Origin of the sequence: Neobacillus niacini, assembly GCF_000759675.1 — a bacterium.
Lineage (GTDB): Bacteria > Bacillota > Bacilli > Bacillales > Cytobacillaceae > Neobacillus > Neobacillus niacini_A.
This window is the reverse complement of sequence record NZ_BAWM01000020.1, coordinates 570540-628210: the sequence shown is the minus strand read 5'-3', so window position 1 is coordinate 628210 and position 57671 is coordinate 570540. Positions and strand designations below refer to the sequence as shown.

The window sequence follows — 57671 nt, the reverse complement described above, 5'->3', positions numbered from 1 at the left end:
GCACAAAGCAAGGAAGGATGGGCTGGCTATTTGCCAGTCCTTATCTTATATATGCATTCGTTTTCTTTTTGATCCCACTTGTGTGGTCCCTGTTCTTATCTGTAACAGATTGGAATTTAATCTCACCAACTTTTAGTTTTGTTGGTATGGAAAATTATATGGAAGCATTCAAGAGTCCGGGTGTCCAAAGTGCCTTTTGGGTAACCTTTAAATTTATGGCTGTATTTGTACCAATGGTTGTCGCGTCTTCGATTATTGTTGCATTAATCGTTCAGGGCTTACCAAGATTCAAAGGGCTGTTTTTAATTGGCTTTTTTCTCCCTTACTTAGCGTCAGGGGTTGTTTCTTCGCTGATTGTAAAAGGGCTTTTATCGTATAACAGTCCTGTGAATGAATTCCTACGGAACTCATTGGGCTTAGATATTAACTGGCTTGGAAGTCCGTTTTCGGCGTTGTTTGTGGTCGCGGTGATTATCGCATGGAAATTTACTGGGTATTATGCGCTGATTTTAACATCAGGTTTTGAAAGCATTGGTACCGAAATATACGAAGCAGCAATGATTGATGGGGTAACTCCATGGCAGCGTTTTTGGAAAATTACTTTTCCACTTCTATACCCCGCATTATTTACTGTATTAATTTTATCCATAGGTGTGACGTTTGGTATTTTTACCGAGGTGTATCAATTGACAGGTGGAGGACCAAATTTTGCAACCAATACATGGCAAATGGAGATTTTCACAAGAGCCTTTTCCAATCTTCAAGCCGGTTATGCTTCAGCGGTTGCCATTATTGCTTCTGTAGTGACGTTTATTTCAATTTTTATCATTCGAAAACTCTTAGAAATGTGGGGGAAACGAAATGGGTGGAACTAAGAAAAAAGGATTATGGTTTCGTTACCTAATTGCGGTTGTTCTCTTACTGATTATGATTTTTCCTTATATTTATATGGTTCTTAATTCGTTTGCCGATTGGGATCAAGTAGATAAGAAACTATTTCCGACAGAGTACACCTTGCAGTCCTATCAATGGCTGTTAGGTGGAGGAGAAGCGGTGATTCCAAGACCTTGGATTAATGCCTTTTTTAACAGTTTTATTGTCTCAGGGGCTTCAACCCTCTTAATGATGGTAACAGCCATTATGGTTGCTTATGCACTTGCAAAGATGCCGTTCAAAGGTAGAGACACGATTAATAACTTTATTTTATTTCAAATGTTCTTTCCGGCAATCATTTTGTTAATTCCTACGTTTCTTGTTATTCAACGAATTGGAATGTATGACTCCTATTGGGGAATGATTTTGCCGAAGGCGATGAGTCTATGGGCTGTATTTATGTATACGAACTTCTTTAAAGCTATACCAGATACGTTTATTGAAGCAGCAAAACTAGACGGTGCGAGCGAGTTGCAAATCATGTACAAAATCGTGATGCCAATGTCTAAATCGATTACGACTGTTATATTTTTATTCTTGTTTATGGAAAGATGGACAGAGCTTTTATGGGATATGTTAGTGGCGAAGAGTGATAATATGCTGACGTTGAATGTCTTGTTATCACAAATGTTCGGACCATATGGCGGGTATCCAGGTCCGATGTACGCAGCATCTGTTTTATTAACACTTCCTATTATCATCATCTTCTTGCTGTTTGCGAAAAAGTTCCAAGAAGGTATGCAATTTACACTTAAGTAATAGAGGTTTTTGTGAGATTGGAGTTCAAACACAATGGTTAAATGGTGGAAACAATCGACTTTTTATGAAATCTATATGCCAAGCTTTAAAGATGGAAACGGTGACGGAATAGGGGACTTTGCTGGCATTACCTCAAAGCTCGACTTTTTAAAGGAATTGGGGATTGATGGACTGTGGCTTACCCCTTTTTATCCATCACCAAAGGTTGATAACGGCTATGATATTTCCGATTACTATGGAATTGATCCGGATTATGGAACGATGGCAGATTTCGAAGTTTTTATTCAAGAGGCCCATCGACGCGGTATCAAGGTGATAGCAGATTTAGTATTGAACCACACCTCTTCAAAGCACCATTGGTTCCAAGAATCAAAGTCATCAAAGGACCATCCGAAACGGGATTGGTATATATGGAAGGATGAGCCGAACAATTGGGAATCTTTCTTTGGTGGATCTGCTTGGGAATACGATGAAACCACCAACCAATATTATTACCATGCTTTTGCAAAGGAGCAGGTGGATTTAAATTGGGCAAACCCTGATGTAAAAGCAGCAATGTTAGATACCATGAAGTTTTGGCTGGAAAAAGGAGTCGATGGTTTCCGGCTTGATGTCATAAATTTTTTAAAGGTGAATGATTCGTTTCAAGACAACCCACTTGATGTGGAAAAGAATGAACAAAATCATTTATACGATAAAGACCAAGAAGGAATTTTAGCTGTCATTGAGGAAATCGCTGAATTTGTTCATCTGTATCCAGATAAATTCCTTGTTGGAGAGGTTGGTTCTGAGAACCTCGCGATACTAAAACAATATTCTGGGCTAAATAAATTAGATGTTGTCTTTAATTTTAATATTGGCAGCATTGAGACGTTTGATGTGGAAAAGCTCTATCAGCAATTAGCTGCAACGGAGAACGTTTATGATCAGGCACAAATCCCAACCTTGTTCTTTTCGAGTCATGATATGTCCCGACACTTTTCTAGATTTGGCGGTGATGAGGACCGAGCCAAATTAGTCGCAGCCTTCATGCTTACAGCGAAGGGTGTGCCGTTCATTTATCAAGGTGATGAGATTGGAATGAGAGATTGGGTGACTGATGATATTTCCAAAATGAAAGATGTACAAGGCATTACCCACTATCAACTGGCTTTACAAGCTGGCAAGTCATATAAGGAAGCGTTGGTCATAGCCAATGAAAAATCGCGGGATAAATCACGGACCCCGATGCAATGGACTGCTGATTCGAACGTCGGATTTTCAGAGAATCTGTCGTGGATTACGATTCCAGAGGATGCTTACAAAATTAATGTGGAAGCCCAGCAAAAAGATCCTGATTCCATGCTTTCTTTTTATAAAAAGCTGCTGAGGCTGCGAAAAAACCATTCTGCCCTCCTCGCAGGGGATTATGAATTCTTACGGTACGAAGATGACATGATCTATTTCGTCCGGAAGGATTGGGTTGAAAAAATAGTAGTAGCCTTGAATTTTTCTAATCAACCAAAAACGCTTGATATAGATCCGAATGTGGAATTGTTGCTCTCGACAAAGCGGAAGTCGCTTGAAAGTAACCATGTGATCACGATTATGGAGAATGAAGTTTTGATTCTAAAGGAGGTTAATGAAAATGGCTGTTTTAAATAAAGGGAATGTCAAAACATGTGAACATTTGTTGGAGGAATTTAATTCGAACGCTCAACCTGCCAACGCAGAAAAGATTGTTTTTACAGGCGTTGGTGAAAAAGATGTCTATAATATTAGCGCGCCGTTTGAGGATTCAGGGGAGCTTGTGATTGCAGGACGAGTGGAGTCTCGAGACAGTGAGCACTCCGATGTTTACTTCTTTGTCGAGAGAAATGGTGAGTGGGTGCCAAGAGAGAGTGCGCCTGTTCTTGAGTTACAAGACCCATTCTTTACTCGCATTGCAGGAGAGCTAGTCGTAGGCGGCGTTCAAATCTTCCCTCATCCAATTAATGCAGGTCAACTTGGCTGGAGAACGGTTTTTTATAAAGGTGAGTCCATTGCAGATCTACAGGAATTTGCAAAAGGTCCGGACGGTATGAAGGACCTTCGTCTCGTAGAGTTAAAGGACGGAAGTATTGGAGTATTGACAAGACCTCAAGGGGAAAAGGGCGGAAGAGGAAAGATCGGATGGACTCGAATATCTTCCTTAACTGAATTGACTCTTACTGTTATTGATGAAGCTCCTATACTAGAAAATCAGTTTATTGACCAGCAATGGGGTGGCGCGAACGAGCCGCACCTATTAGCAAATGGACTAGTTGGTGTCCTCGGCCATATCGCTTCCTTTGATGAAGAGGGAAGTCGTCATTATTATCCAATGGTATTTGCCCTTGATCCAGAAACGGGTGCATTTTCTGACATGAAGCTAATCTCTACAAGAAGTAATTTTCTTCCTGGTCCATCGAAAAGATCAGACTTAGAGGATGTTGTCTTTAGTGGCGGACTTGTTCGGAAACAGGATGGAACGGCTGACATTTATGCTGGGATTAGTGATGCCGAAGCACAGAAGATTTCCATCAGAGACCCTTTTTTACAATATGAACGGTAATGCAGAATCAACCAGAAAAGATACTTATTGCATAGAGGAGATTTGAAAATGAACATATATAGATATGAAGAGAACCCATTGGTTACTCCGATGGATATAACACCACATCGACCAGATTTTGAAGTGATTGGTGCATTTAATGCGGGGATTACAACGTATAACGATGAAATTATTATGCTCCTCCGTGTAGCTGAGCGCCCAATTAGTGAAGATCCTGCTATCGTCAAAGCACCGATTTACAATCCCGAAACTCGTGAGCTAGAGATTTTAGAATTAAATTTAGAGGACACTCAGTATGATTTTTCGGATCCACGTACCATTAAGAAAAGTGGAAATCCACATGGTTTTGTTTATTTAACCTCCCTATCCTACTTGCGGATTGCGCGAAGCAAAGATGGTCATCACTTCACGATTGATGAAAAACCGTTTGTTTATCCATCCAACGAGTTAGAGACCTTTGGGATTGAAGACCCGAGGATTACCAAAATAGAAGATACTTATTATATTTATTTTAGTGCTGTTTCACCGGTTGGTGTTGGAGAATCCATGGTTTCCACAAAAGACTTTGTGACAACCGAACATCACGGAATGATTTTTGCACCGGAAAACAAAGATGTATTGATTTTCCCTGAAAAAATAAATGGAAAATACTATGCCCTACATCGTCCTGTACCTAAAAGTGTCGGAGAGCCAGAGATTTGGATTGCAGAATCTACAAACCTCTTACATTGGGGAAACCACAAGCATTTACTAGGTTTACGTGAAGGTATGTGGGATAGCGCACGCATGGGCGGGGGAGCCGTTCCTTTTAAAACAGAGAATGGCTGGCTTGAGCTGTACCATGGTGCGACTTCGGATCACCGCTATTGTATGGGTGCTGTGTTACTTGACTTGGAAGATCCAACAAAGGTCATTGCCCGCTCCAACCAGCCAATTATCGAACCTGAAGCAAATTATGAAGTGGAAGGATTCTTTGGAAATGTCGTATTTTCATGTGGTGCTGTTGTTGAAGGCGATGTTGTTAAAATGTACTACGGTGTTGCTGATACATCAATGGCTTGTGCCGAATTCAGCTTACAAGAAATCCTTGATTCATTGACTTATCTCTAATAGCTAAAAAAGTGCCAAAATCGCTCTATTGATTTTGGCCTTTTTAACATAACTTTGGCAGGTGACCTTTTGTGAAGATTCATGATAATTGGAAAATAAAACATTTTGATGTTGGGGCCGCACGTAATCTTGAGGTTGCTTCTCCTGAATATATTGATTATTTCTGGATGACGGCATCTGTTCCGGGTGATGTGCATACCACCTTAATAGACAGAAAATTAATTGAAGATCCCTTTTACGGACACAATGATTTGAAATGCCAGTGGGTTGAAGAGAAGGTATGGTGGTACCGAAACACCTTTGAGTTCCATGATGAAATGACGAAAGACGACCGATATGAGTTGATCTTTGAGGGACTTGATACGTTTGCGACTGTTTATTTGAACGGTGTTGAACTTGGTTCAACAGAGAATATGTTTATCAGTCATACTTTTGAAGTGGCAAGAGAACTTAAAAAAGGGAAAAATGTTTTAGCCGTAAGATTTGATCCCGTTCATGTTCATGTAAAAGACAAGGTGCAATATTATTGGTCTGGTTTTAGTAAAAAGCGGATTTGGACACGAAAAGCGCAAAGTCATTATGGTTGGGACTGGGGTCCACGTTTAGTTGCTGCAGGGATCTGGAAGGATGTTTTTTTACAGAAAAGGACCTTTGCCAAAATCGATCATGTATTTGCTAAAACAAAATCGATTGTACCCGATAAAGCGATCGTTGAAGTGGAAATAGACGTTGATTCATTTAGAAAAGAAATAGATTATGAGATTCTTGTAAACCTTTCACATGGAGATGAAAGTTTTTCCTCTAAGGTAAAAGTAGTCGGTAAAAAAGCCACAGTCGTTTTGGAAGTAAGTAATCCTAAATTATGGTGGACTCATGATCTAGGAACACCAAACCTCTATCAGTTAACGGTGGAATTGTTTGCTGATAATGTGCAATTAGATAAGCAACAGGAAGACTTTGGAATTAGAAGCATTGAAGTCCTTCGGAAGGACGAAACAGGAAATCATTGTTTTACTTTTGTTTTAAATGGAAAAAAAATTTTTGCAAAAGGCGCGAATTGGATCCCGATTGATAGTTTCATTGGAGCTGTTCCAGATTCACGTTACCAGCACTTAATCAAAATGTCTAAAGATGCGAATATGAATATGCTTCGTGTATGGGGCGGCGGTATTTATGAAAAAGAAGTCTTTTACAATGAGTGCAATCGTCTTGGTCTATTAGTCTGGCAAGATTTTATGTTTTCGTGCGCTCTTTACCCCGATTACAATAAAAACTTTATGGCCAATGTTAAAGAGGAAATTATACATGTCGTGAAACGGCTACGTAATCATCCTTGTTTGGCTCTTTGGTGTGGAAACAATGAGAATGATTGGCTGTATGAGGCATTGCACTCATCAGGTGATATCAATCATCCATTTTACGGAGAGAAAATCTATCATGAATTAATGCCAGAATTACTAGAAGAACTTGACCCAACTCGCTTGTTTTGGCCAAGCTCTCCATTTGGAGGAAATGACCATAACTCAAGAGAGGAGGGTGACACACATAATTGGCAAGTGTGGCACGGAAATATTGAGCCTAGAACGTTTGGTGAGCCGCAGACGGTTAATTACAGTGTAGAAGGCCTATCGTTTAAAAATTTTAAACATGATACCACAAAATTTGCGAGTGAATTTGGTATGCATGCTTCGTCCAATCGCTATACGTTAGAACGAAATATTCCCAAGGACCAATTTTTCTGGGGAAGCGAAGAAATGGCGTACCGCAATAAAGATATCCATCATCCAAAAGGAATTTTACTAATGGAAGGCTATACAGGAGTTCCCAAGGATTTAGATGAATACATTGCTTTTTCAATGTTAACACAAGCAGAAGGATTGAAGTATGGAATTGAGCATTATCGACGCAATAAACCAGATACGAGTGGCGCTTTATTTTGGCAGTTAAATGACTGCTGGCCGGGAACGAGCTGGTCGGTGATCGATTATTATTTATTGCCAAAGGCTTCTTATCATTATGCAAGAAAGTTCTACAGTCCGGTTCTACTAACAATTGATCATGAACCAGATCAAGAGATAAAGGTTTGGGTTGTAAATGACCGGTTAGTAGCGTACGAGGATGAAATTGAACTGGCTGTTTATCAAACCAATGGCGAAAAGGTATTCTCAAAGCATTGGATGGTTTCAATCGAACCAAATATATCTAAGCAAGTGTCCGTTGTTTTAGAACAAGAAGCGCTTAGCGGACTGCTTCCAGAAGAGGCTGTTATGGTCATCCGCTCAAAAAATAATAAAACCGAAGAAAACTTCTATTATTTCCGTGATCAAAAGGAAGTTCGATTTGAAAAATCTGAAATAACGGTTTCGGTGGACCATGAGAATAATGAATTGACACTTTCCACGAATGTGCTCGCCCGAATGGTGACAATTGAAATGGAAATGGAACAGCTTTTGATTGAGGATAATTTCTTTGACTTATTGCCAAATGGGAAGAGAACGATTAAGGTACATCAAGCAGAAGGTAAAAAAATTCCTTGGGATACATTGAGAGTTAAGGCCATTAATAGTGTGAAAACAAAGGGGTTATTAGGATGAAAGCAGCCGTTTTACAAGGGACAAAGCAAATGAAGGTAATGGAGTGGTCCTATCAATCTCCGTCAGCAAAGGAAGTAAGTGTAAAGGTGAAAAGCTGTGGTATTTGCGGAACCGATCAACATATTTACCATGGTCATCCCGGTTCCGCTGAAGTCCAGCCACCGATTGTTCTTGGTCATGAATTAGCGGGGGATATATTGGAAGTCGGTGCCGAAGTATCGTCCTTCAAAAAAGGAGATCGTGTTTCGATTGATCCAAACATTTATTGCGGGACTTGTGAGTATTGCCGCAGCAATCGGGCTCATTTATGTAGCCATCTTCAGGCAGTAGGGGTAACAAGAGATGGAGGTATGGGTGAGTTTTGTGTGGTGCCGGAAGCCAATTGTTACAAGATCCCAGATCAAATGAGCTTTGAAGAGGCAGCACTTGTCGAGCCTTTGGGTTGTGTTTTACATGGTTTTAAGAAGGTCCAACTTTCATCCTTAAGCAAGGTCCTCATTATTGGCGGCGGTTTTATTGGACAATTGTTTTTACAACTGGTCAAACAACAAAATGTAAAGTCGATCACAGTTAGTGAACCTGCAGATAACAAAAGAGAGCTTCTCTATAGGTTAGGTGCGGATGAAGTGATTCATCCATCGAAGGCTATTAATCTAGTAGTGGATGTTGTGATTGAATGTGTAGGGAGAGCGGAGAGTATGGAATTAGCGATTAAATCAGCCGCAAAGGGCGGCCAGGTTTTACTCTTTGGAGTCGCGGCTCCTGAAACAGTTATCTCTGTTTCACCGTTTGAAATTTTTTCAAAGGAACTAACAATAAAGGGGTCATTTGTGAATCCGTTTACGCACGAAGAAGCTATTTCACTCATTGATAAAAAAGTGGTTGATGTTAAATCGCTAATTTCTCATCGTTTTACAATGGATGAGCTACCAAAGGCGATGGCTAGCTTTCCGAAACTTAATGTTTCAAAAGCGATTATTAATCACTAGTTGCAGGAGGGGGCAGCCTTTAGCCAACTCAGCTTTAAAAGGAGAACAACAGAATGTTGCAAGTATTTAAGTCCTTTTCTACAGAATTGAAGTTTTATTTACTGATGAATGCCCTATTTTCCTTTGGGGGAGTTTTGTCAGGTATTTTTCAAAGTGTTTTCCTATGGAAGCTGGATAAAACCTATTCCTTGCTGGCTCATTATAGTTTGTATTGGTCGATTGCACTCATCTTTTGCTTTGGACTTTGCGGGTGGCTTGCTCGGAAGACGAGCCCGATGATTACGATGCGTTTAGGCTTTGTCTTTTACCTGATCACCTATTTAATTATGCTTATTTTTCATGATACACTACGTGATCATATTATGTTGTTAGGGTTTTCAAATGGGTTGGCAATGAGCCTTTATTATGTCGGCATGCACTTGGCGGTATTAGATCTAACTACGAATAATAATCGTGATCAATTTTTATATGTACAAGGAATATTATTTACCATCGGCGGGGTCATCGGACCGGTTCTGTCAGGGATTATCATCTCACAATTCGAGGGTATGTTTGGTTATTATGTCGTTTTTATTGGAACCTGTATATTCTTTTTTACAGCCTTTTTAACCTCATTAAAGGTAAAGGGACATCCGATTACAACCAAAAGTTATTTTTGGGATGTCATTAAGAATCCATCAAGGGAATGGAAGAAGATGTATAAGGTAATGTTTGCTGATGGGATTGTATCGGGAGTGTACGGAACCTTTTTGATTACCATGATTACCTTTAAAGTCGCTGGCGGGGAATTGAGTTTAGGTGTTTATCATACTGGTGCAGAACTTGTTGCTATAGCTACATTCTATGTGCTCGCTAAGTTTTCTAATCCGAAGTATCGTCTAGCCATTTATTCAATTGGATCGGTCAGTATATTTTTAAGTTCTGTTTTGTTATCCATCTTTCCTGTAATCATTTCGTTGGTTATTTTTGGTTTAATCTCACCTTTAGCACAGAATATGATTACTAACTCGATGAGCGCGATGATCTATGAGGCGATTGAGAAGGACCCCGACTACAAAGATAAGCGTCTAGACTATATTATTATTCGTGAAATTCCACTCGGAGTGGGAAGAATCATTGGTGTTGTTTTGTTTTTAGTCATGAGAAAATATCTTAATTTTGACCAGCTTTTACCTATATCGTTTAGTCTTTTTCCGATTGTATATGTCATAATGATTCCATCACTTTATATTATTTGGAGGAAATCAAAAAAAGTTTCTGTACTTCGTTCTAATGAATCATAAGTTTTAGGAGGAATTATTTATGTTGGGTGCTATTGAAGCAGGAGGGACAAAATTCGTTTGTGCAGTCGGTAATGATACGGGGCAGATCATAGAACGAATCGAGATTCCAACGACGATCCCTGCAGAAACAATGCCGCAGGTGATTGAATTTTTTAAAAAATATCCTATAACATCCATCGGGGTGGGTTCGTTTGGCCCAATTGATGTTATCAAGGAAAGTCCTACCTATGGTTTCATAACCTCTACACCAAAACCAGGATGGAACCATTATCCTTTTGTGCAAGTATTAAAAGGGGCATTTTCAGTTCCTGTTGGATTCAATACCGATGTAAATGCAGCTGCATTGGGAGAGGCAACCTTTGGTGCTGCTAAAGGATTGGACAGCTGCTTGTATATTACCGTTGGTACAGGAATTGGAGCAGGGGCGATTGTCCAAGGTGAACTCCTCCAAGGACTTTCACACCCTGAAATGGGACATATTCTTGTTAGACGTCATCCGAATGACCCATACAAAGGAAAATGTCCATATCATCACGATTGCTTAGAAGGGCTTGCCGCTGGACCAGCAATTGAAGCACGTTGGGGTGTTAAGGGTGATCAACTTGTAGACCAAGTTGAGGTTTGGGATATGGAAGGTTACTATATTGCGCAAGCTCTGATGCAATATGTCTTAATTCTTTCGCCGAAAAAAATCATCCTAGGCGGTGGCGTGATAAAACAGAAACAAGTATTTACTTTTGTTAATAGGTATTTAAAGGAATTTGTTAATGGGTATGTAGCTTTGCCGGAGCTTACTGATTATATTGTCAGTCCTGGTTTAGGTGATAATGCGGGGATTACTGGCTCGCTTATGCTTGCTCATCAAGCATTGCAAGCGGAGAATCATTTCGTGTAACAGTATCTTTTTACTATGAAATAGAAAAAAACAGGAGAGAAATATAATGATGATCAATAGCGATTTAGTAGCAAGACTAATAAACGAACAGTTTCCTGAATGGTCTCATTTATATATCAAACCTGTAAAAAATGGTGGAAATGATAATAGAACATTTCATTTAGGTGATCAAATGAGTGTAAGGTTACCTAGTGCAGCGGGCTATGCTCCACAAGTGGAAAAAGAACATAAATGGCTTCCAATTTTAGCTGAAAAACTTTCATGGCCAGTTTCTACTCCAATAGCAAAAGGAAATCCGAATAAAGAATATCCGTGGTCCTGGTCCATCTATAAGTGGCTTGAGGGTGACCCTCTTACTCATAACAATATTGATAACCTTAATCAGCTAGCAAAAGACTTGGGGTCATTTTTAATAGAGTTACAATCCATTGATGCTAGTGGAGGTCCCTTAGCTGGTAAGCATAATTTTTATAGAGGTGGATCATTATCTAAATACAATAAAGAATCCCGAAATGCTATTGAAAACAACAGTGACACTTTTGATGGTGGGCTGCTGAGTGAAATATGGAGCTTAGCTTTAGATTCTGAATGGGGGTCAGAGCCTGTATGGGTGCACGGTGATATAGCGCCAGGGAATTTGTTAGCGAAGGAAGGAAAGCTCTGTTCAGTTATTGACTTTGGTATAGTAGGAGTAGGAGATCCTTCGTGCGATGCTGCAATAGCTTGGACTTTTTTTGATGATACCAGTAGAAGAGTGTTCAGGAATGAAATAAATTTGGACGAAGGAACCTGGAATAGAGCACGAGGATGGGCTCTGTGGAAGGCATTGATCACATATGATTCTCACAAAAATTTTGATAAAGTGAGAGCAGAAGAAGCCTCTAATATTATTTGGACTATAATCGAGGATTACAAAAACTCTTAATGGCTTGAAACTTAATCTGCGGGAATTTGTTAGAGTTAAGCAACAAATTTCTCCTCATTAAATGAATTAAAACTTTCTGTCACTATATTTATCTGAAAACTAATCAAACGCGACAATGCAGGTCGTCTGGAGTGACCGAAAGGCATGAAGGAAAAGCGTTTGGGTCAATGCAGGTAGTCTGGAGTGACCGAAGGACATATAGAAAAAGCATTTGGGTCAATGCAGGTAGTCTGGAGTGACCGAAAGGCATAAAGAAAAAGCATTTGGGTCAATGCAGTCAGTTTAGAGTGTAAGAAAGGCAAAGGCAAGAGGCATAGTCTAAAACCATGCCTCTTTAAGTATTACTTCCGTAGAGCAGATAAGAAAACCTTTTGTGCAGCTGTTACTCCTGCTCCTGACTCGAAGGAATAGGAGAAATCTTGTAAACCTGCTTCGATAAGAGAAACGGCTTGAAGGATATCACTCGGGAAGCAATAGCCCATATGCCCAAATCGGAAAATCTTCCCTTGCAGATGGCCAAGTCCGCCAGCAAAATCCAGGTTATACTTCTCCTTTAAATGTCCAATAAATGATGGAATTTCTATTCCTTCAGGAGCACAAATAGCAGTTATAGTTGGTGACGCATATTCATCGGATGTCAACAGACCAATAGAAAGAGCCTTCATGGATTCACGAACCATATTTTTCATTAGTTCATGTCTAGCAACTGTTTGCGAAAATCCGCCTTCTTCCTCAATCAAATCACAAACAGCGGAAAGTCCAAAAATCAGTGAAATAGCAGGGGTGTTGGGTGTCATTCCTTTCGACGCCCACTCACGATAGCTTAGTAAATTTAAGTAATAAGAAGGTCTATTCTTTTCCTGTATCACTTTCCACGCTCTTTCGCTCACGCTTAAAAGTGCAAGTCCAGGAGGGAGCATCATTGCTTTTTGTGACCCGGTTACTAAAATATCGATTCCCCATTGATCCATTTCAGCTGGAGCACCGCCGAGACAGCTGACTCCATCGACGATAAATAGTGCGTCAGTATGTGTACGGACCACTTTTGCTAATTTTTCAATTGGGTTTAGGATTCCAGTTGAGGTCTCGTTATAGGTTGCAAAAACAGCCTTAATATTTGATAAAGGTTTAAGAAATTGAATGAGATCTTCTTCCGTGCAAGCTTCGCCCCAATTTTTTTCAAGCTTATGTACATGGAAACCATTTTTCTCACAAATAGAGACGAAATAATTACCAAAGGCGCCGACGGTAATTACCACCACCTCATCTCCAGGGGAAACCGAATTTACGGCGGCGGCTTCTAATGCTGCTGTACCGCCTGATGGCAGAAGTAAAATATCTTGTTCCGTTCCGAAAATAGGTTTTACCCGATTGGTTGTTTCTTGGTATAACCGTACAAACTCTTCCGTGCGATGACTAATCATATCCTGGTTCATGGCAAGCTGAACCTTTTTGGGGATTGGTGTTGGTCCCGGGTGCCTTAATATATTTGGATACATACTTTTCCCTCCATCTTATTATTTCTTGGACTTCTCTGACTCTATAATAGTATTAATTCTAGTAGTTTTGTTCAGTATCCTTCTATTTTATAGAATTAGACAAAAAGCTTGAGGAATTCCTCAAATCTTCGTTTAGAAAGCACCAGATCCACCGCCCCCTCCACCTGTACCGCCGCCAGAACTGGAGCTGCCTCCACCGCTGCTGCTGCTTGTAGTGTCATTTGCGGAACGGAATTTTGCAGAAGTGTCAGTGCCGATAAAGGCAATGGCGTAGAAATTGAAACCATCATCATTATGATAATCATTGTTTGTGAGTGCTTCGATGAGTTCATTATTTTTTCGATTGATTTCTTTGGGGCCAATTCCCATTCCGTAGATATAGGCGCGCATGCGATCGTCGTCAGTCCATTTTTCCCACTCTGATGGGGGTGTTTCCTTAAAACGTGCTTTAAACTGTTTCCAGTCGTAGGCGATACGGGCCCCCTCCCAGGTTTTTGGCCGATAGACGATCGCATAGATGATGACCGTAAAAATTAAAAGTAATGCTCCGAAAAAGGAACCAATGAGACCGTAAATCAGGAAAAAGAACAAAAACGGGATTAATAGGATACTTGAAGAACCTACTAGTAAACGATAGCCGGTTTTGTTTTCATAAAGGGAATGACTATCGACCTCTTCCTTTACGGCATATAGCCATTTCCTTTGAAATGAGTGATATTTCTCATGGTTTAGCTTGTTTAGTGTATAGGCTGTTAAATCGTTAAAACGAAAGGTATTGTTTTCTCCTACTTTTTCAAAAAGCATTTTCATCAGCACATTCTCATGTTTTAGCGGGCTTTTTGGATTTATCCGCTGGAAGCTTTTTTCTGACGTTTTTTTCACATATCCCTGCCGAACTAAATCTAGTAACGCCGCCGCCATCGCTTGCGGCGGAAGATAGTGGTTGTTTGTAAAAAAGATGGTTGCTGGCAGACTCATGATTTGCTTTGGTACGGAATGGAACGTGCTGCCTTCACGGATGAGATCATTCCGTTTGGCCCGCGCAGTCTTCCAGTTATTTATCACTAACAATAATAAAATAATCGTAAATGCAGGTAAACCGATCATGCTAATGTTTGAAAGGGTTTCTTTTGTTTTGGCATCGGCAGCAGCCTGGTCGATGAGTTCTTGCTTTGCGTTAAGAATCTCCTTTTTCATTGGTTGATCAGAAGTTTGAGCGGCCGCCAGGAAGAGCGTTACCGGATAGGCCACGCGGATATCTCCATTGGTGCTGTCAGGAACGTACCCTAGTTGAAAAAGGACGGATCCATCCTCTTGTATGGTTTCGGTGTTATTCGCTTCATCGTATCCGAAAGCAATGACATCGTCAGTCGCCTCAGGTGGATGAATGGTGATGGTCAGCTTTTCGTAGGAAGATTCATTGCGATCATCAAAAAACGGCCAATAAAATTGGGCGACATCCGAATAGATTTCCATCCCATTTTCGATCGTGTACTGGAGCTTTACAATGATCGTTTCATCCTTGCCTTTTCGGTGCACCTTATAGAAGTCGTCATCTTTTTCAATTTTTAAGGCTTCGCCATTTTCAGTTGCGGTAAATTGGCTAATGGCTGCTCCCTTTTTCGGAATCACTTCACGGGTGATCCCGTTAAATTCGCCATCAAACACATAGGTATGTGTTTCTTCTACTTCTACATTTCCGTTGTTTTGTAAGTATGCGTCGATTTTTACATTGGTAATCGAAAATTCCACAGCTAAACTTTGGTGGGGAAAAACGAATAACAATGCAACCAATAGCCAGCTAGTAAACCACTTTTTTAGCATGTGTGTGTCACCTTCTTTCCTAGTAGTAGTTATACGAATGAATGAGAAGAGATGTTTCATAATATTTTCCAATAGATTTTATCAGAAAAAGGAAGTTAGTAAAATAATTATTAATCGAAACTCTCCACCTACCATATGTGTTTTTTATGTTTTTTTTTTTGACATAACATATAAGGTAACGAAGTTCATAAGATTTTTAAAAAGGGGGGTGTTCCAGCCATTTATCGTATGTGTGGAAGAAACCAAGAGAAATGTCTAACATTTATACCATGCAGGAGCGCAGCTTTTCTTAATAAGCAGGAAGTTAATCCTTCCTGTTTTTTGTTTTCTTTTCTAACATTAACTATAATCATATTAATACTTACACAAAGGGAGGCAGCGGCGTGAAACGATTAGCAGTTTATTGCGGTTCAAGTTTGGGTGCTTCAGAGGCGTATAAAACAGGAGCCATTCAATTAGGGAAAGAGCTTGCAAAGCGGAATATTACGTTAGTTTATGGCGGTTCAAGTATCGGTTTGATGGGCGCCGTCGCAGATACGGTGTTAAGTGAAGGCGGTCATGCCATTGGTGTAATTCCTAAAATTCTGGAGGAACGTGAAATCTCCCATAAGGGGTTAACGGAACTAATTACCGTTGAAACGATGCACGAGCGAAAAGCAAAAATGGCTGATTTGGTAGATGGATTTGTTGTCTTGCCTGGCGGAAGCGGGACACTTGAGGAGTTTTTCGAAGTATTTACCTGGGGGCAGATAGGGCTGCACAAAAAGCCGTGCGGTCTTCTTAATATTAATCAGTATTATGACCCACTGATTCATTTGTTTGAGCATATGATCGACCAAAAGTTTTTGCAGGAAAAATTCCGCTCCATGGCGATTATTGAGGAAGAACCAGCTGCTTTACTCGATAAATTTCTAACCTATGAGGCTCCTTCGGTGAAAGCATTTGAATAGGCAAAGCAAAAGCAGTGAATTTCACTGCTTTTATTATTGCCAATTAGTAAAGTGCCAGAATGGATAGGTAAATACAGAAAGCTGCCAGAGCAAATAAGATTATTGCCGTTAATCGATTCATTCTCATCTTCATTCCAATAGCAGAAAAATAATCCCGACTGGTATAATTGGAATGAGTAAATTGTACTAGATGTGGAAAGTAAATGATAAAGATTATATCGGACAGCTCAGCTGATTTACCTAAAGAATTAATAGAGAAATATGACATTACCTTAGTGCCATTGACCGTAACCACATAGAGAGATTCCATCCAAAAGAAATTATTGTAAATTACATGGGCGCAACCATGGGAACCTATGCAGGTAAAGATGGTATGATCATTTCATTTTAAAGAAAGCTAATGTCACCAGTCACGAACCGTGCTTTGCTTTGAATATAGTACTTGGAGATAGATTATGGATTGTTTCATTCTCGCGGCGATATTTAGTCGCTGCTGGTACGTTAAGAATGGTAGTTGCCGCCGCTGCAATTGGTGAATCAGGATTTGTGGTAACAGCCACAACTGGTCATCCTAGTGACTGTTTTATTTTGTTTGAGTCAAGTCGCCGGGAATTTAACCTACTAATTTAACTAACTAAATGTGATAATAGAAAAAAATTGGTAAGGGTGGATTTAGGATGATAAAAATAGCTGCCTTAGTAGGAGATTATTGGCACTCCGGTGATGACGCCAAAGCGGGCTTAGAAGCAGCCATTAAGAGATTACCAAATATAGAAGTTGTCCTTCAGTACATTACATATGAGGAAGTTTCAAAGGCACTCGTTGAAAAACCGGACCTCTTTATCAATGCAAAAATGAATGTGCTCAATCCAAGAGAGGAACAGAAGATTACTTGGTTAACAGATGAGTTGGATAGGAAAATTGTAAACTACGTTAATGAGGGAGGTAGTATCTTGGCTTGGCATGCGGGTATGGCTGGATATCCTAGTGAAACTCATTATACTCAAATGCTGCGAGGATCTTTTGTTTACCATCCACCAGGACTTCAAGAGGTTACATACATTCAGGAAGGAAAATCATTTTCTCTTTCGGACGAACACTATTTTGTCCATTGTGATACTGAAAATACAGAAGTGTACCTTTGGAGTACAGGGGAAGCAGGGGAGTCTATTGCAGGCTGGAAGCATTCCTATGGAAAAGGAAAAGTATGCTGCTTTACTCCAGCTCATACGAAAGAAGGGATGTTAAATGAAAACATCTCATGTTTGTTAGCAGAAAAAATAAATTGGATGATAAATTTATAAAAAAAGATTCGGCCAGTTGCCGAATCCAAAAGAAATATTATAAAAGGGGGTTATGGAAGAGAGAGAAAAGTTTGTCCTCTTCATGTATCTATCTTACCGCTTGAGTATGAACAAATTATGAACAAAGGTTTAAGGTTCTATTAAAAAATCTGCTGGATTCAGCCAAAAAAAGAAAAAATAGTAGCAAATAGGGTTATTTGCGGCAAAATCTAGTTGGTAGATAGAAAATTAGGGTTAGATCCTGTAATTAGTAGACTAAGAGGTTCATATTTCTACAGGGGTAAATCGTTTATCAGCGAAAAGCAATAGTGAGCTTGTTGGACTAGTCGAACCTATTTAAAAACAAAAAAATCCGGCAAACTGCCGAATCTTAATGCAAACTACTTTTACGCCTTCATGCGTTCGGGAAGTTTTTGAATCGATTGGACCACCATATCTAGCTTCGACTCAATCCGATATAGCAAATAGAGGGTGACAACGATTGGAAATCCTACCTCACTGATGAGAGGTATCATTTGCTCCACGAGATTTCACTCCTTTCTTTTAATAGAGGTCGGCTTCCAATGGAACCCGACCTCCTCCTACTCTATTAAATAATCTCATATTCCGTTACATTGCGATCGATTACGCGTGCTCCTTTCACAGAAGCAAAATTACCGTTTGTAGAAGTAAAAACTCCAGAAGCGATCATTTCCTCCATCGCCGCCTTTACCACTGCTTCCTCAATTGGTTCCTTCGGATTTTCTACCGATAAACGTGCCAATTTTCCAAACTCGGTTGCAAACTCCAACTCTAATGTTTTAGCCATTTCATTCACCTCCTATCACTATTTATTTTTTCATTAAGCTAGTAAATCAGCATTATCGACTCTCTCAATATTGCTGATAGTATCATTGGATAAACCAATAATCGCTTGTGCGACTTGTAAAAGTTGATCAGCTGTCGCAGATTTCTGGATATTACTAAATGTCTTCGTCTTTAAAACTGGTTTGCCATCGTCATCCATGCCCACTTGAAAGACCAACCGCAACTTAGACGTTGTAATAACTGCCTGTGCCATTGTCTATCACCTCCTTTCACCCTTTATATATAGAAAAGTAGGCAAAAAGGACATGGTCCGAGAAAATAAATTCAATTGAAATTGTCTGGAGTGACCGAAGACAGAAATGAAAAAGGATTTGGGTCAATGCGGATAGTCTGGAGTGACCGAAGACAGAAATGAAAAAGGATTTGGGTCAATGCAGGTGGTCTGGAGTGACCGAAGACAGAAATGAAAAAGGATTTGGGTCAATGCAGATAGTCTGGAGTGACCGAAGACAGAAATGAAAAAGGATTTGGGTCAATGCAGATAGTCTGGAGTGACCGAAGACAGAAATGAAAAAGGATTTGGGTCAATGCAGGTGGACTGGAGTGACCGAAGACAGAAATGAAAAAGGATTTGGGTCAACGCAGGTGGTCTGGAGTGACCGAAGACGGAAATAAAAAAGGATTTGGGTCAATGCAGGTGGTCTGAAGTGACCGAAGATAGAATCAGGACATTAAGTAAGAACCTGTTGAGCCTTGAAAAAAAACAACTTTTTTGACGAGGCTTGAAGATTATTCGTAAAAAGAAAAATATTTCCTCGACAATAATTTTACAATAAACCTACAATAAGTTCGTTTTTCAAAAAGTCTTAAGGTACATTTAATCAAACGAGTGGTTGGGAAGAAATACATCAAACCTTGTCGTAAAAGGCATGTTGAATTAGATAGCTAAATTTAAAAGAGACCAGCTCATAATGCTGGTCTCTTACTGTTTAAATTAGCTGCCCGATTTTTTCTTCAAAATATTCATTCATAAGACAATCGAGTTTGATTGAGAGACTTACGTAATCGTTCGTGTTGGGTCCGGTGGAATTGTATAAGTCAGTAAGTTTTATTTTTAAATCAACAATGTCCCTTAATAGTTTCGTGTTTTCGATTTGAATAGATTTGTTTGCTTTCATCATACACCTCATATGTATATGTTTTCGATTTTTGATGGATACCATTTTTCCAAAACCTTACCGATAGTAACATAGTTCCTCTTTGATGTGAACTGCCATTTAAAAAGTAGAAAAATTGAAAAAAACGTAAATAATTCTGGTATATCATTTTGAGTCAAATTGCTGTATCTAACTAATAAAAATCTTCATTTCTTATGGTTGGGACCTAAATACAAGTTATTTTATAATAACGTCTAAATTGCAACAAAATATGTAATAGTTATTAACCATATTTTGCATAATAACCCTTTAAGAAAATTTTGGAGGTTTTTTGGTGGAGGATAACATACATATTGTGCCGTTAACTACTGGTGAGATATCCAATATTTGGACTCAATATATGAATGATTCCTAGCTGGGACTGTATCTCACAATCCAACTGACATATTCATAGGTTTCATCATCTTAGCAGCAGGCTCAACGCAGGAAAATATGGTTTAGACCGCTGGGTGGATCCATTCATCCGCAAAACAGCAAAGACCTACATCAGCAAAGATAAGTAAAAAGCTGCTGCCTAAGTTGTAGTAGTAAAAAAGACGATTCGTCCCCCTCGAATCGTCTTTTTTGATGTTAAAAATTACCCATAAGGTTCGAGTGAATTGGGTGAAAAGAATCGTTTTTTAAGAAAGACGACAAAAAATGAAGATTTTGCTCGAATTTTGTCCGTGAACGTTACGATTCATTGAAGGGGGGTGAAATAGTGCACTTCCGCCAATTTCTTATATCAGCTCTAATGGTTGGTGCGGCGATGTTTTTTCCAGACAATGCTTTTGCCGAGAAGAATGAACTTCGTCCTCAAAAGGGACAAGCTCCAGCTTCAATACCGGAACATGCTTCAATACCAGAACCTGCAACAATAGCAGTACCAGCAAAAGCTGAAGAGGCGCAATCGCAGAACAAGATGATTCCTGAACATGCTCGTGAAAACCAAGCACAAGCAAAACAGCGCCCAGCCCAAAATACTCCAAATCAGGCTGCGTTGGAAAAAAGTTTGCCAGAGCAGGCAAATGGAAACGCGAAGTCAGTAGTAAAGAAGGATGAGAAGGTTGTTCAGGTCAATGTTCCCGAACAAGCAGAGGCTGTCCAGGCAAATCATACAGTAGAAAAGTTGAAACCTAAAAATTCTATCCAAGATATTGATAGTGAAGTTAAAGTCGAAAAAGTAAAACCAGAAAAAGTAGATAATATTGTCTATTTGCAAGATGAAGACTTAGACATAACACAATCAGAATCCGTTGTGCAGGAGCCACAGAAAGATCCTGCCAGCAAGGAAGAGATACCTAAGGTAAACCAAGCACTGAATCAAACACAGAGAAGCAACGGTTCAGGGGGTCAATCAAATGATCGGGTCAATCATGGGATAAATAATTTAAGCTTTTTGGATAAATGGTTTGAATGGAATCACTACTTTGAAATCAAACTTGTCCAGCCATACCTTTCCCGGCAAGCCTTGATGAATACTCAATGGGTGAATGCTCCGCCATCACCACCACCGCAGATAGCTCCTTTATTAACCAATGTCACCCGCAGCTAAAAGCCACGGATCATGATAATAAAAGGAGCGAATTAATAATGAAACATTACTTAAACCCTAATAAAGTTACTAAATCTTTTGTACTTGCAGGAGCATTATCGTTTGGAATTTTTGCTGGAGGTCAATTTACGGAAGCAGCAGGCCCAGATCAAGCTAAAGCTGAGAAAACTGTTCAAGTGAAACAATCCAATAACGCAAAGGTTAATGTGAATGTTAAACCAGTTGTTCCGGCAGCACCAGCTGTACAGGCAAAGGATGTAGTAAGCGTACAAGTAAAGCCTAATGAAGAAAAGGCTAGTAAGTCGCAGGCGAGCGTACATGCAAGCGATAATGCAAAATTGCATGCAGCCCCAAATTCAGCTGTACATGGAAAGGGAGAAAACCCTGAAAATGTGGTTGTAGAAGAGGAAGTAAAGGAAGAAGTACAAGTTGAAGAAACAACACCTGTAATTGAACTTGAAACCGAAGTTGCAACTGATGAAACTAAAGCGGATACCAATGCAGCTTCTGAATCTGAAGAAGCAGTTGACGTTGATAACGATGTAGCTGCAATAACGGAAGATGAGGATGACGCGGCAAAAGAAGAGGAAGAAGAAACAGATGCTGACTCCGACTCAGTTGTAAGAATTGAAGATGAAGAAGATGAGGATGAAGATTCCGAAAACATCGATTTTGAAACAGACGCAATTGTAAAAACTGAAGATGACGAAGAAGCTGAAGCTGTTGAAGAAGAGGAAAAAGTAAACCCATCTGCAGCTAACAAAGCAAAGTCACAAGCAAGTGTAAAAGCAAGCGAAACTGCTAAAGCACATGCAGCAGCCAATTCAGCTGTCCATGCGGTAGCAGTAGAAGTACCTGCTGAAGAAGCTGTTGAAGTAGAAACTGAAGTTGAATCTGAAGAAGTTGCAGAAGATGTAGTAGCTGATGAAGAAAAAGTAGTAGTTGAAACTGAAACAGAAGAAACTGAAGTAGTTGAAGAAGAGGCAGAAGTAACTGAGGTTGAAAAAGTAAACCCGTCTGCAGCTAACAAAGCAAAGTCACAAGCTAGTGTAAAAGCAAGCGAAAATGCTAAAGCACATGCAGCAGCCAATTCAGCTGTCCATGCGGTAGCAGTAGAAGTACCTGCTGAAGAAGCTGTTGAAGTAGAAACTGAAGTTGAATCTGAAGAGGTTGCAGAAGAAGTAGTGACTGATGAAGAAACAGTAGCAGTTGAAACTGAAACAGAAGAAACTGAAGTAGTTGAAGAAGAGGCAGAAGTAACTGAGGTTGAAAAAGTAAACCCGTCTGTAGCTAACAAAGCAAAGGCACAAGCTAGTGTAAAAGCAAGCAAAACTGCTAAGGCACATGCAGCAGCTAATTCAGCTGTCCGTGCGGTAGCAGTAGAAGTTACTGAAGAAGTACCTGCTGAAGAAGCTGTTGAAGTAGAAACTGAAGTAGTTGAAGAAGAGGCAGAAGTAACTGAGGTTGAAAAAGTAAACCCGTCTGCTGCTAACAAAGCAAAGGCACAAGCTAGTGTAAAAGCAAGCAAAACTGCTAAGGCACATGCAGCAGCAAATTCAGCTGTCCGTGCGGTAGCAGTAGAAGTTACTGAAGAAGTACCTGCTGAAGAAGCTGTTGAAGTAGAAACTGAAGTTGTATCTGAAGAAGTTGCAGAAGATGTAGTGGCTGATGAAGAAGCAGTAGTAGTTGAAACAGTAACTGAAGAAGTTGTAGAAGAAGAAACAGGAACACAAGAAGATGAAGTTGTTCCTGTAATTGATTTAAAAAATTAATCTATATTCCAAAGGAACCGAAGGATTTTCCCTTCGGTTTTTTGTGTTTTTTTCGAAAAAACTTTGAAATTGTGTTACAGACGAAATAGGTTGTAACCAATTGAAATGGTCGATTTAAAAAAGAGGTAACACTGGAATCAGTGGTTACCTCTTTTTACGAAATATCTTTAATCATATCGAAAAGTTTAAGTTCGGTTACATCGATAACGATTTCCTTGGTCGAATTCTTATCAAATTTTTTCAACAAGCTGCTAATTTGCTTTTTTATCGTTTCTACCTCTACGGCGCGTGCTTCCGCTATTTCCTTCCGTTTTAAACCACTGCAGAGAAGTTTCAATACCTCTAGCTCAGAGGGCGTTAGATTTGCAATGATTTTAAAAAAATGTGTTAAATGATCTTCTGATTTTTTAATCCGAGCAAACTCCTGCCTTATTTTTTCCGCAATGATTGGACGAATCGGCGATTGGTTGTTGGCAGCCGAGTAAATCGCTTCTAGAATTTCTTCTTTTGGTGCAGATTTCATTAAATAATCGACAATGCCTGTTTGAAAGGCTGCAAAGACAATATTATTATCCTGATGGACAGTGAGCATAACGATTTTGGTATCGGGTAATATTTTATTAATTTCAGATGCGGCCTTAACTCCTGCCAATTGACTTTCCATTTCGATATCCATTAAGACAATGTTCGGTTTTTTAATCGCGGCATAGGCAACGGCTTCATATCCACTTTTGGCAGAGGCGACTAACGAAAGGTTACCAACACTATTGATAATTCTCTCAAGGCGCCTGCGGTGTGCTTCCATATCATCGGCAATTAATATTTGAATGGTCTCCAATTGAATCACGCTCCCCGAAAAATTTATGAGGGGTATTTTTTATACCCTTTTTACAAGCGGCAATAAAATATCAAATTGAGTGGATTTTCCTTTCTCACTCGTGACTTCAATTTTACCTCCATGACCTGTAATCACTTTGTGGCAAAACGAAAGGCCGATTCCCCAATTGGTAATCGATGGTTTTGTTGAAAAAAATGGGGTAAAAATTTCATTCACGTTTTCGGAATCAATCCCCGGACCATTGTCCCTAATCGTTACCGTTCCCCATTGATCAACTTCACTAATCTGCACCCAAATATCACCATTCCTGCTAGCAAGTGCTTCTATAGAATTTTTAAGGATATTATAAATCGCTTCCTGAATTTGATCTTCATCTATAAAGACGTTGATATGAGAATAAGGCTTTTCGTAATGGATGTTGACATGTAACTTGTTAGGATGGAAGCGCTCTATTGCTCTTTCGACGGGAATATTTAAAGGAGCTGCCTTTATTTTTAAAGTTATTTGTTTCAGCTTATCATTTGCTTCATTAATACTTTGAAACGATTGTTCACAAGAGTCCATGATGAGTTTCAAGCTATATAAGGCTTCCTCATCGTCCGCAAACTTTTCCTGTAAGTATTCCGATTCTGAACGAATAGCGAGCAAATGGTTCTTGATCGCATGCGTAAAAGCGCGAATCCCAAGGGAGGCTGTATCGATTTTTTTCTTTGTAATGATATTGATGTTTGAATACCGTGCTTCATTTGATTTGTACTTATATACATTGAAGATCATGATTCCGATGGCAAGGAATGCAATGAGCGGGAAAAAGCGATACTCCAATAAATACAAATTAATCGAAGGCTGCAAATAGTTTATATAGCTGTTACTAAATGTCGTTCTGACAAAATTGGATGGCGCCCAATAAAAAATAAATAGGTGCACAAATGTAAGCGGTATTAAGCTAATTAAATTAAATAGGATATGATCACGGATGTATCTTAGTCTGTAGTAGAGTATGTAATGATAGATAAATAATGAAAAGCTTATTAATAAATAAGCGATATTAACCACCTGGAATAACATATCCGCAGCGTGGGTGAATTTTTGGTATTGCGGCAAAATGCCAGCGTTCACAATATAATTTTGGAACAGCAGATTTAGACTAGGATCATAAAATAGAAATTGGCAGATCCCGATTAAACCAAGGGTTATATAAATATTACGCTGTCTTCTATTCGCCTTCAGGCTGCTGACAAACGAAATAGAATAGCTTAAAAAGGAAAAATAAAAAAGAATGATACCAAAATTAAATAACCGGATTAATGTATTCGTATTAAAGTAAATTAGGACAAGTCTATTCCACGTACGTGGGCTAAACCCAAAAAACTGATTAACGAGTTTATAGTAATAATTAAAATTTGATAGGTAGAGTGTAAAAGAGATATAAGCTAAAATCCAGCCAATGGTTAAAGCACATAAAAAGAAGATAGAGCGGCTATTTAAGTTTTTATAGATAAAAAAGATTAATAAAACAATACTAATTAAGCAGAGAAAGATCACGGAAGTCACTCCTAGTTCTGTAAAAAGGGGGAAAGAAATTTTCTACTTATTCCAAAAGTTGAAAACCCTTACACTCAGTATATAGCAAAATATCAAAAAGGGGGAGAAACAAATGAAAAGAATGTTTAGTTTAGTAGGGATTTTGCTTGTATGCTTTAGCCTGCTTGTCGGCTGCTCCAGCGGCGGTGCCGAAAAAGGGAGCTCTGAAGCAGAAAAACCAAAAGCTTCAAATGAAAAAGTTAGTTTGAAAATGGCTGTATTTCCAGCAGATGAGGAAGTTTTTAAAAGAGGTTACGAAAACTTTAAAAAGGATCATCCCAATGTTGAGATCACGTTTGAAACCTTTCCACAGCAACAATATTACGAAAAAATTCGGATGCAGCTTTCAGGCGGCGAAGGATATGATTTATTCACCGGCCAGATGGACAATATGATTGACACAGGATTATTGACACCTCTTGATAAATACATTAAAGAAAGCAAAATGGATGTTGCAGGTTACGGAACGATGTATGACACCTATAAATCAGATGACAAAGTATTAAGCCTTCCTTATCGTAAATCAAACTGGATGCTCTACTATAATAAGTCGTTGTTTGACGAAAAAGGTATAGATTATCCAAGCGATGATATGACTTGGGACGAATTTCGTGAATTAGCGAAAAAAATGACGAGTGGAAGTGGAGAAAGTAAAGTATACGGTGCGTACTTACAGCAATGGCCGCAAACATGGTATATGAGTGCTGTTCAAGATGGTGCCTCGATCATTGATAAAGACTTATCACCATTTAAGGATGCATTACAATTGAGGATTGACCTTGAAAAAGACGGATCAATCATGAAATGGTCTGAACAGGTAACAACGGGAGCGCATTATAATGCAGCCTTCCAAAAAGGAAATATTGCGATGAACCTTATCGGAGATTGGCATGTTGCTCAGCTTCGCCAAGCGGAAAAAGAAGGAAAGTTAAATTTTGATTGGGATGTTGTTCCGATTCCACATCCAGAGGGTGTCGCTAAGAATACATCACTAGCATTGCCTGTTTCCATCATGATGAACAAAAACACGAAGCATCCAAAAGAAGCCTTTGAGTTCCTGAAATACATAACTGGTAAAGAAGGTGCAGAGTTGCTTGCTTCAGAAGGTTATCTAACTGGTTATATGGATAAGGATGTTGAAAAGGCGTACCTTGGTGATGGAACGCAAAAACCGGAAAACCTTCACTATTTCTTGGAAACAAAAGAATACCCTGAATACCCAATGCTCCCTGGTGTGAATAATGTTGTAAAAGAGCAAATCTTTAAGCAAGAAGGAGAGCTTGCTTTACTTGGTCAGAAATCTGTTGATGATGCCATAAAAGAAATTACGAAACGTGTAAAAGATGAATGGGCAAGTAAGTACGCTGGTAAATAAAAATGAAAAGCGAGGCACTGCTGCAAGATTGAACGTCAGCGGTGCTACGTTTTTTCATAGAAAGGACGGAACACAATATGAAGTCGGGCAGAAAGTCAACATCGACGGTGATAAGACGAAATCGTTTGGTCGCTTATACATTTCTTTTACCTAATATCATCGGTTTTCTATTATTTATCCTCATTCCGGTTATTGCCTCTTTTATTATGAGTTTTACATCATGGAATGGCTTTGGAGTCATTGAGTTTGTTGGGCTGGAAAACTATAAGAATTTAATACATGATACGAATTTTCGAATTTCCTTTATTAATAGCATTCTTTTCACCTTAATCTCTGTTCCTATTACCTTATTTTTATCGATCTTAATTGCCATCGCTTTAAATCGGGGAATCCGCTTTGTAAAAGTCTTCAGGACAGCGGTTTTTTTACCGTATGTTACGGCAACGATTGCCGTTGCGGCAGTCTGGCAGCTAATTTTTAATCCGTCGATGGGTCCGATTAATGGGACATTGATGAAGTTTGGAATCGACAATCCTCCTGGCTGGTTGTCATCACCGAGCTGGGCCTTACTATCTGTCTCTGTGGTCTATATTTGGCATTCGGTTGGCTATTATATGATTCTTTTTTTGGCAGGGCTGCAAAATATTCCTGATCACCTTTATGAAGCGGCTGAGTTGGATGGCGCTGGACCAATCGCGAAGTTTTTCAATGTCACTTTACCGATGCTGTCGCCTGTCATCTTTTTCACCATGATTATCGGTGTCATTAATTCCTTTAAAGTATTTGATTTAATCTATGTGCTTACAGGCGGGGGACCTGGAAGGTCAACACATGTGCTTGTGTACGATATTTATAATACGGCCTTTAAGCAATTCGAATATGGGTACGCCTCTTCTATGGCCTATGTGTTGTTCCTGCTGATTCTCATTTTCTCCTTTATTCAATTTAGAGGACAGAAAAAATGGGTGAATTATTAATCAAACAAGAAAGGAGCTGAGCTGTGAATGAATATTGCAACGGGAACGAAAACGGAAGCTTCCGTTTATACACCCGCACCCAAAGCACGTAAAATATCAATCAATCAAGTTCTCAAATATATTGCGATTATCTTCGTTTCACTGATGATGGTTTTACCCTTTGTTTGGATGCTCTCTGCTTCCTTGAAGGCAGAATCGGAAATTTTCGGATTCCCGATTAAGTGGATCCCGGAAACCCTCCATTGGAGCAATTACAAAGATGTTTGGACAAAAGTGCCATTTCACATTTATTACTTAAACACATTGAAAATTGCTGTCATCACAACGGTTTTAGTGATTATCAACAGTTCCCTTGCCGGTTATGCTTTTGCCAAAATTAAATTTCCTGAAAGCAACCGTTTATTTTTCATCTATATTGCAACGATGATGATCCCGTATCAGGTCATGATGATTCCACAATTTATGCTGATGAAGGAGCTTGGATTGGTCAATTCGCACTGGGCCTTGATTTTGCTGGGAGCATTTAATCCCTTTGGCGTTTTCTTGTTCCGTCAGTTTTTCCTATCCATTCCAGATGAATTGTTGGAAGCAGCTAGAATTGATGGCTTAAATGAGTTCGGCATCTACTGGAGAATTATTCTGCCATTGTCAAAACCAGCGATCGCGACACTTGTTATTTTTTCCTTCATGCATTCTTGGAATGATTTCTTAGGGCCATTAATTTATCTTACTTCCGATCATTTATATACGCTGCAGCTTGGGATTCAGCATTTTATAACGGAATATAACACTGAATATGCCCTGCTTATGGCTGCTGCTGTTTCAGCAATCGTGCCAACCATCATTGTTTACTTCTTAGCTCAAGACCATTTTATCAAGGGAGTTGCCAGCACGGGAATTAAAGGATAGCCTGTGTTAAATTTGTCTGTTGATTTGCGCTCCAGGCACTTCGCGCACCTTAGGGCGGTCCGGGGAGCCTCCTCGGCGCTTAAGCGCCTGTGGGGTCTCCCCTGCCCCGTCCTCCCGCAGGAGTCTTCGTGCCTTCCGCGCAAATCAACAGAGTGCCAATATCAACATTTAGCTTTAACACAGCCAAAGGATAAAAGGAGCGAATCGGATAAACATGAAGCAGATACGAAAAAAAGGATTGTCTATCTTTATTATTTTTTCATTACTAGTAGCGATGACCGCTCATGTGCCGTTTACTTTTGCCAATGAATCTACTTTATTATTGAATACTAGTTTTGAAGAAACTGAGGCGCCAAAATCAGGCTGGGATCAATTAGGTGCAGCAAAATGGAGTGTCTGGAAACCTACCGGTAGCCCCGTTGTATCAATTGCAAAGGATGCAAGCCGGACGGGTGAGTATGGTTTAAAAATCACAGCGGCACAATCTGCCAGAGCTGCCGTGTCACAGGATGTACCGGTTCAAGGCGGAAAAACGTATCAGTTAAGTACATGGTTGAAGACAGAGAATATCGTCAGCGGTCAAGGTGCAAGGATGAGAGTTGTTTTATATGAAGGAACCCAGCAGCTTGGCTTACTTTACTCTTCAAGATTAACCGGTACGAATGATTGGTCGCAAATCAAAATGGAGGTAAAGACTCCTGCCAATGCCGATAGCATCCGTGTCCAGCTTTTCTTCGAAACAGGAACGGGTACAGTCCTGTTTGATGACGTTTCACTGCAGCTCATCCAGCCAGCGACGTCCATTGTCATCGAGGAAAGTGAAACGACTATCAAAGAGCAGGAGACTGCTTCATTGCATGTGAAAATGGACCCCGCTGATGCGAGTTCCAAGATATCTTGGGAATCTGCGGATCAAACGATTGCTACGGTAAGTAATGGAACTGTGACAGGTGTGAAAGCCGGGGAGACAACGATTATGGCTTTTACAGATAATGGGCTTTATGCCACCAGTACAGTAAAGATTATCAAAAATGATGCGATTGAACGACCGGAGGCAACGGAGCTGGACCTGCAACCAAAGGAACTCCAGCTTGAATCAGGCCAAGTCCGATTGCTTCAGGCAATCATCGCACCTGCCAATGCCGATGCAGAAAAGCTGGTGTGGAGGTCTTCCAACGAAGCAGTCGCTTCAGTTCGAAAAGGTCTCCTTGAAGCGAAATCATCAGGAACAGCTGTCATTACGGTAGAGACAGAGGACGGTCGATTAAAGAGTGAAAGCCAGATTACCGTTACCGATGCGGTCCAGGATGAATATGATCAGCTTCGTAAAAAGCGGGAAAGCCTGATGACTGGTCTTGATTCGTACGACCCGTCGAATGAGCGGATGAACGAAATGATTGAGAGCCAGACAAAATCAGCGGAAGCACTTTGGAAAACGATGTTTAAAAATAACGACCGCTCTTTCCTTTGGTTTGATTTTGCAAGTACAGACGATTCGGCTGATATTCGAGACAGCTACCGCAATCTAACGATCATGGCTAAGGCTTTTGCCAATAAACATTCCTCCCTTTATCGCAATCCGCAATTGCTAAAGGATATTTCGGAGGCGCTTGAGTGGCTGTATCAAAACCGCTATAACGAAAATATTGCTCAATATAGCAATTGGTGGCACTGGGAAATTGGTGTCCCCAATGAATTAAACAGTTTAATGGTCCTTTTATATGATTATTTGGATCAAGAAAAGGTTCATCGCTACTTGAACGTAGTGGACCACTTCCAGCCGGATCCAACCAAATCCGGAGCCACAACCCCGGAGAAATATCGAGAAGCCCTTGGAGCCAATCGAATTGATGTAAGCAAGGTAGTCGGTGTGCGCGGGGTAATTGTGAAGGATGCTGGAAAAATTGCTGCTGCTCGGGATGCTCTAAGTCAAACGTTTGAAAACGTGACCGAAGGAGACGGTTTTTACGAAGATGGCTCCTTCGTGCAGCATGGGAATATTGCTTATAACGGGTCATACGGCATTGTTTTAATTGAAGGCTTGACTGATATGTTCGAGCTGTTAAGCAATTCTACCTGGAAAGTGACGGATCCTAAGGTTACCAATGTTTATGACTGGATTGAAAATGCCTATGAGCCCTTTATGTATAAAGGCGCTTTGATGGATATGGTGCGAGGAAGAGCAATTTCGCGTGATTTCCTTCAGGATCATCAGGCAGGGCATACCATTATTAAAAGTGTGATTCGCATGGCTCAATTTGCACCTGAGCCATATGCAGAAAAGTATAAGAGCATGGCAAAATACTGGATGCAAGAAGATTCGTACTTGGATTATTTTCAAAACGCAGGCAACTTCCGCGATATTACCTTAGCTAAGCAGCTTTTGGAAAATCAAGCGGTCACACCTCGTGGAGATCTTGATTTTCATAAGACGTTTGCTTCGATGGACCGAGTTATCCACAGTAAACCGGGCTATGCGTTCGGTATCAGTATGTACTCGAACCGGATACAAAATTATGAAGACATGAATGATGAAAACCGGAAGGGCTGGTACACGGGAGAAGGGATGACGTATTTGTATAATGCCGATCTCGCTCAATATAGTGATGATTTTTGGCCGACGGTAGATTCTTACCGAATGCCTGGCACAACCGTTGATACGATGCGGCGAGCGGATGGAAGTGGCGAACATCGATCCTCGGAGGCATGGACAGGAGGTTCGACGCTCAAGAATTTTGGAACTGCGGGAATGTCTTACGATGCCTGGAACAGTTCGTTGATTGCGAAAAAGTCATGGTTTATGTTCGATAACGAAATCGTTGCCCTTGGTGCAGGCATTAGCAGCAATGAAGAGCGAAATGTTGAAACAATTGTGGAGAACAGAAAAATCCGAAATGATGGTTCCAATGAATTGGTCATCAATGGCGAAAAGATGGATTTTAGCAGCGGTGTTCAAAACCATTCGGTTGATGCCAAATGGGCCTTTCTTGAAGGGAATGTTTCTGGAGCGGATATCGGCTATTTCTTCCCCGAAGGTAAATCGCTGAATATTAAAAAAGAAGAACGCAGCGGTGCATGGAAGGATATTAATTATGGCGGTCCGGCTGAACAAATCAAGCGATTCTACACAACGATCTGGTTTGACCATGGTATCCGACCTAACGATGACACATACTCCTATGTTCTCCTGCCAGGCCAGAATCAGGAACAAACTAGCCAATATTCTCAAAAGCCTGATATTCAGATATTAAGAAACGATCCGTCTGTTCAAGCTGTACATGATGTTATGGAGAATATCATTGGTGCGAATTTTTGGAAGGATGAGAAGCAAACGGCTGGTCCGCTGACCGTCTATCAAAAAGCCTCTGTGACAATGCAGGAGAAGGACGGAGTTCTTGAAATTGCCGTATCTGATCCGACCATGGAAAACAAAGGTTATATCGAAATTGAAATCGATGGTAAAGCGTTCAAGGTGTTAGAAGCGGATGAAAATATTACGGTGGAAAACACCAAGCCATCGATTAAGTTGAAGGTAAATGTGAGTGAGGCAAAAGGGAAAACATTCACAGCGAAATTGAAAATGATTCCGAGCCAAAAGGGCAACAGTCCAAATTCAATTAGATAATAAGGAGAGGGAATAATGGAGAGTAAACAGCAGCCGAATCTTATTTATATTTTTGCGGATCAATGGCGGCGTCAGGCGGTCGGTTATGAAGATGAAGATCAAGTCCTTACACCTAATATTGACGCTTTTGCCGGGGAGAGTGTTGTTTTTTCCAATGCTGTCACCTGCTCTCCATTATGCTCGCCTCACCGGGCATCATTGCTGACGGGCCGTTATCCGATGAGCACCGGGGTGTATACCAATTGTAAAATTGGTGCCGATGTTATGCTGAGTCCTGAGGAAACTTGTATTAGTGATGTGCTCGCCGATGCTGGCTATCAGACGGGATATATTGGGAAGTGGCATCTGGATTTACCGGAATTGAATGTCAGCGCGGAACCTGAATCCGGTGCCAAGGATTGGGATGCCTATACTCCTCCGGGGCCAAAAAGGCATGGTTTTCAACACTGGTATTCCTACGGAGCATGGGATGAGCATCTCTCCCCCCATTACTGGCAGGATAATCCTGAAAAAATTCAAGTGAACCAATGGTCTGTGGAACATGAAACCGATCAGGCACTGCAATTTATTAAAAATCGCAGCAGCAATCAGTCATTTGCGCTCTTTCTATCATGGAATCCGCCGCACAGTCCGTTTGATCAAGTTCCCGAAAAATATAGGCAGTTATATAACGGGGAGCAGATAATGCTGAGAGAAAATGTGAACCAATCGACATTCGGCGTTCATACGGGTGAACCAGTCGATGGCGGTTTGGAGGAATTAAGAGAGACGCAGATGAATTATTTTGCCGCGATATCTGGTATTGATGATCAATTCGGCAGAATTTTACAGCTGTTAAAGGATGAGAAGTTAGATGAGAATACAATTCTCGTTTTAACCTCGGATCACGGGGAAATGATGGGCTCCCATGGCTTAATGGCAAAGCATGTTTGGTATGAGGAATCGATTGGGGTCCCCTTTTGCCTTCGCTGGCCAAAGGTGATGGGGCCAGCAAGAACGGATGTTTTACTTAATACGGTTGATATCATGCCAACCCTGTTAAGTTTGCTTCAACTGGACATTCCGAATTCGGTTGAGGGAACCGATTTATCTAGTTTTTTGATTAAGCGAGAATGCCAGGGACCTGAAGCGGCATATATGTGCGCATATCCTGGTCGTAAAGAAGCAATTGAAGCTTTCCGAGATGCGGGACTGGATAACCGTGCTTATGGATGGAGAGCGGTTCGAACGAAGCTATTTACGTATGTCATTCACCATGGCTATGCCCCTGGTGATGAACGTATCCGTTTGCTGTATGACTTAGAAAAGGATAAATTCCAGCTGCAGCCTGAAAAAATAGAAGATCCCTTTGTCCATCCGATTGCAAAAGAGCTGGAACAGCAGCTTCGTACATGGCTTAAAGACATGGAAGATCCTTTTTTATTATAAATTTTTGAGGTGATGTAACATGACGGTTTTTGTTGATGAAGTGAAGAAAGAAAAGATACAGAATATAGAACGGTTTGAGACTGCTCCAGCTGTAGACCGCACTTTTGTAAAAAAAGCGATTCAGCATGTTTTAGCAAAAATAGATCAAAGTTTAGATGTTTTCACCGACACGTTCCCAGATTCCAACAGTGAAAACCTTATCTATAAACCGATTAAAAACCTGGAATGGACGACAAGCTTTTGGACAGGAATGCTTTGGCTTGCCTATGAATATACCGGTGAAGAAAAATACCGAAAAGTAGCAGAAATACAGGTTGAAAGTTTTAAAGAACGGATTGAACAAAGGATTGAAGTAGATCATCACGACTTAGGATTTTTATATACTTTGTCCTGTGTCAGCGCCTACAAGCTAACCGGTAACGAAGAGGCAAAAAACATTGCCATCCAAGCGGCTGATTTATTGATTACTAGATACTATGATAAAGCAGGAATTATTCAGGCCTGGGGAGATTTAAATGATCCAAAACAGCGGGGCCGTATGATTATTGATTGTAATATGAATCTTCCATTACTTTACTGGGCTTCTGAAGTGACAGGAAAAGCGGTGTATCGCGAAATTGCCGATTCCCATGTCAAGCAGGCAGCCAAATACATTGTCAGGGAAGATGCGTCTACCTTCCATACTTATTATATGGATCCCGAGACAGGAAAACCATTGTATGGAAACACCCATCAGGGATATGCAGATGATTCCTGCTGGGCACGCGGGCAAGCTTGGGGTATCTATGGATTTCCACTCAGCTACCACTACACGCAGGACTGGAGTTTAATCGAGTTATCGAAGAAACTGACAAACTATTATTTAAATAGACTGCCGGAAGATCAAGTTTGCTACTGGGATTTAATTTTTACAGATGGTGAGGAAGAGCGCGACAGCTCAGCTGCTGCCATTACCGTGTGCGGATTACTGGAGATGACGAAGCATTTGCCGTTAACGGATCCGGAAAAGAAAGTTTATGAAAATGCAGCGCTCGTTATGATGCAGTCCCTATCTGAAAACTATACAACGGAGATTGATAGTGAAGCCAACGGGATTCTCAAGCACGCGGTCTATTATAAAGCTGGCGGCCGCGGTGTCGATGAAAGCTGTATTTGGGGCGACTATTATTATTTTGAAGCGTTAATCAGGCTTGCGAAGGATTGGAAAATGTATTGGTAAAACTTTGGGAAAAGGGATGAAAATAATGGATGGGAAAATTTATAAAGCAATGGAATTTATCATGAATGCATTTTTGTTAAATCTCCTCTGGCTGGTTCTCAGTGTTCCAATCTTGACGATTTTCCCTGCGACAACAGCGTTGTTCGGGGTTGTCCGAGAGTGGAAAAAACAAAACGATATTCGAATTTTTTCCGCCTTTTTTCGACTGTTTAAGGAGAATTTTAAACAAAGCTTTTTGGTCGGTATTGTGTGGCTGGTTTTTACGGGCTTACTTTTGGGAGATTTTATTATAACAAATCAGGTAAATTCCAGTGTAAAATACATCCTATTTTCATTTTTTTTCCTATTGGGAATCTTGTACTTGTTTGTTTCCATCTATATCTTTCCTGTCATGGTTCATTATCAAGTAACTTGGAAAAATGCGATTAAAAATGCGGTGCTCCTATCGATCAGCCGCTTGCATCATACGATTCTATCTATTCTCATCATTGCAGCTGGCATCGTTCTATGTTTCTATCTACCGGCTGCGATGATGCTTAGTTTCAGTATTAGTGCTTATCTCGTCTACTCCATAGTAAGTAGAGGATTTCACCATGAAAATACGAACAATATTTCATAGGATGGTGTTTTTATGGAAAAAAATCTAAAGCGAATTTTAGCTTCGTCTCTCGCATTATCAACCTTCTTAACGATTCCGGTGATTGATTCTAACAACCTTGTAAAAGCCTCTGAATATTCAACTTCTCAAGTAATAAGTCAAATGAACACCGCGGATGTTTTAACGGAAATGAAGAAATTAAAATTAAACTATCGAGAGTATCTTGCTGGAAATGAGAGTATCAATCAAAATCCCGTACTCGATAGTAAAATTAATTCTGTCCACAACACGGCAAATTCAAGACTTTCTGCTTTCATTGCGGCTGAAGACAGAGAAACAGCTTTATTTAATAATCTTGCTCTTGGAGAGAATGATACTAATTTAAGTAACTCCTATTTGTACTTATATCAAATGGCACTTGCTGCAAAAACTTACAAGCGGTCAGATTTAAGCGGAGTCAATTTATATCAAAATCAGGATACCATCAATAAGGTTATCGAGGGCTTAGATTGGCTTTACAAGAACTATTTTGAAAATCAAGAAAAAGGGTATTATGGCAACTGGTATTCATGGGAAATAGGGATGCCGATGAATATCACGAAAATTTTACTTCTTTTAGAAGATGAAATTCGCAGCTATAAGCCAGGATTAATCGATGCCTATGTGAAGTCAATGGACCTGTATTTACGAAACGGCAAAGATGGTGATATCGATTTAACTTCTCGCTCCCATACCGGCGCGAATCTTGCCGATATTGCCACCAATCGAATCATCCAAGGGGCGCTGATTGGTAATGAGGAGAGGGTTTCAAAGGCAGTAGATAATATCCTAACTGTTTTTAAAACGATTGATCCTAACCAAATCATTAATGGGAATACAGATGGGTTTTATGAGGACGGATCATTCATTCAGCATCACAGAGTTGCTTACACAGGTTCTTATGGAAAAGTCTTATTTAACCGAATCATCCAAACGATGAACATATTAGATGACAGTCAATATAATCCTGAAGAAATCTTGGTTCCAACGGTGAAAGAATGGATATATAAGGGGTTTTCTCCCGTCATTTTTGAAGGCTATATGATGGAAATCGTGAAGGGCAGGGCATTATCTAGGACTGGTACAGGGTATCAGGATGTTACTAGTATTGTTGAGGCAATGGTAGATTTAAGTAGCTATCTAAATGAAGAAGAGAGTAAAGCGTTACAATCACATATAAAATATATCGCCGACTCTTCAAAAGTTAAGGTGTCTAGCGGATCCTTTACATCGTACAAACCTATTATCCGTTTTCATCAGATAATGGAAGATTCCAGTGTTAAGGCGAAAAATGGGATTGAAGAATCTAACCACTATGCCTTTAATTTAATGGATAAAACCGTCCATCTAAGAGATTCCTATGCATTTGCCTTTTCAAGAAGCTCCAATCGAATCAGCAAGTATGAATATATGAGCGGGGAAAATTTAATGCCGTGGTTCCAAGGTGACGGGGCCTATTATTTGTATCTGTCTGGGCGGGATCAAACCAAACAATTTGGGGCAAATTATTTTGCCGCGATAAACCCTTATAAGCTCCCTGGGACAACGGTTCCTGTTGAAGAGAGGAAAACGATTCCTGAGCTATATGGCGGAAAGCTATTCTATGAAAATACGAATCATCCATTGAACTTTTATGCATCATCGACATCACAAAATGATTATGTGTATTTTCCAGTAGGAACTAATACTTTTTCGGGCGGAGTAAAGCTTGGTAAATATGGCGTTTCTGGTATCCAGCTTGGGGACGAAATTGGCTATAAGGCCAAACAGGATGGGCTGTTACCTGAGGAGTTTGTTGTCTATAAAAATGCTGAAGCCAATAAGTCCGTCTTTATGTTTGACGATGAAATTGTGTTATTGGGGTCTGGTATCAAAGATCAGATGGGCAGAGAGGTTATTTCGACGATTGATAATCGAATGTTTGATGTCAAAGAAACTAGCAGTATAGCTGGAGAAACCTATGATGGCCGCTCATTACAGGATCCGGCTAATGGGGAATATGATTTGAAATGGATAAACTTTAATACGGATGCTGAGGGGACTCAGATAGGATATTATTTCCCTGAGACCGCTAGTATCAGTGTCAATAATGATACCATTACGGAAAGCCTAAGGAAAATTCGTACGTCAAACCCGGATACAAAAGTAACGAAGAATTTCTTTACATTGGGATTGGACCATGGCAGGAATCCACAAAATGCTTCCTATGCTTATGTGATTCTACCTAATTTCGATGTGGACAAAACGAAACAATATGCAAAAAGCCCGAGCATTCAGGTATTATCCAATACAGAAGAGGTTCATGCAGTCGAAAATAAGAAGCTGGGAATCAAGGGATTTAATTTCTTTAGTGATAAAAAGAAGACCGTTAGTAATATCACATCCTATAATCAAGCTTCAATTCTTGTGAAAAATGAAGGTGATACAATCACAATCGCCGTATCTGACCCCACTTTTAAGCTGGATAAAATGAAGCTTGAAATTGAAGCTTCGAACCCTGTTGTAGTAGCAGCAAGTGAGGGAGTAAAAACCTCAGTATCTAGCAAAAAGACTCTAATTCATATCGATTCGGCGAATTCAAATGGCAAGAGTTTTGAAATAAAGCTAAAAATAAATGATTAACCCAACATCAAATAATTTTTCTCAAATTACGGTCCATGAAATCCCTTTTCATGGACCGTAAATATTATTTTTTCAGGTTATTGTCCAAGGAAGGGTTCTATTCACGAGCATCTAAATTCTTAGGTTAAGAGGAGTATTCTCTATGAAAAAACCAAATATTTTATTGATTACGAATGTATAGATACAATTTCGCTTTAGCTTGGTGGGCATGTGGCGGTACCCCTTTTATGATTATTTAAAGCGATTGCATAAAATAAAAAAATATGATATTTTAAACTTGTCTGAAAAATAGACAGGTTTAAAATCAGCAAAATTTTCAACTAAAGGATCAAAATAAAACGATGATTACCACTAAACAGCCCGTTTCGATTCCCAACGGAAGCCATCATGTTCCCGTCGTTCAGTTGCTGGTGGTACCCCATGCCCATCAACTTAAGAATGGAAACAAAGTGTACTTTCATTTTGTAGAGGTAAAGCATTCCTAAAATAGAAGCATACTCTTAATATTCATATAGTTATGTAAGGAAAGCATTAGCTCATTATTTTATTGGGAAAATTGTTTTTGGAAGAAAAACATTACGAAATCATAATGAGCTATATAAGTACAATTTGAATTTTCTACATGTCTTTAACTATGTATGATTCATGAGGGGTGTTAACGATGATTCAGAAGTTAAATGATCAATTATTAATCGATATTTATGTTGAAGCAAAGGAATTAAAACTTGATTCTGACTTTATTTCTTTGTTAGAAGAAGAAATACAAAGAAGGAATTTACTATTAATGCGGCATGAGACAGATCAATGTCAAGGTTCTGGTGCAAAGATAAAAGAGAATAAAGCTCATATACTCCTAGCTGAGCGAGCTAAGTAAAAATGGAATATTGATTAATATATGAAGGAAATATTATTAACAAACAGATATAAGTAAGAGAAGAAAAATGTAAAAATAATAGAGCTTTGATTAACGGTTTGATCCCTGTATCGAAAACGGGCTGTATATTTTTGAACTTTGATTTCAGGAGAAACAAAATGATTAGAGTTAGCAAGCGGGGTTTCACACAGGACTTTCAACCCGCTTTTTTTATTGCAATCTTTAAATTTTTTATTAAAAATAGTCATAGAGACCCAATTGGAGTTGGGGTCATCTTTAGTAAAATAAGAACATAATTCCAAATTGGCGAGATTAAGAAAGGAATCACCATGCTAGAGGGACAAATAATCAAATTCTATCGTGAGCGTAAGAACATGATGCAGCAGGATTTAGGAATTGGCATCTGTTCGAGGACACATATAAGCAAAATTGAACGAGGATTAACAGAAGTCTCTAAACAAACGATAGATTTACTATCAGAGCGGCTTGGTATTGATATGGTATCAGAAATTAAAACATACAATGGCATAGATTCCATTTTAAAAAAATGGCATGAATCGATCATTTTAAAACTGAATACAAAGGCTAAGAATCTAAAGGAGCAATTAGAAGCAATTGCTCTACTACATATGCCGGATATTTATCGTTCCTATACTCTCGTACTCACAAGATATTATTTATTGATAGGGCAGGGGCATCAAGCTACATTTCTAATTGCTGAAATGGACAAATGGTCTAATCTTTCACCATATGAAAAAAACATGCTTCTTCACATTAAAGGGATCAATACATTGATAAATAAGGAATATTATAAGGCAATTTCATATTTTCAAGGAATCGATCTAACCTATTACAACAACCAAGAGTACTATTATCATTTGGCTTTTGCCTATCATTCTCTGAATTCACGAGTATTGGCTTATTATTTTGCCGAAAAGTCCCTGCGCTTTTTCACAGAAGTGCGCAGTTTTACGCGTATGATTGAAGCAGAAATGCTTATGCTGGTCCAAGTAGAGGGGGACGAGTTTTACGATCCAAAAGATACGGAATATCAAAGATTAATCGAGATGACCGAAAACATTGGATTAGACCATCAAAGAGCAATGCTGACCCACAATCTCGCATACCAGAAAGTTCGCCAAGGAAATTATGATAAAGCTTGTGAATACTATAAACAATCTATGGACATAAAAGACCCTCATACAGCCCTTCATATAGCCTCTTTGGAAGGCTATATAAATGCATTAACGAAACAAGGATTGAAATCAACCGAAGAATTGCTCCAATTGGTCGAAAAGGGTATTGCTCTTTCTGAAGAAATAACCGAGCCAATCTATATACATTTCTTCTATTTACATAAATATAATCTTCAAAACGAAAAAGAGCTTTACTACCATTACCTTGAAAAAGAAGCATTTCCTTATTATCAGAAAATGGCACATGTTCGCTTATTTGAACATTATGCGATAAAGTTGTTCGACTATCATATGGAAAAAGGCAATGTCGAAGAAGCAAATCAATACGCGGCGTATCTCGTGGAAAAATACCGCAGAAACGATAAATTTGCTTGATCTTTAAACTACTACTAATAATAAAGGAGAGAGGATGTTTTTTTCTGCTTGAAAAACAGAATTTCCTCATAAACCAATTTATATTAAAAAAGATCATAATAGAGTTACTGAATTAATTGTTAGTAAAATATGATAATGTTCAGATTGTCGACAAAAGGTATCGAGAGTACGCCCTCTCGATACCTTTGTCATTTTTGATATGTATTGTAGAAGAAAAGATTGATTTCTGCTCCAGTCGCTTGCTTTCCGTGGGGGCGTTCGCCCTGAGCGGAAAGCAACTTCTCTAGTTCTTAGTTAACTTCTTCTTCGAGTTTGTCTACAGTCTGATATGATAATGTCTTCACTTTAATAGATTTTGCTTTTCTATAATGATTCTCCCAAGAGTATCTGTTTTACGAACAATCCCTGTAGCTTTCAAGATCCTAACACACCTTTAGATATTAATTCCAAAAAATAAATATTGCACCATCCCATAATACTATTATTTAGGTGTAGTCACCCTTATTTTTAAATCCCCCGGTTCCAGCCACCATGTTCATAAAATAACTTTTCTTTCGTACGACGGACACGCAAAAGAAAGGAAACTCCTAATCTAGTAAGAAAAATAATCTATAATAGGAAAAAAATGTTAAGGAATGTAGAGATAAGGCGAAAAATGAGAGAAAAAACCCCACTTTGATTATGGAGTATTTAGTTCTTAAGTACCGAAAGTAACTATAAAATTTAAGCTATTTTACTAGGGAAGAAAAATTAGATACCCCAAAAGTCACAGACAAAACCCCAATAGCTACTAATTGAAAATGGCATTACTATATAAATGTAATATTCGAAATTTTTCGGAAAGGAGCAGTTGTTTACTAGTATTCTAAAAGTTTAGCAAAATTGGAAAGCGGGGGTCTTATGCAAATTAATTCATTCATTAAGAAAGCAGCTGCTTTAGCGTTTTCAGCGGGCTTAATAATCTCACCTATTCATTCGGTACTTTCAACTGAAGCAGTAGCACAAGAACTTAAGACAGCGGACATTCTGTCATCTTTGACAAAGGAACAGCGAGAAGCATTGAACCAATTGCAAGTGAACAAGCCTACAGGCCTGCAAGGATTCAGTGAGGCGGAGTTACAGTCGAAAGAAGATATTTCCGTCATTGTCGAATTCAAAGCGAACCCTGGTAAAGTAGCTGTATTAGAAGCAGCTGCAAAAGGCAAAACATTAAAAATTGAAGACGCTGCTGCGAAAGTCGAGAAAGAACACATAACCTTTAAAGAAGACATTAAAAAATACTTGACACAAGGGAACCCCAAATCAAAAAACAGTTCTAACTCCATCACCCAGACGTTCAAAAAAGCTTATAACGGCGTAGCGATGACATTGCCCGCCGATCAAGTAAAACTCCTATTGGAATCTGATGTTGTACAAGCTGTTTACAAAAATCAGACCTTTACGGTTGATCCTATTAAGCAAGATCTTCCAACAGATGTTGATCGAGAAATTACTACTTCTGTTGAGAGTATTCCTTATTTAAAGATTGATAAGTTGCATGAGGAAGGCATTACCGGAAAAGGCGTAAAAGTAGCTGTTCTTGATACTGGGATTGACTATAATCACCCGGATTTAAAGGATGCATACAAAGGTGGTTATGATTTTGTAGAAAATGATAACGACCCAATGGAAACAACGTATGCTGATTGGCAGAAATCGGGTAGACCTGAAAGAAATCCTTTTACCGGCTCAACCTATTACACAGAGCATGGTACGCATGTTTCTGGAACCATTGCAGGCCAAAATAAAAATAATAGTGAAGTTTCTGTAGAAGGTGTAGCTCCAGATGCTGAGCTTTATGTATACCGCGTTTTAGGAGCCTATGGAAGCGGAACAGGTGCAGCGATCCTGGGAGGTATTGATAAAGCAGTGGCAGACGGAATGGATGTCATGAACCTTTCATTAGGGGCAAATATAAACGATCCGTATTTTCCATTAAGTACCGCGATTAATTATGCTGTGTTGAGTGGTGTGACGGCTGTTGTTGCTGCAGGAAATGCAGGTCCAGATTTCTACACGGTAGGTACACCAGGTACAGCTGCACTAGCTTTAACGGTAGGAGCAAGTGATGTTCCTGTTAAAGCAACTTCATTTACAGGCAGCATTTCAGGAGACTGGTCCACTAAGCTCATCAGCATGGGAAGAAGCTATGCGGATAATCTCTCCACATTAAATGGGCAATCACTTGAGCTTGTCGATGTAGGCCTAGGCTCAACATATGACTATGAAGGCAAAGATGTTAAAGGGAAAATCGCTTTCGTTCAACGCGGGGAGTTTGCCCTCGTGGACAAAATCAAATTTGCAAAACAACATGGGGCAGCCGCTGTTATTATGTATAACAATGTAGACGGACAGATTGGCACCAATCTAGGGGAATCCGTTGACTTCATTCCTACTTTTTCTATTACAAAAGCGGCAGGTGAGGAATTAAAAGCGAAAATTGCTCAAGGGAACACAGCATTCACTTTCTCAAATTTGCAAGATATCGTAACTGAAGGAGATAAATTAGCTTACTTCAGTTCAAGAGGGCCAGTCGAGGGTACTCTTGATATAAAACCAGAGGTCGTTGCTCCTGGGGTAAGCGTGCTTTCTACAGTCCCTTCTTACATTACTAACCCTACACATCAAGAAGACTATAAATATGCCTATGCACGTCATGACGGAACATCGATGGCTACCCCACACACGGCTGGAATTGCCGCATTATTATTACAGGCGAATCCGAAGCTTGATCCAGATGATATTAAAACAATACTTATGAATACGGCAGATCCGTTAAATGGTGAGTATAGTTTGTATGAAATGGGAGCAGGTCGTGTAGACCCTTATCAAGCCATTCATGGCGGAATGAAAATGCAAGTGACCGATGAAACCTTCATTCCAGATGGTGAGGATTTCATGAAGGTCAAAAATCCATCCGGTGATATAATGTTTGGCTTTTACGACCGTGATGTGACAGGAAGCAATATTCGTGTGAGTAAAAACATAAGCTTCACAAACAATAGTGACATCACTAAAAATTTCACTGTTTCTGTAGAAGAAAATGTATTGAAAAATGATACGAACAGCCTGAGTAAAAATGGCGTTATCGTTAGCACCAGCAAAAGTATTACAGTACAAGCCAACAAAGAAGTGAAGCAAAATGTATTTTTGACAGCGCCAAAGACGGCAAAATGGGGTCTATACGAAGGGTATATCGTACTGACGAATAAAGCGGATTCATCCGATAAGTATCGCATTCCATTTAATTTCTATATTGAAAATAATGCTGCCTATGCTTTAGATCTCTATTCGCATTCCATTTTACCGAAACATTTAGATCAAGATCCAGAGAGACGGAGACCTAACTATCATTATCTTGCTTATGGCAACCTTACGGTAATCAAACCCTTGAAAACATTGGATGTCACCCTGCAAGATGCAGAAACAGGAAAAGAGTTAGGTTTTGTCGGAACAATGCCAGATTTAGAGATTCTTCCACCGGGTATCGAAATTAACGTATCACTCTTTACTGGGACGTACTATGCATTTACAGGCGACCCTAAACAGCCTATTGCAAAAGAAAAGAGTTATGCAAAACCTGGCCACTATAAGTTGAATATTACGACTGTAACTCAAGCTGGAGCAGTGAAGAATGAAGCGCAGGATGTTTTCATTGATATTGACGATCCTACATTTACAAGTTCATTAGATGGACCGTCTCCGTTCCTTGAATACAAACCAGGTCAACAAACGTATCCATTCAATATTCAAATTACCGATCCTCTCGTGGCAGAAATGCAGAAAGCAGGAATAGATATCGACCAATCTTCGAATGAGGTGATTCCTAATTGGGACCCTAAGCAACCTCTCTATCCGATTTCTATGGATAAGGACGGAAAATGGGCAAGTGTAGTTAAACTAGATGAAACCGTTCGAGCACTGCGATATACATTAGATGGATTTGATAAAGCCGGTAATTTAGTACCAACAAAAGAATATTTCTTTGTCAAAGAAGGGACACCTGTTACGTATGCAAAAAGCGATATCAAAAAAGTAAAAACAGGTGAAACGATTAAAGGCCAATTATTCTTGGATAATGTAAGCGATGCGAAAGAAGTGGTTTGGAACTTGAAAGATCCATCTGGCAAGGCAATTTTAGTGGATGCCAAACTTGCGAATGGAGTTTCAGACAAAGCAACCATAACAGTGAATGGAGATGAGGTAAAGGTTGTCTTTAACGATTCCAATTTGACATTTGATCATACGGCTGTTGTGGATGTTACGGTAAAGGTAAGGGATGAAATCTTCACTTTAGGGGCTAGCATCAATCCAACGGCTACTGTAATAAATAGTCAAAATCAAACTAGTAAACTACTTAACGCCGGTTACAATTTTGAGGTTCTGCCGCAATTTAATGCCGTTTCTGGCCGAGTAACGCCGGACGGATTCCGTACTTCTAAGTATAGTTCTGTTCTTAATCCAACAGAGTGGATAAAGGCTGGGGCATCGCTAAAGCTCAAGGATTCAAGCGGATTTACTTTTGACGCCACTCCTTTAATCAGTGTAAATGGAGATTACAGTGTAGGAAAGCTTCCTTTAAGTAAGGATCCATATACTTTAGATATTAAAGTACCTGGTCACTTTGAGGTGCATACTAAACAACCGATTGGGTTTGAAAATAAGGGAGAGCTTTTTGGTCAAAATCTTTATATCTACCCATATTTAGTTGATCTAAAAGCTGGTGATGTCAACCAAGATAACGTCATTGATGTTTTAGACGCGATTGAAATTCAAAAAGCTTGGCAGACAAGCAACCGTGCGGCGGATATTAATTTTGATGGTACTGTTGATGCGAAAGACATCGGCTTTGTTAAAGAGAATTACTTATTGCAAAACAAATATGCTGAAAATCCACCAGTTGCAAAAGAAACGCATGATGGCAAGACATTAGACAGTATTTTGAAAGAGCTGGGGATTCAGTAAATAGAATGCATTTCATTCATCGAATTGTAAACTAATTAATTCCCCTACCATTTCAAGAAATATTTCTTGAAATGGTAGGGGTCCATCAAGTAATGGTAATTTTTCGCAATTATATTTATTTTCCGACATCAATAACAAAAAGAAATCAACGAAAAAATAATGATGTTAGGAGCAAAATTATGAAAAGAAAAATAACAAAATGGCTTTCAAATGCTATTTTACTTATTTTTTTTCTATTAACTGTCTATATCGGTGTTACGGTGTATCAATCTAGTAAAAATTCCGGCAGCTTACCGCGTTTTTTTGGATACACACCATTAACGGTTCTCTCTAATAGTATGCAGCCGCATCTTCAATCAGGAGATCTTGTATTTATTAAAAAAGTAGAATACGAAGATATAAAAGTAAATGATGTTATAACCTTTAAAGAATCAGATACAAAATTCATTACACATAGAGTAATAGATGTTAAAGAACAAGAAGGACAAGCTGGTTTGGTAACAAAAGGTGACAACAACAATGTTGAGGATTCTATGCTTGTCACGAAGCATCATTTCGTTGGAAAACAAGTAGCTGCAATACCTAAACTCGGATATGTATCCGATTTTGCAAGCGGTCCGATCGGGTTTTTGCTGTTAATCACCATTCCTCTCACAGGCTACATCTGTCTAACGGTTTTTGAACGTCTTGCCCGAAAAGAAAAACAGCATACGAATGAAGAAATTGTATCCAAATAAAAAGCTATATTAAGTGGGGGGAATTATTTTATGAAAATCGCAAAAGCAAAGAAAGCGTTATTAGGTACAACCCTTGCAGGTGCAATTGCAGTTGCAGCAAGCTATGGAACATATTCTTGGTTTACTTCCGAAACAACGGCTAAAGGTGAAATCACAAATGCAATTGTGCAGCTTAATAATGGTAAAGATATGAAAGGGAATCTTGTTGCAGCTGGAAATTTTGCACCATCACAACTAGTATTTGGAGATTTTCTAACTATTGATAACACAGGGACGGTCGATACATTCTTACAAGCAAAACTGCATCAATCATTAGATAAACCTCTTTCATTAGATACGTACAAAGTGGGTTATGTTGCACTTAAATACAAAGTGAAACCAACAGAAGAAGTATTAAAAGAATCACAAATTAAACTAGAAGAATTATTCGAAGGAACTACGAATGAAGTAACTGCGAATAAAGTAACTGCGAATAAAGTAACTGCGAATAAAGTAACTACGAATGAACTAACTCGTTCATTAGCTTCGGGCGAGTCTGTTGAAATTGCAGAAGGAGTCGAAATCATTGCAGGCTTCCTACCAGAAAAGTCGGCTGCAGCTGTTGGCGAAAAAGAAATTCTTTTGGGTGATGGTGCAGAATCAGGGGAAGACAACAAATTCTGGAATTTAGAAGCAGATGAATACATTGATATTTCATTTGGCGTAAAGCTTGATGAGTTAGCAACGAATGATTATCAAGGTGTAAAATACTCTGCTAATCTATCTGTTAAAGCTAAACAAAAAGACGATGGTGCTTTATACGAGTAATGTAATGATCAAAAGTGGTGAATTTCAATAAAATAATGTTATGGTTACCATAATGTTTCTTGATTTTACAATTTACTCGTAAAAACTTAAAGTTTTAATATGAGCTGCCTCAGCCAAGAACACGAAAAGATAAGGCAGAGAATACAAGTAAAGCGAAAAAGATTGTGGTGAAAAAATAAATTAGGTCTGTATTTATTTTTGATCAGATGAGAAACTCATCTGATCTGTTTTATTTAAATACTAAGAGGGGTGTAGTTAGGGAAATGCGTAACTACCACGCTAATTTTCGATAAAGATATTAGTTCAGCTTTTAGAGAGTCATTAATAGACTTTGGTTGGGCGATAGAGGTTTTTGTTCAAAACTTAACCGCTTAACCAAAATAGCTATCGCTAACTAGGAATTAAGTATAAGTGCACCTGCACATCATGCTTCACCACAGGGCTTTACCAAATGCGCAAGTTTTCTTTACCCAGATTAAAATAGTCCAGAAATTCGCAAGATAATACAGATAATTCCGTCTCTGTTAACGATTGCTATTTTTTATAATGATATTGTAACCGTTTTCTAATAAAGTGAGGGGGATGAAAAGTTTAAAAAGAGTTTATGGGTATCTTTCGTTTTAATTTTTTCATTAGTTCTTTCCGCCTGCAGCAATTCAAATTCAGGCGATGGTGGAGGGGACATTAAGAATGGATCGAAAAGCTTGAAATCTTTAACTTGTGGACCGGAGCTGGGGAAGAGGATGTTTCACTCAGTTGGGAGATCGAGGTTGAAACGGATCCTAAAGGGAATAAAAAGGCTTAAGGAGTTATAGGTTCTTATTGCCTATGAAAACGAATGCATAAATTATTTAGTCGAAACCTACTGAATATAAAAGATCAGTTAATAAATTGATGAATGGAGCTAAAGGTATGAAGTTTAATAAGATATTAAGCTCAGTTATAGCTGCAGTAGTAATTACAACTTCTTCAGGGATAACAGCATTGGCAGATACTATAGCAAGAGATAATAGTGGAATAGTTAGTACTATAAATAATGAATCACAAAGAACTATATCATTTAACGATGATTGGAAATTTAATTTAGGAGATGCAGCAGGAGCGAAAGAAAAAGTTTTTGATGATAGTGAATGGAGAAAGTTAACGTTACCTCATGATTGGAGCATAGAATTAGATTTTAATATAGATTCTCCAGGACGCTATAATGGGGGATATCTAGATGGTGGAATTGGCTGGTATAGAAAGAGTTTTGTACTCCCTAAGGAAATGGAAGGGAAAAAAATAAGTATTAACTTTGGCGGAGTATACATGGATAGTTATGTTTATGTAAATGGAAAGCAAGTAGGTAATAATCCTTACGGATATACTCCATTTTCATTTGATATAACAAATGATTTAATATGTGATGGTGTTACTGAAAACGTTATAGCTGTAAAGGCGACAAATCAGCAGCCAAGTAGTAGATGGTATTCAGGTAGTGGTATATATAGAGATGTAAACCTTACCGTGACTGAAAATGTCCATGTTGCAGAGTATGGTACTTATGTAAATACACCAGATTTAGAAAATGAATACAAACAAGGCAGAGCTAAAGTTAATATTAAAACAGACATTATGAATGAGGAATCTACAGATAAAGAGGTAAGTGTTAAATCAGTTATTTTAGATGCTAAAGGAAATAGCGTAGCGGAAAATGTAACTACTGAAGTAGTTAGTGCAGGTGCTAATAAGAAATTCAATGCAGATGTAACTGTTGAAAATCCAATACTTTGGGGAACTGAGAAGCCATATTTATATAAGGTGGCTACTACTGTAATTATTGACAATCAAACAGTAGATGAGTATGAAACAGATTTTGGTATGAGATGGTTTTATACGACATCTAATGATGGTTTTTTCTTAAATGGAGAGCAAATGAAGCTTGAAGGTGTATGTATGCACCATGACCAAGGTTCTTTAGGAGCTGTTGATAATAAGACATCAATAAGAAGACAGGTTAAAAAGTTAAAAGAGATGGGAGTAAATTCTATAAGAGTTACTCATAATCCTGCTTCACAACACTTAATAGATATTTCTAATGAAGAGGGAATTCTTCTAATAGAAGAAGCTTTTGATACTTGGTATGGTGGAAAGAATCCATATGATTATGCAAGGTTTTTTGAGCAAAAATCAATTCATGGAGATATGACTTGGGCAGAATATGATATTAAGCAAATGGTTAATAGAGGAAAGAATGCTCCAAGTATAATGATGTGGTCATTAGGAAATGAGATATGGGAAACAAGTCAAGCAAAGGGGCTGGAAGTAGCAAAAAATCTTCAGAAGTGGGTTAAGGAAATTGATACTACAAGACCTACAACTATGGGAGAAATTGCATTTATGGGGGATGAAGGACCTCATGAAAACGTAGCTGATATTATAGATGTTGTAGGCTTTAATTATGCTGAACATAATTATGATAAATATAAAGAAAAACATGAAGACTGGATAATGTACGGTTCAGAGACCTCTTCTGCTGTAAGAAGTAGAGGAGTATATGCACATCCGGAAAAAATTGGTATAGGTGATAATCATCCAGATTTACAACAATCTTCTTATGATAATGATCGTGTTGCTTGGGGTAAAACAGCAGAAGCATCATGGAAGATGAATAGGGATAGAGAATATATATTAGGAGAATATATTTGGACAGGCTTCGATTATATAGGAGAACCAACTCCTTATTATGGTAAATTTCCATCAAAATCTTCATACTTTGGTGCTATAGATACAGCTGGATTTGAGAAGGATGCATTCTATTTCTATCAAAGTCAATGGTCAGATGAGCCAATGGTTCATTTATTACCACATTGGAATTGGGAGAATGATGATAGTATAAAGGTTGATGGAGATAAGATATTAGTATATGCATATACTAATGCTAATTCTGTTGACTTATATTTTAATGAAGATGTAACAAGCACTGATTTAGGTAACTTAGTAGAAAGTAAAGCATATGAAGTTACAAATGCAGGTTACAATGGAACTTATAAAGAGACTAAGGATGGTAAGCTTCACTTAGAATTTAGAGTGCCTTACAAACCAGGTAAATTAACTGCTGTTGCAAAGGATCAAAATGGTAAAGAAATTGCAAGAGATGTAGTTAAGACTGCTAATGATGCTAAAAAGATTGATTTAAGCGCAGATAGACAAGTTATAACTGCAGATGAATATGATTTATCATTTATTACAGTTGATGTAGTTGATGAAAATGGAACTTTAGTTCCAGATGCTGATAACTTAATAAATTTTGACGTTAAAGGTAATGGTAAAATTGTTGGTGTTGACAATGGTAATGCTGCAACTGCTGAGAGATATAAAGATAATAAGAGAAAAGCCTTTAGTGGTAAGGCTTTAGTTATTGTTCAATCAACAAAAAATGCTGGTTCATTTACATTAACAGCAACAAGTCCGGGACTTTCTTCTGATAACACAACAATATACACTGTACCGGAAGAAGAATTAAGTGAAAATAAGATTCTTGGATATGATGTAAGTGATGTTACAGTACTTATTAATGGGGAACTAAAACTTCCAGAGAAAGTAACAGGAATTTATTCAGATGGAAGTAAAAAAGAAGTAGATGTTATGTGGGATTCAGTTCCAGAGGATGCTTTAAAAACTCCTGGAATATTTAAAGTTAATGGAACTGTAGTAGATAGTAATATTCCAGTAAGTATTAAAGTAATAGTTAAAGATATTATTGGTATATTAGATTCTAGAATGTTATTACCTGTTGGAAAGCAAGATAAACTTCCGACAGAAGTGTCAGTAGTAAGTAATGATGGAAGTATAGAAAAGTATCCAGTAACTTGGGAGAGAGAGTTAACAGCAGAGGATGTTGATTCAGCTAAAACTGTTACAATAGAAGGTAATGTTGAAGGAGTAGAGAGTTTAAAGGCTAAAGCTATTGTAGTTGTATCTGATAATTTTAAAGAAGCAAATATAGCATTAAATGAAGGTAAGACATATCCAAGAGCATTTGATGGATTTAGTCTATATGATAGTGTAAATAATATAAATGATGGTATAGTTTCTAAGGTTAGTCAACCTAAAAATAGATGGACAAACTGGGGGAAACCTGGAGGAAACTATGATGAATATGTTGGTATAGAGTTTGATAAAGAATACTCTATAAGTAAAATAGGAATTTCACTATATACTGATGGTGGAGTTGCTATTCCAAGTGAGATTTTAGTTGAATATTGGAATGGTAATGAATGGGTTGGAGTTTCTAATCAAAGTAAGACAACAGGATTTTCAGCAGAAGGCACAGAAGAAATTACTTTTGATGAAGTAGATACAACTAAAATAAGAACTTTATTAAAAGAGGATACTGTAGCTAATAAGGCAGTTGGTATTACTGAATTTTATATTTATTCTAATGTAGTAGAGAGTGATGGTACAGCGTTATTAAGTGATATTAAAGTAAATGATGCTAGTATTGAAGGGTTTAATGGGAACACCAATCAGTATGCAATTAATCTACCATATGCTTCAAAGGTACCAGTAGTTACAGCTACTGCTAAGGATACTGCAAGTGTATTTGTAGTTCCAGCATTAAATGTTGATAGTAACGCTACTGTTATGGTTACAGCAGAAGATGGAAAAACTAATAGTTATATAGTTAATTTTTCAGAAGGTGATCCACAATTAACTTCAGCAACAATAGAATTATCTAAGAAGGATATAATTGAGGATGATATTGTTGATATTATAATAGAGGGAACATTAGAAGATGATTCTTCAATTGGCAAAGATCAAATACAAGCTAAATATAACATATCTTCTAAGGATTCTGGGGAAGCGAAAATAGAAAATGGTAAGTTATATGCTTATACAGAAGGAACAGTAATTCTAAATGCGGAAGTAACTTATAAAGGTAAGACTGTTAGTACTGAAGATATAGAAATAAATATTGGAAAGAATCCAGCTGAGAAGACGATTATTTCATATGAAAAAGTAAATGTAGAAACGAATAAGGGAGTTGCACCAATATTACCAGAAAAGGTAAAAGCAATATATGATATTGGGTTACCTAGAGAGGTAAAGGTTACTTGGGATAATATAAAGGAAGATTCTTATAATAAGTACGGGGTATTTGAAGTAGAAGGAACTGTTGAAGGACAAGCATTAAAAGCTAAGGCTAAAGTGGTTGTTAAGGGGTTATCAGCAGTACAAAATGTTTCACTTGCAACTAATGTAAAGGTGGAACCAAAGCTTCCACAAACGGTAAAGGCTTACTATACAGATGGAACAATAGTTGATCTTCCTGTTACTTGGGAAGATTATGATAAAGAGTTATTAAGTAAAGTTGGAACTTTTGCTGTAAATGGAACAGTAGAAGGAACAGATAAAATTGTAAATGCAAGTATCAGAGTAACTGATGTAACTGTAAAAGGTATTAACTTTGCTGGAACAAGAGTAGGTTTCGATTTGGCAATGGCAATAGCTTCATTTACAAATGAACCAAATGATAAAATTAAAGCTGTAAATGATGAAATGATAAATGGTAACAGATGGACTAATTGGGCAGACAATTCAAGAAGTGATGATTGGGTTGGCGTTATCTTCGGAACAGATGTACCAGAGGATAAATATATAAATAATCTAGAAGTTAATTTCTTTGAAGATTGGGGAGCCAATGTTCCAGAAAGCTTTGAAATCCAATATTATGTTGGAGATAAGGTTGTTCTACCAAGTAGACCATCACAGGTATTAATGGAGCCAGAAAATCCATTTAATGATGATAAAAATTGGGTAACTGTAACAAATTTAGTTGCTAATCCAAAGGTAACATCATCAACAGATACAAATTATTATACTTTTGATATGGTAAAGACAAAGTCATTAAGAATAAAGATGAAAGCTAAGCCTGGTAAATGTTTAGCAATAGAAGAAATGCAAGCTTTTGAACAGAGAGTAGTGCAAAATCCAGATTTCGCTGTAAATGGAATAAAGGTTAATGGGTCAGATTTAGAGAGCTTTGCAGCTGATAAATACAACTACACAATTAAATTAGCTGCTAATGAAGAGTTACCAGAAATAACTGTAGATGTAACTAATAATGCATCATCATCTGTAGTTTATACTGTAAATAATTCAGAGAAGCTAGATATTATTGTAAGATCTGAAAATGGACTTAAAGAAGTTAAATATGGAATAGCGATAGAAGTCGAAAAAGATGTGACAGCTCCAGGAAAACCGATGGTTAATGAAGTAACGGATAAAGATACCTCTGTAACTGGTGAAGCGGAAGCTGGATCCCTGATCGAAGTAAAAGTAGATGGAACCGAAATTGGAACTGGAGAAAGTGGATCAGACGGGAAGTTTACGGTAACCATTCCAGTACAAAAGGCGGGCACTGAATTAGTTATATCGGCAACCGACAAGGATGGAAACGTAAGTGAAACCACAACAGTAACGGTAAAAGATGTGACCGCACCATCAAAACCAGTGGTAAATAACGTAACCAAAAAAGACACGACTGTAACTGGACAAGCGGAAGCAGGTTCAAAGGTAAAAGTGAAAGTCAACGGTACCGTTATAGGCACAGGAACCGCTGGAGCGGATGGCAAGTTTTCTGTTTCCATTCCAGTACAGCGAAAAGGTACCGAATTGATCGTATCGGTAACTGACCTTGCTGGAAATAGTAGTGAAGGAACGAGAATTGTTGTTACATCCAAGTTCTAAGGCTGGGTAAAAGAAAACGGAATAACGTATTACTATGATCTTAAAACAGGTGAAAAAATCAAAGGCTGGTTTAAAGAAGGGACAACCTCGTATTACTTTGATCAGTCTGATGCCATGAAAACCGGCTGGCTGAAGTCAGGGTCAAAGTGGTACTACTTTACTACAAGCGGTGCCATGCAGACAGGCCAGGTAAATACTTCTGGCAAGTGGTACACTTTTGATAAAAATGGGGTTATGAAGTAAGACCTCGGTTCATTTAGAGTGTAAGACTATATGTAAAAATAGGAATCTCTTACAAGGGATTCCTATTTTTTAAACCAAAATCCATGGTGACAGTTCTTTAAGTGGACAATCGGAAGTTTTGCGCGTGAAAAGGGAAATAGTACATTATTCTTCGTCTAAGAGCTTGCCAATCGGCGAGTTTTCTTTACCCAGACTAAAATAGTCCAGAAATCCACAAGATAATCCAGAAAATTCCGTCTCTGTTAAAGGTTTCTATTTTTTATAATGATGTTGTAATCGTTTTTAAATAAAGTAAGGGGGATGAAAAATTGAAAAAGAGTCTAGATATCTTTCGTTTTAATTTTCTGGAATGGATCTCTTATGATTATCATGCAGTATGCCCAACGATGGGCTAAATTGATAAGAGACAACACATCCCTCTAACATCATCGACGAACATTTCTCAATCTCAAATTCCCTATCAATATAGATTTTACGTAATCTTTTATTGTATCAAATTTCATTTCTCATTATACGAAAACCACAAATTAAGGCTCTATGAAGTTCTTACTTAATTACGCTTATATATTTAGATATATAAATATATAAAAAAATATAGAAAGGATGGTGGAGATAATAAAAGTTATCCTCAATAGGACAAATTGCAAGTTTTTGAGTTTTTAAGGGGCTGTCTTTCTTTTCTTCCAATTGGATTCACTAAGAATTGTATAAGCCAATAAGCCATAAGAAGAATTAAAGACAATCGGAATTTCATTTTAGGAAGACCACTACAATCGGAGGTAGAGTATGCTAAGACGTCAGGCTAGGTTTAAAAAACTGGTAAGCTTGTGCTTATCAGTGGGTTTGTTGTTTTCTATGCTTCCAACAGCATCTGCTGTTGGAACTGAAAAGGACTATTCAATTAATAATGTTTCTGCCAATCAAACCTATAAGACTATAGGAAAAGTAGCTAAGATTTCGAAAGAACAAAATAACGTGTACTTGGACTTAGAAACAGGAGAAAAATTAAAAATTAACTTCCTAAAAAATAATGTTTTTCGATTGCATTTGGATCCAAAGGGTGTTTTTGAAGAATATCCAACTCCCAATAAACCTGAGCATGTGACGAAAATTATCGACAAAAATGTCAGCGATTACACAAAGGAATATGGGGAAATTGACATTAAGGTTGATGAAAGAGATAACAATGTCTATAAAATATCTACTAATGCTTTAGAGTTAAGAGTAGATAAAGCTACTTCAAAGATGAGCCTGTACGATAAAAAAAGAGCAAAGATTCTTTGGAGTGAAAGTGAACCGCTAAAACATTCAAGCGGAAGTACTGTTCAAACCCTCGATACAAAAGAAAGTGAATATTTTTATGGTGGAGGTCAACAGAATGGGTTTTATGCCCATAAGAATAATTCCATCAATATTGCAATCGGGGGAGGTTGGGATGCAGGTGCTGCATCAAGCCCAGTCCCTTTCTATTTAAGTACTGAAGGCTACGGAGTCATGCGAAATACCTTTATGCCAGGCGTTTATGATTTTACCAAAACGTCAACCTTTACTCACAGTGAAGATAGATTTGACGCTTATTATTTTGTAGATGATTCCCTTCCAAACATCATTGATGAATATACAGAATTAACTGGGGAAGCAGCCCTTATGCCAAAATATGGTTTCTATTTAGGGCATGCTGACTGTTTTAATGGAACTCATAATGGTCATAAGGACCAACGAACACTCCTGCAAAAGGGGTTTGATACATTAAATCAATATGTTGAGAACGATATGCCTTTAGGATGGTTTTTGCCAAACGACGGATATGGATGTGGTTATAGTGGATTGGATAATTTGGAGCAATTTGTTGATAAAGCAAATGACCAAAAAGTAGAGGTGGGCTTATGGACAGAAAGCAATCTCGATCCAGACCCTAATTTACCAGAGGATAGCCCTTTACGCAGAGACCTTGACGGAGAAGTTAAAGCTGGTGTAAGAGCAATAAAGACAGATGTTGCATGGGTTGGGCACGGATATTCCATGGCCTTAAATGCCACACGCCAAGCAGCTGAAGGAATCCAAAACGAGGAAAATTCAGGCGGTGCACGTCCATTCGTTATTTCGCTAGATGGGTGGGCCGGTACACAACGTTATGCTACTTTATGGTCAGGCGACCAATATGGCGGTAATTGGGAGTACATTAGAATGCATATCCCTACTTACATTGGCGCGGGTTTATCAGGAAATCCTAATGTCGGTTCAGATATGGATGGTATCTTTGGCGGAGACGCAAAAGTACAGACACGTGATTTCCAATGGAAAGCATTCACTCCTATCCAAATCGATATGGACGGCTGGGCATCGGGAGGCACTGATTATAGCAAGTCTAAAAATCCGTGGAATTATGGTGAGCCATACGCGTCGATTAATAGATTGTATCTAAAATTAAAGTCACAAATGATGCCTTATATCTACACAATTGCTGAGGAATCAACAGCAAAATCCATGCCAATGGTTAGAGGGATGATGTTAGAATATCCCAATGATCCTTATACGTATGGGACTGAAACGCAGTATCAATATATGTGGGGTCCGAATCTATTAGTGGCTCCAATGTATGATGGAAACTCTAATGCTGCTGAAGTAAGGAATGATATTTATCTTCCAGATAAAAAGCAAATTTGGATCGATTATTTTACAGGTGAGCAATATCAGGGGGGTTCAGTTCTTCATAATTTTAGTGCTCCACTATGGAAGACTCCTGTATTTGTTAAGGCTGGTGCAATTATTCCAATGGCACCAGAAAACAATTCTATTAATGAATTAAATGGTTCGGAAAATAGAATATTTGATGTTTATCCATCGGGAAAATCAGAGTTTACTTTATATGAAGATGATGGTAAAACCGTTGAGTATAAGGAAAGGAAAAATACAACAACGAAAGTCACTTCAAAGGTAATCAAGGAAAAAGCTGTTATAACCATTAATACCGCTAAAGGAAAGGGCTATAAAGGTATGGTTAAAAACAGGGGCACAGAAGTGATTGTCAATACACGTGTAAATCCAAAGGATATAACGGTTAAGGTTGGGAACAAAGATGTTGCATTAAGAAAAGTTACGAATGAAGAGGAATATAACAACTCGGAAAACGTGTACTTCTATAATGAACAGCCCAACCTGAACAAATATTCTACAAAAGGCTCGCCATTTGAACAGACTGACATTATTACATCACCAAAACTATATATTAAGGTGGGCAAAACAGATATCACAAAAAACAAAATAACTTTTACAGTTGATGGCTTCGATAATACTCAAAAGAAGGATGTAGTAGATAAAGAAGTACCAACTATTCCATCAGGGCTTACAGCAGATGAGGCCAACATTACTGATCGAGATATTAAATTAAATTGGAACAAGGTTGATAGTTCGAATATAACCTATGATTTAATGATAGATGGTATTGTTCATACAAATGTGTTTAAGTCTAGTGATAGTCAGCAAGCACCATATTATCTTCATACAGGTTTAACATCTGAT

At 38.6% G+C, this 57671-nt stretch carries 41 protein-coding genes and 1 pseudogene (2 of these 42 cut by a window edge); 32 read left to right on the top strand and 10 right to left on the bottom strand.

Annotated features, from left to right (window positions below; genetic code table 11):
- The 10 genes from TR08_RS12695 to TR08_RS12650 form a co-directional block, all read left to right on the top strand.
- A protein-coding gene (locus tag TR08_RS12695; protein ID WP_045518543.1) for a carbohydrate ABC transporter permease crosses the window boundary here: on the top strand, nt 1-875 show its 3' portion. The gene continues 4 nt to the left of window position 1, outside the view; the window shows 875 of its 879 coding nt (coding positions 5-879); the start codon falls outside the window, past its left edge; it ends in the stop codon at nt 873-875.
- 52 nt (nt 876-927) lie between these two features.
- Nucleotides 928-1692, top strand: a complete 765-nt coding sequence (locus TR08_RS12690; RefSeq protein WP_370576300.1) for a carbohydrate ABC transporter permease — start codon at nt 928-930, stop codon at nt 1690-1692.
- A gap of 33 nt (nt 1693-1725) precedes the next feature.
- Entirely contained in the window at nt 1726-3336 is a 1611-nt protein-coding gene (locus tag TR08_RS12685) for a glycoside hydrolase family 13 protein (protein ID WP_045518539.1), read from the top strand.
- Entirely contained in the window at nt 3320-4264 is a 945-nt protein-coding gene (locus TR08_RS12680) for an MTP-1 family protein (RefSeq protein WP_045518537.1), read from the top strand. Before TR08_RS12685 ends, TR08_RS12680 begins: the two co-directional genes overlap by 17 nt.
- Before the next feature lie 48 nt (nt 4265-4312).
- Complete coding sequence (locus tag TR08_RS12675) at nt 4313-5374, top strand: BtaManbiosPhlase (protein WP_045518535.1); 1062 nt, start codon at nt 4313-4315, stop codon at nt 5372-5374.
- Between the two features lie 71 nt (nt 5375-5445).
- A complete protein-coding gene (locus TR08_RS12670) occupies nt 5446-7968 on the top strand; it encodes a beta-mannosidase (protein ID WP_045518533.1) in 2523 nt (840 codons plus the stop codon).
- Nucleotides 7965-8957, top strand: a complete 993-nt coding sequence (locus TR08_RS12665) for a zinc-dependent alcohol dehydrogenase family protein (RefSeq protein WP_045518531.1) — start codon at nt 7965-7967, stop codon at nt 8955-8957. Before TR08_RS12670 ends, TR08_RS12665 begins: the two co-directional genes overlap by 4 nt.
- Before the next feature lie 53 nt (nt 8958-9010).
- Nucleotides 9011-10240 carry an MFS transporter gene (locus TR08_RS12660; RefSeq protein WP_045518529.1) on the top strand — a complete coding sequence of 410 codons (1230 nt, stop codon included), beginning with the start codon at nt 9011-9013 and terminating at the stop codon, nt 10238-10240.
- Between the two features lie 19 nt (nt 10241-10259).
- On the top strand, nt 10260-11135 hold the full coding sequence (locus TR08_RS12655; RefSeq protein WP_045518527.1) for an ROK family protein: 876 nt from the start codon (nt 10260-10262) through the stop codon (nt 11133-11135).
- A gap of 43 nt (nt 11136-11178) precedes the next feature.
- The gene (locus TR08_RS12650; protein WP_152597403.1) at nt 11179-12060 is read left to right on the top strand and encodes an aminoglycoside phosphotransferase family protein; all 882 of its coding nucleotides are present in this window, start codon (nt 11179-11181) and stop codon (nt 12058-12060) included.
- A 341-nt stretch (nt 12061-12401) separates the two neighbouring features.
- Here the strand turns inward: TR08_RS12650 and TR08_RS12645 are convergent, their stop codons facing one another.
- Together TR08_RS12645 and TR08_RS12640 are read right to left on the bottom strand one after the other, a co-directional pair.
- The gene (locus tag TR08_RS12645; protein ID WP_045518523.1) at nt 12402-13559 is read right to left on the bottom strand and encodes a pyridoxal-phosphate-dependent aminotransferase family protein; all 1158 of its coding nucleotides are present in this window, start codon (nt 13557-13559) and stop codon (nt 12402-12404) included.
- Nucleotides 13560-13691: 132 nt separating this feature from the next.
- Nucleotides 13692-15383: a DUF2207 domain-containing protein gene (locus TR08_RS12640; RefSeq protein ID WP_045518521.1), complete on the bottom strand. Its 1692-nt coding sequence runs from the start codon at nt 15381-15383 to the stop codon at nt 13692-13694.
- 383 nt (nt 15384-15766) lie between these two features.
- Here TR08_RS12640 and TR08_RS12635 point away from each other — a divergent pair, with 383 nt between their 5' ends.
- Nucleotides 15767-16333, top strand: coding sequence for a TIGR00730 family Rossman fold protein (locus TR08_RS12635; protein WP_045518519.1), 567 nt, complete (start codon nt 15767-15769; stop codon nt 16331-16333).
- A 203-nt stretch (nt 16334-16536) separates the two neighbouring features.
- Nucleotides 16537-16632, top strand: coding sequence for a DegV family protein (locus TR08_RS30985; RefSeq protein WP_081954463.1), 96 nt, complete (start codon nt 16537-16539; stop codon nt 16630-16632).
- 111 nt (nt 16633-16743) lie between these two features.
- Here the strand turns inward: TR08_RS30985 and TR08_RS32520 are convergent, their stop codons facing one another.
- Nucleotides 16744-16893 carry a hypothetical protein gene (locus TR08_RS32520; RefSeq protein ID WP_193747730.1) on the bottom strand — a complete coding sequence of 50 codons (150 nt, stop codon included), beginning with the start codon at nt 16891-16893 and terminating at the stop codon, nt 16744-16746.
- Nucleotides 16894-17010: 117 nt separating this feature from the next.
- Here TR08_RS32520 and TR08_RS12630 point away from each other — a divergent pair, with 117 nt between their 5' ends.
- On the top strand, nt 17011-17637 hold the full coding sequence (locus TR08_RS12630) for a ThuA domain-containing protein (protein ID WP_045518517.1): 627 nt from the start codon (nt 17011-17013) through the stop codon (nt 17635-17637).
- Between the two features lie 386 nt (nt 17638-18023).
- On the opposite strand, the gene TR08_RS12625 is transcribed toward TR08_RS12630, so the two are convergent.
- From TR08_RS12625 to TR08_RS12610, 4 genes are all read right to left on the bottom strand, one after another.
- The gene (locus TR08_RS12625) at nt 18024-18161 is read right to left on the bottom strand and encodes a YvrJ family protein (protein WP_045518515.1); all 138 of its coding nucleotides are present in this window, start codon (nt 18159-18161) and stop codon (nt 18024-18026) included.
- A 65-nt stretch (nt 18162-18226) separates the two neighbouring features.
- On the bottom strand, nt 18227-18445 hold the full coding sequence (locus tag TR08_RS12620; protein WP_045518513.1) for a DUF2922 domain-containing protein: 219 nt from the start codon (nt 18443-18445) through the stop codon (nt 18227-18229).
- A 33-nt stretch (nt 18446-18478) separates the two neighbouring features.
- Nucleotides 18479-18697, bottom strand: coding sequence for a DUF1659 domain-containing protein (locus tag TR08_RS12615; protein WP_045518511.1), 219 nt, complete (start codon nt 18695-18697; stop codon nt 18479-18481).
- 736 nt (nt 18698-19433) lie between these two features.
- Entirely contained in the window at nt 19434-19622 is a 189-nt protein-coding gene (locus tag TR08_RS12610; protein WP_045518510.1) for a Spo0E family sporulation regulatory protein-aspartic acid phosphatase, read from the bottom strand.
- A 739-nt stretch (nt 19623-20361) separates the two neighbouring features.
- Here TR08_RS12610 and TR08_RS12605 point away from each other — a divergent pair.
- The gene (locus tag TR08_RS12605) at nt 20362-21195 is read left to right on the top strand and encodes a hypothetical protein (RefSeq protein WP_045518509.1); all 834 of its coding nucleotides are present in this window, start codon (nt 20362-20364) and stop codon (nt 21193-21195) included.
- 38 nt (nt 21196-21233) lie between these two features.
- Entirely contained in the window at nt 21234-22967 is a 1734-nt protein-coding gene (locus TR08_RS12600) for a hypothetical protein (protein ID WP_045518508.1), read from the top strand.
- Between the two features lie 154 nt (nt 22968-23121).
- On the opposite strand, the gene TR08_RS12595 is transcribed toward TR08_RS12600, so the two are convergent.
- Both TR08_RS12595 and TR08_RS12590 read right to left on the bottom strand, forming a co-directional pair.
- The gene (locus TR08_RS12595) at nt 23122-23814 is read right to left on the bottom strand and encodes a response regulator transcription factor (RefSeq protein ID WP_238579127.1); all 693 of its coding nucleotides are present in this window, start codon (nt 23812-23814) and stop codon (nt 23122-23124) included.
- A 30-nt stretch (nt 23815-23844) separates the two neighbouring features.
- Complete coding sequence (locus TR08_RS12590; RefSeq protein ID WP_045518507.1) at nt 23845-25350, bottom strand: sensor histidine kinase; 1506 nt, start codon at nt 25348-25350, stop codon at nt 23845-23847.
- Between the two features lie 112 nt (nt 25351-25462).
- On the opposite strand from TR08_RS12590, the gene TR08_RS12585 reads away from it, so the two are divergent.
- The 9 genes from TR08_RS12585 (at nt 25463) to TR08_RS33915 (ending at nt 39055) form a co-directional block, all read left to right on the top strand.
- Nucleotides 25463-26764: an ABC transporter substrate-binding protein gene (locus TR08_RS12585; protein WP_045518506.1), complete on the top strand. Its 1302-nt coding sequence runs from the start codon at nt 25463-25465 to the stop codon at nt 26762-26764.
- Between the two features lie 77 nt (nt 26765-26841).
- Nucleotides 26842-27741 (top strand): carbohydrate ABC transporter permease, encoded by a 900-nt coding sequence (locus tag TR08_RS12580; RefSeq protein WP_045518505.1) that lies wholly within the window; start codon nt 26842-26844, stop codon nt 27739-27741.
- Nucleotides 27742-27768: 27 nt separating this feature from the next.
- Nucleotides 27769-28650 carry a carbohydrate ABC transporter permease gene (locus TR08_RS12575; RefSeq protein ID WP_045518504.1) on the top strand — a complete coding sequence of 294 codons (882 nt, stop codon included), beginning with the start codon at nt 27769-27771 and terminating at the stop codon, nt 28648-28650.
- A gap of 214 nt (nt 28651-28864) precedes the next feature.
- Nucleotides 28865-32275: a polysaccharide lyase family 8 super-sandwich domain-containing protein gene (locus tag TR08_RS12565; protein ID WP_052427447.1), complete on the top strand. Its 3411-nt coding sequence runs from the start codon at nt 28865-28867 to the stop codon at nt 32273-32275.
- Nucleotides 32276-32290: 15 nt separating this feature from the next.
- Entirely contained in the window at nt 32291-33703 is a 1413-nt protein-coding gene (locus tag TR08_RS12560) for a sulfatase family protein (RefSeq protein WP_045518503.1), read from the top strand.
- 19 nt (nt 33704-33722) lie between these two features.
- A complete protein-coding gene (locus tag TR08_RS12555; RefSeq protein ID WP_045518502.1) occupies nt 33723-34922 on the top strand; it encodes a glycoside hydrolase family 88 protein in 1200 nt (399 codons plus the stop codon).
- Between the two features lie 25 nt (nt 34923-34947).
- A complete protein-coding gene (locus TR08_RS12550; RefSeq protein ID WP_045518501.1) occupies nt 34948-35541 on the top strand; it encodes a YesL family protein in 594 nt (197 codons plus the stop codon).
- Between the two features lie 12 nt (nt 35542-35553).
- A complete protein-coding gene (locus TR08_RS12545; RefSeq protein WP_045518500.1) occupies nt 35554-38181 on the top strand; it encodes a polysaccharide lyase 8 family protein in 2628 nt (875 codons plus the stop codon).
- Between the two features lie 661 nt (nt 38182-38842).
- Nucleotides 38843-39055: a sporulation histidine kinase inhibitor Sda gene (locus tag TR08_RS33915; protein WP_045518499.1), complete on the top strand. Its 213-nt coding sequence runs from the start codon at nt 38843-38845 to the stop codon at nt 39053-39055.
- Here the strand turns inward: TR08_RS33915 and TR08_RS33910 are convergent.
- Nucleotides 39048-39242, bottom strand: coding sequence for a GerAB/ArcD/ProY family transporter (locus TR08_RS33910; protein WP_370576295.1), 195 nt, complete (start codon nt 39240-39242; stop codon nt 39048-39050). The two genes, TR08_RS33915 and TR08_RS33910, sit on opposite strands and share 8 nt — an antisense overlap.
- Nucleotides 39243-39384: 142 nt before the next feature.
- Here TR08_RS33910 and TR08_RS12535 point away from each other — a divergent pair, with 142 nt between their 5' ends.
- From TR08_RS12535 to TR08_RS12510, 8 genes and pseudogenes are all read left to right on the top strand, one after another.
- A complete protein-coding gene (locus TR08_RS12535) occupies nt 39385-40626 on the top strand; it encodes a helix-turn-helix domain-containing protein (RefSeq protein ID WP_045518498.1) in 1242 nt (413 codons plus the stop codon).
- Nucleotides 40627-41526: 900 nt separating this feature from the next.
- Nucleotides 41527-45630, top strand: a complete 4104-nt coding sequence (locus TR08_RS12530) for a S8 family serine peptidase (protein WP_045518497.1) — start codon at nt 41527-41529, stop codon at nt 45628-45630.
- 179 nt (nt 45631-45809) lie between these two features.
- A complete protein-coding gene (locus tag TR08_RS12525; RefSeq protein WP_193747729.1) occupies nt 45810-46367 on the top strand; it encodes a signal peptidase I in 558 nt (185 codons plus the stop codon).
- Nucleotides 46368-46397: 30 nt separating this feature from the next.
- Nucleotides 46398-47174 (top strand): hypothetical protein, encoded by a 777-nt coding sequence (locus TR08_RS12520; RefSeq protein ID WP_045518495.1) that lies wholly within the window; start codon nt 46398-46400, stop codon nt 47172-47174.
- Nucleotides 47175-48086: 912 nt separating this feature from the next.
- Nucleotides 48087-53906: an Ig-like domain-containing protein gene (locus TR08_RS30295; RefSeq protein ID WP_052427446.1), complete on the top strand. Its 5820-nt coding sequence runs from the start codon at nt 48087-48089 to the stop codon at nt 53904-53906.
- 12 nt (nt 53907-53918) lie between these two features.
- Nucleotides 53919-54017: pseudogene (locus TR08_RS33905) on the top strand (hypothetical protein); the annotation flags it as partial.
- A 3-nt stretch (nt 54018-54020) separates the two neighbouring features.
- Nucleotides 54021-54149 (top strand): hypothetical protein, encoded by a 129-nt coding sequence (locus TR08_RS33900; protein ID WP_081954458.1) that lies wholly within the window; start codon nt 54021-54023, stop codon nt 54147-54149.
- Nucleotides 54150-54935: 786 nt separating this feature from the next.
- Nucleotides 54936-57671: the 5' portion of a discoidin domain-containing protein gene (locus tag TR08_RS12510; protein WP_045518494.1), read on the top strand. The gene runs 1698 nt beyond the window's last position; 2736 of the gene's 4434 nt are visible here — the first part of the coding sequence; its start codon is at nt 54936-54938; its stop codon lies off the right edge, out of view.

Bases quoted from the DNA above. Each gene is read 5' to 3' on its own strand.
- TR08_RS12690 (WP_370576300.1), top strand. From the start codon at position 928: ATGATTTTTCCTTATATTTATATGGTTCTTAATTCGTTTGCCGATTGG.
- TR08_RS12685 (WP_045518539.1), top strand. From the start codon at position 1,726: ATGGTTAAATGGTGGAAACAATCGACTTTTTATGAAATCTATATGCCA.
- TR08_RS12680 (WP_045518537.1), top strand. From the start codon at position 3,320: ATGGCTGTTTTAAATAAAGGGAATGTCAAAACATGTGAACATTTGTTG.
- TR08_RS12675 (WP_045518535.1), top strand. From the start codon at position 4,313: ATGAACATATATAGATATGAAGAGAACCCATTGGTTACTCCGATGGAT.
- TR08_RS12665 (WP_045518531.1), top strand. From the start codon at position 7,965: ATGAAAGCAGCCGTTTTACAAGGGACAAAGCAAATGAAGGTAATGGAG.
- TR08_RS12660 (WP_045518529.1), top strand. From the start codon at position 9,011: ATGTTGCAAGTATTTAAGTCCTTTTCTACAGAATTGAAGTTTTATTTA.
- TR08_RS12655 (WP_045518527.1), top strand. From the start codon at position 10,260: ATGTTGGGTGCTATTGAAGCAGGAGGGACAAAATTCGTTTGTGCAGTC.
- TR08_RS12645 (WP_045518523.1), bottom strand. From the start codon at position 13,559: ATGTATCCAAATATATTAAGGCACCCGGGACCAACACCAATCCCCAAA.
- TR08_RS12640 (WP_045518521.1), bottom strand. From the start codon at position 15,383: ATGCTAAAAAAGTGGTTTACTAGCTGGCTATTGGTTGCATTGTTATTC.
- TR08_RS30985 (WP_081954463.1), top strand. From the start codon at position 16,537: ATGATAAAGATTATATCGGACAGCTCAGCTGATTTACCTAAAGAATTA.
- TR08_RS12630 (WP_045518517.1), top strand. From the start codon at position 17,011: ATGATAAAAATAGCTGCCTTAGTAGGAGATTATTGGCACTCCGGTGAT.
- TR08_RS12620 (WP_045518513.1), bottom strand. From the start codon at position 18,445: ATGGCTAAAACATTAGAGTTGGAGTTTGCAACCGAGTTTGGAAAATTG.
- TR08_RS12615 (WP_045518511.1), bottom strand. From the start codon at position 18,697: ATGGCACAGGCAGTTATTACAACGTCTAAGTTGCGGTTGGTCTTTCAA.
- TR08_RS12610 (WP_045518510.1), bottom strand. From the start codon at position 19,622: ATGAAAGCAAACAAATCTATTCAAATCGAAAACACGAAACTATTAAGG.
- TR08_RS12600 (WP_045518508.1), top strand. From the start codon at position 21,234: ATGAAACATTACTTAAACCCTAATAAAGTTACTAAATCTTTTGTACTT.
- TR08_RS12585 (WP_045518506.1), top strand. From the start codon at position 25,463: ATGAAAAGAATGTTTAGTTTAGTAGGGATTTTGCTTGTATGCTTTAGC.
- TR08_RS12580 (WP_045518505.1), top strand. From the start codon at position 26,842: ATGAAGTCGGGCAGAAAGTCAACATCGACGGTGATAAGACGAAATCGT.
- TR08_RS12575 (WP_045518504.1), top strand. From the start codon at position 27,769: ATGAATATTGCAACGGGAACGAAAACGGAAGCTTCCGTTTATACACCC.
- TR08_RS12565 (WP_052427447.1), top strand. From the start codon at position 28,865: ATGAAGCAGATACGAAAAAAAGGATTGTCTATCTTTATTATTTTTTCA.
- TR08_RS12560 (WP_045518503.1), top strand. From the start codon at position 32,291: ATGGAGAGTAAACAGCAGCCGAATCTTATTTATATTTTTGCGGATCAA.
- TR08_RS12555 (WP_045518502.1), top strand. From the start codon at position 33,723: ATGACGGTTTTTGTTGATGAAGTGAAGAAAGAAAAGATACAGAATATA.
- TR08_RS12550 (WP_045518501.1), top strand. From the start codon at position 34,948: ATGGATGGGAAAATTTATAAAGCAATGGAATTTATCATGAATGCATTT.
- TR08_RS12545 (WP_045518500.1), top strand. From the start codon at position 35,554: ATGGAAAAAAATCTAAAGCGAATTTTAGCTTCGTCTCTCGCATTATCA.
- TR08_RS33915 (WP_045518499.1), top strand. From the start codon at position 38,843: ATGATTCAGAAGTTAAATGATCAATTATTAATCGATATTTATGTTGAA.
- TR08_RS12535 (WP_045518498.1), top strand. From the start codon at position 39,385: ATGCTAGAGGGACAAATAATCAAATTCTATCGTGAGCGTAAGAACATG.
- TR08_RS12530 (WP_045518497.1), top strand. From the start codon at position 41,527: ATGCAAATTAATTCATTCATTAAGAAAGCAGCTGCTTTAGCGTTTTCA.
- TR08_RS12525 (WP_193747729.1), top strand. From the start codon at position 45,810: ATGAAAAGAAAAATAACAAAATGGCTTTCAAATGCTATTTTACTTATT.
- TR08_RS12520 (WP_045518495.1), top strand. From the start codon at position 46,398: ATGAAAATCGCAAAAGCAAAGAAAGCGTTATTAGGTACAACCCTTGCA.
- TR08_RS30295 (WP_052427446.1), top strand. From the start codon at position 48,087: ATGAAGTTTAATAAGATATTAAGCTCAGTTATAGCTGCAGTAGTAATT.
- TR08_RS33900 (WP_081954458.1), top strand. From the start codon at position 54,021: ATGAAAACCGGCTGGCTGAAGTCAGGGTCAAAGTGGTACTACTTTACT.